This window comes from Streptomyces sp. ISL-94, assembly GCF_018614075.1.
Taxonomy (GTDB): Bacteria; Actinomycetota; Actinomycetes; order Streptomycetales; family Streptomycetaceae; genus Streptomyces.
Genome location: NZ_JAGGOZ010000034.1, coordinates 1 through 54319 on the forward strand (window position 1 = coordinate 1; position 54319 = coordinate 54319).

The following is a 54319-nucleotide window of genomic DNA, read 5'->3' on the forward strand; positions in this document are numbered from 1 at the left end:
GGGTGTGGGTGTGGGTGTGGGCCTCGTCGTGGCCGTGCTCCTGGGCCGTGCCCGGAACGTGCGGGTCCGTCACCGGCAGCGAGGAGTCCGCCGACAGGTCCCAGTCCGAGGGCGCCCGGTTCCGCTTGACCATCTCCGCACCCAGCGCCGCCACCATCGCGCCGTTGTCGGTGCACAGCTTCGGCCGCGGCACCCGCAGGATGATCCCCGCGTCGTCGCACCGCTCCTGCGCCAGCGAGCGCAGCCGGGAATTGGCCGCCACACCGCCGCCGATCATCAGGTGGTCGACGCCCTCGTCCTTGCACGCCCGGATCGCCTTGCGCGTGAGCACGTCCACCACGGCCTCCTGGAAGGACGCCGCCACGTCGCGCACCGGAACCTCCTCGCCCGCCTTCCGCTTCGCCTCGATCCAGCGGGCGACCGCCGTCTTGAGCCCGGAGAAGGAGAAGTCGTACGCGGCGTCGCGCGGCCCGGTCAGCCCGCGCGGGAAGTGGATCGCCTTCGGGTCGCCCTCGCGCGCGAGCCGGTCGATGACCGGACCGCCCGGGAAGCCCAGTTGCAGCACGCGCGCGATCTTGTCGAAGGCCTCGCCCGCCGCGTCGTCGATGGTCGCGCCCAGCGGCCGCACATCGCTCGTGATGTCGGGGGCCAGCAGCAGCGAGGAGTGCCCGCCCGACACCAGCAGCGCCATGGTGGGCTCCGGCAGCGGTCCGTGCTCCAGCTGGTCCACGCAGATGTGCGAGGCCAGGTGGTTCACCCCGTACAGCGGCTTGCCGAGCGCGTACGCGTACGCCTTGGCCGCCGAGACGCCCACCAGCAGCGCCCCCGCCAGGCCGGGACCGGCCGTGACCGCGATGCCGTCGAGGTCGCGGGCGCTGACGCCGGCCTCCTTCAGGGCGCGCTCGATGGTGGGGACCATCGCCTCCAGGTGGGCCCGCGAGGCGACCTCGGGCACGACCCCGCCGAAGCGCGCGTGCTCGTCGACGCTCGACGCGATCGCGTCCGCGAGGAGGGTGGTGCCGCGGACGACGCCGACGCCGGTCTCGTCGCAGGAGGTCTCGATGCCGAGGACGAGAGGTTCGTCAGCCATTGCTCTCACTGCTCTCAGTGTTCTCAGAGGTCTCAGGGGTCTCAGGGGTCTCAGAGGTCTCAGGGGCCCCGGTTGGTGCCTGTGCGGGGTCGGTCAGCCGCATCACGAGCGCGTCCACGTTGCCGGGCTGGTAGTAGCCCCGCCGGAAGCCGATGGGCTCGAAGCCGAAGCGCTCGTAGAGCTTCTGGGCGCGGGTGTTGTCCACCCGTACCTCCAGCAGCACCTCGGCGCACTCGAAGGCGGTGGCGGCGCGCAGCAGTTCGGTCAGGAGCCGGGCGCCGAGCCCGGTCCCCCACTGGTCGCGGGCGGCCGCGATGGTCTGTACGTCGGCCAGGTCCCCGGCGGCGGCCAGGCCGGCGTAGCCCACCAGACGGCCGGTCGCGGGGTCTTCGGCGACGACGTACCTGCGCGTGGCCCGCGGGCCGCGGGCGTGCGCGAGCTCGGACCAGAACATCCCGGCGGACCAGGCGTCTTCGGGGAACAGCTCGTGCTCCAGTTCCAGCACAGGCTCGATATCCCACCAGCGCATCTCACGCAGCACGACATCAGGGGCGGGCGTCACTGCGGGGTGACCACCTTGTAGTTCTTGGGCACCTGCGCGTCGGGGCGGCGCAGGTAGAGCGGCGTCGGAGGCAGGAACTCCGCCCCGGCGGCCAGTCGTTCCGCCGCCAGGGCGGCCAGGGCCGCGGCCGACTGGTGCTCGGGGGCACGCGCGTCCGGGAAGACCTCCGGGTACAGCAGCGCGCCCTGGCCCACCGCGGGGAGTCCCGCGACCTGCTCGGCGATGTCGGCCGGGCGGTCCACGGCGGGCTCGCCGACGCGCGTGCGCGGGTCCTCGTAGCGTGCCCAGTAGACCTCCTTGCGCCGCGCGTCGGTGGCGACGGTGAAGGGACCCTCGATCCCGGCGGCCCCGGCCGCGTAGGCGAGGCCGTCGAGGGTGCACAGGCCGTGCACGGGCACGCCCAGCACGGCCGCGAAGGTGGAGGCCGTGACGAGGCCGACGCGCAGCCCGGTGTATGGGCCGGGGCCGACGCCGACGACGAGGCCGGTGACTGCTTCGAGCTTCACCCCGGCCTCGGCGAGCACCTGGTCCACGGAGGGCAGGAGCAGCTCCCCGTGGCGGCGGGCGTCGACCTGGTTCGACTCGGCGAGGACGGAATCGCCGTCGTGCAGGGCGACGGTGACGGCGGGCGTGGCGGTATCTACAGCGAGCAAGAGCACGCGAACAGCCTACGACTCCTTGAACCCGAGCCCTCGCGGCCGGGCGTGGAGCGGGCCGGCTGCTACCTTTCGACCAGGAATCCAGGTGGCGGCGCGGAGAGGTGGAGCAAGGTGGCACGCAGCAGCTCGGGAATCGTGGCTGGGCTCACCGCCGCGGCAATCGCCGCCGTCGGCTTCCTCGGCTACCAGGCATCCGCGACGGCTCCCGCGCACCCGCCGAGGGCGGCCGAACAGGGCCCGGCCCCCGCCCCGAGCCAGTCCGCGGCCAAGCCGGACCCGGCGAAGCCGGTGCCCGTGCCGGAGGGCTCCGGCACCGGGGTGCGCGTCGTGTACTCGGTGGGCCAGAAGCGGGTCTGGCTGGTGGGCGACCCCGCCGCCGGCCAGCAGCCGAAGTCCTTCACGGTGATGCCGAGCACGGTCCACCCGAAGGCCGGCACCTACACGGTCGGCTCCCGCTCGGGCTCGGTCACCGGGTCGGACGGGGTGCCGATCGAGCACGTCGTTCGGTTCGCCTCCTCGGAGGGCGTGGCGATCGGCTTCAGCGCCCGCGCGGACGGCGCGACGCCGGAGCCCGACCCCAGCAAGAAGACCGGCGGCATCCGCATGGCGAAGGCCGACGGCGACGCGATGTGGGCCTTCGCGACGATCAACTCGAAGGTCGTCGTCGTTCCCTGACCCGACGGCCGGGTTTTCACCCGTACGTGCGACTCAGGCTGCTTCGGACTCCGGAGCGGCCTCTTCGCTTGCGCCGCCCGCGACGCCCTCCGGGGCGACGGTGGCCGCGGCCCCGGCGCCCTCCGGCTCCCCGCCCTCCAGCGCGCGTTCCCGCGCGGGCGGAGTCGAGACAGCGGTGGCGGCCACCCCCGCGGCGAGCAGCGCCCGCATGGACACGGCGGACGGACGGGGGTCGCGCGGTGCTCCCGCTGGTGCCGACATGGCTGCCTCCTGGGCCCCGGAACGCCGAACTTAGGCATACCTAAGAAACTCTCGGTACCATGTGACCACGCCCACCACCACCGGCGCAATATCTTGCCGACGAGTTGTCGGTACGTTTACCCGGAGAGGGCGCCCGCGAGCGCGTCCAGCCCGGACCCGTCGGCCCAGCGCGCCCCGATCCCGCGGACCGAGACCTCCCGTACGTCGTCCAGGACCTCCTCGTGGCCGACCGCCCGAGCGATCACCACGTGCAGCCGGTCGTCGGAGAGCTCCTCCACCTTGTCGTCGCCCCACTCCACGACGACCACGGACTCGGGCAGCGAGGCGTCGAGGTCCAGGTCCTCCATCTCGTCCAGCCCGCCACCGAGCCGGTACGCGTCCACGTGCACCAGCGCCGGCCCGCCGGTCAGCGAGGGGTGTACACGGGCGATCACGAAGGTCGGCGACGTCACGGCCCCGCGCACGCCCAGGCCCTCGCCGAGGCCGCGGGTCAGCGTGGTCTTGCCCGCGCCCAGCTCGCCCGTGAGCAGCACCAGGTCGCCGGGGCGCAGCAGGCGGGCGAGCCTGCGGCCCAGCTCCTGCATCGCGTCCGGGGAGTCGACGGTGATCCGGACCTCGACCGCGCCCTCAGGCGCCGGTGCCTGCGCTGCTGCCGGCGCTGCTTCCCGGACTGCGGTCGGCGCCGTTGGCGGTCCCGCTGCCGGTCCCGTTGCCGGTCCCTTTGCGGGTCCCGTTGCCGTTGCCGGTGCCTGGCTGCGCTGTGCTTCCAGCGGTACTTCTTCCATGCCTGCCAACGTTAGTCGGTGCGGAGCCCGGGACCGCTCCGGTGCGCGCCAGCATTCCGGTCAGCAGCCGCGTCACGGTCTCCGGGCGCTCCAGCATCATCAGGTGCCCGGTGGACTCCAGGACCACCAGCTCGGCGCCCGGCAGCGCCTCCTTGATGGCCGCGCTGTGCGCGGCCGGGGTGATCATGTCCTTGTCCCCGGCGATGACGGTGACCGGGATGTCCGCGAACCGCTGGAGCGCGGCGGTCTTGTCGTGGGTCTGGAAGACCGGGTAGAACTCGGCGACGACGTCGATCGGGGTGGCCTCGATCAGCCGCTCGGCGAAGCGGGCGACGGCCGGGTCCACGTCCCGGGAGCCGAACGAGTACATCTTGATCATGCCGGCGAGGAGGTCGGCGGTGGCCCGGCGGCCCTTCTCGACCAGCTCGACCTGGGATCCGAGCGCCTTGAGCACGCCGGGCAGGAGCTTGCGCACGGCTCCCATGCCGATGGAGGGCAGCCCGTACGTCACCTCGGCGAGGCGTCCGCTGGAGGTGCCGATCAGGACGACGCCGACGACGCGGTCGCGCACGAGGTCGGGGAACTGCTCGGCGAATCCCATGATGGTCATTCCGCCCATCGAGTGACCCACGAGGATCAGCGGGCCCTCGGGGGCGGCCGCGTCGATGACGGCCTTGAGGTCGCGGCCGAGCTGCTCGATGGTCACCGGCTCGCCGTCCGCCTGGGCCAGCCCGCGGGCGCTGCGGCCGTGGCTGCGCTGGTCCCAGTAGACCGCCCGGACCGTTCCGCGCAGGGCGGCGCGCTGGAAGTGCCAGGAGTCCTGGGCGAGGCAGTAGCCGTGGCAGAGGACGACGGTGGCCGGGGGCGCGGGCTTGCGGCCCATGCGGCGCCGTTTGCCCTCCTCCGGCAGCTCGTCGACCTCGTAGTGGAGCAGCGTGCCGTCCTCGGCCCGGCAGGTCCCCTCGGAGCCGCGCAGGGACCCGTAGTCCCCGGCCGCGTCGAGGGCCAGGCGCGCCTTCCTGCGTATGCCGCGCCCGACGGTGATCCGCTCGACCGCGACACCGGCCGCCGCGCCGGCGGCCATCACGCCGATGGCGGCGCCGGCCCAGCCTGCCTTGCGCCAGTTCTCGCTCACGCCGCTCACGCCGCTCACGCCGCCGCCCTCACTCCGTGTCAGGCGCCCAGGTACACCCGGGGCACGCGCCCTCCGATACGGGTGACGATCTCATACGCGATCGTGTCCGCCGCTTGAGCCCAGTCCTCGGCGGTGGGCTCGCCGCGCTCCGCGTCCCCGAAGATGACGGCTACGTCGCCCGCCGCGGCCGTGTCGCCGTCCAGGTCGACCACGAACTGGTCCATGGCCACGCGCCCGGCCACGTGGCGGATCCTGCCGCCGACGAGGACCGGACCGCGCCCCGAGGCGTGCCGCGGGATGCCGTCGGCGTAACCGGCCGGGACCAGCGCGAGGGTGGTCTCGGTGTCCGTGACGTAGTGGTGCCCGTAGCTCACGCCGTGCCCGGCCGGGACGGTCTTGACCAGCGCGAGGGAGGCCTTGAGGGTCATGACGGGCCTCAGGCCCAGCTGGGCCGGGGTGCCGAGCTCCGGCGCGGGCGAGACCCCGTACAGGGCCAGCCCGGGGCGGACCAGGTCGAAGTGGGACTCGGGGAGGGTGAGGGTCGCGGGCGAGTTGGCCATGTGCCGGACCTCGGGCTCGACGCCCTCCTTCTCGGCGTACGCGAGCATGTCGCGGAAGGCGGCGAGCTGGAGCTGGATGGAGGGGTGGCCGGGCTCATCGGCGCAGGCGAAGTGCGACCAGACGCCGGTGACCCGGACGGTGCCCTCGGCCTGGGCGGCGGACGCCGCCCCTACGAGGTCCTCCCAGTCGGCGGGCTGACAGCCGTTGCGGCCGAGGCCGGTGTCGGCCTTGAGCTGGATACGGGCGGTCCGCCCCGCCGCACGCGCTGCCTCCCGCACCTCGTCCAGGGCCCACATCCCGCTGACGGAGACGTCGATGCCGGCCTCGACGGCCTCCCGCCAGGGGCCGCCGGGGGTCCACAGCCAGCACAGGATCGGGCCCTCGACCCCGGCGGCGCGCAGCGCGAGAGCCTCGTCGGGCGTGGCGGTCCCGAGCCAGGTGGCGCCGGCCTCCTGGGCGGCCTTGGCGCAGGCCAGGGCCCCGTGCCCGTAGGCATCCGCCTTGACGACGGCCATCAGCCCGGCCCGGGGCGCCCGCTCGCGCAACGCGCGCACGTTCTCCCGTACGGCATCAAGGTCGATCTCGGCGTACACGCGCGTCGGTGTCTCGTTCATCCCGCACAGTCTCTCAGAATCCCCACCGGCCCCTGGTCGGGGCGCTGCGTGTGCGGCGCCGCTGCGGGGGCTCCGCCCCAGACCCTTCGCTCCACCTCAAACGCCGGCGGGGCTGAATACGGCTGAGTTGCCCTGGCAGCCGCCCGGCGGGGAGCGGGGCGGAGCCCCGGCCTCACAGGCTCGGGGGGCACAACCCAGCCTCGCCGCCGTTTGAGGCGCGGGGGTCCGGGGGCAGAGCCCCGGGCAGCGGCGCCGCACCCGGACCCGTCACGGTCGGCGGACTTCGCGCCACGCGGCCGGCAGGGCGGCGGCCACGTCCTGGGCCAGCAGCGGCCCGCCGGTGAGCCGGGCCGCCAGGCCGTGGAGGTACGCCGCCACCGACCCCGCGTCCGCTCCGGACAGCCCGCCCGCCAGCAGGGACCCGGCCAGCCCGGACAGCACGTCACCGCTCCCCGCGGTGGCCAGCCACGGAGTCCCGGTCGGGTTCACCCGGACGGGCGAACCGCCGGATGCGACCAGCGTCGTCGACCCCTTGAGCAGCACCGCCGCCCCGTACCGGTCCGAAAGCTCCCGCACCGCGCCCAGCCGCCCCGCCTCCACCGACTCCCGCGAGACCCCCCGCAGCGCCGCCGCCTCCCCCGCGTGCGGGGTCAGCAGCGTCGCGGCCGTCCGGGCCCGCAGCACCTCCGCGTCCAGCCCGCGCAGCCCGTCCGCGTCGACCAGTACCGGGACGTCCTGCGCGAGCAGCTTCGCGACCTCCCCGGCGCGCCCGTCCCCCAGCCCCGGACCGACCACCCACGCCTGGACCCGCCCCGGCCCGATCAGCGTCTCCGGGTACCGGGCCAGCACCGCGTCCGCGGCCGGCCCCACGTACCGCACGGCGCCCGCCCCGCCCCGCAGCGCGCCGGCGACGGCCAGCACGGCCGCCCCGGGGTACTGCGCGGACCCGGCGACGATCCCGACCACGCCGCGCCGGTACTTGTCGCTCGACGCCGTCGGCACCGGCAGCAGCTCCGCCACATCGGCGTGCTGGAGCGCCTCCACCTCCGGCGCCGGAAGCTCCAGCCCGATGTCCACCAGCCGCACCACCCCCGCCCGCGAGGCCCCGGGGTCGATCAGCAGGCCGGGCTTGTACGCGCCGAAGGTCACCGTCACATCGGCCCGTACCGCCGGCCCCGCCACCTCGCCGCTGTCCGCGTCCACCCCGCTCGGCAGGTCCACGGCGACCACCGGCGCCCCCGGTGGGATCCGCTCCACCAGCGCCGCGGCCGCCGGCCGCAGGCCGCCCCGCCCGCCGATCCCGAGCAGTCCGTCCAGTACGAGGTCCGCCCGCCGCGGGACGGCCTCCGCGACCCGCCCCCCGGCGGCCCGCAGCGCGGCGAGCCCGCCCGCGTGCATCCGCTCCGGATCCATCGGCACCGCCGTCACCCCGGCCCCCCGCCGCGCCAGCCGCGCGCCCGCGTACAGGGCGTCCCCGCCGTTGTCCCCGGGCCCCACGAGCAGCACGACCCGCGCCCCGTACACCCTCCTCAGCAGCCCCGCGCAGACGGCGGCCAGCCCGGCCGCCGCCCGCTGCATCAAGGCGCCCTCGGGCAGCCGCGCCATCAACTCCCGCTCGGCGGCCCGTACGGTCTCCACGCTGTAAGCAGTACGCATGCCACCACCCTGCCCCACGGCAGGCGTCATCCCTCGGCGATCACCACGGCCGACGCGACACCGGCGTCGTGGCTCAGCGAGATGTGCCAGGACTTCACGCCCAGTTCGAGAGCGCGCGCCTCGACCGTCCCGGACACCCGCAGACGCGGCTGCCCGGAGCCCTCCACGTACACCTCGGCATCGGTCCACAGCAGTCCGGCGGGCGCGCCCAGCGCCTTGGCCAGGGCTTCCTTCGCCGCGAACCGGGCGGCGAGCGAGGCGATTCCGCGCCGCTCGCCGCTCGGCAGGGTCAACTCGGTGTCGAGGAAGAGCCGCTGCGCCATGTTCGGCGTCCGCTCCAGCGCCGCGCCGAACCGCTCGATCTCCGCGACATCGATCCCCACGCCGATAATCACAACGACAACCCCAACTCCAGCTACTCCACCGTCACGGACTTTGCGAGGTTACGCGGCTGGTCGACCTCGTTCCCCCGCGCCGTCGCCAGCTCGCACGCGAACACCTGCAGCGGCACCGTCGCCACCAGGGGCTGGAGCAGCGTCGGCGTGGCCGGGATCCGGATGAGGTGGTCGGCGTACGGGACGACCGCCTCGTCGCCCTCCTCCGCGATGACGATGGTCCGCGCCCCGCGCGCCCGGATCTCCTGGATGTTCGACACGATCTTGTCGTGGAGCACCGAACGGCCGCGCGGCGACGGGACGACCACGACCACCGGCAGGTCCTCCTCGATCAGCGCGATCGGCCCGTGCTTGAGTTCGCCCGCCGCGAAGCCCTCGGCGTGCATGTACGCCAGCTCCTTGAGCTTGAGCGCGCCCTCCAGCGCCACCGGATAGCCGACGTGCCGCCCCAGGAACAGCACCGTGTTCTTGTCCGCCAGTGAGCGCGCGAGCGCCCGTACCGGCTCCATCGTCTCCAGTACCGTGTCCACCGCCGCGGCGATGTCCGACAGCTCCCGGATCACCGACTCGATCTCGTCGCCCCACTTGGTGCCGCGCACCTGTCCGAGGTACAGCGCGACCAGGTAGCAGGCCACCAGCTGCGTGAGGAAGGCCTTGGTCGAGGCGACGGCCACCTCCGGACCGGCGTGCGTGTACAGCACGGCATCCGATTCGCGCGGGATCGTCGACCCGTTCGTATTGCAGATGGCCAGCACCTTGGCGCCCTGCTCGCGCGCGTGCCGCAGCGCCATCAGGGTGTCCATGGTCTCGCCGGACTGCGAGATCGCGACCACCAGCGTCCGCTGGTCCAGGATCGGGTCGCGGTAGCGGAACTCGCTCGCCAGCTCCGTCTCGCACGGGATGCGGGTCCAGTGCTCGATGGCCAGCTTCGCGATCATGCCCGCGTGGTACGCCGTACCGCACGCCACGATCACGACCTTGTCGACCTCTCTGAGCACCGAGTCGGGGATGCGCACCTCGTCCAGGGTCAGCGAGCCGTTCGCGTCGATCCTGCCCAGGAGGGTGTCGGCGACAGCCTTCGGCTGCTCCGCGATCTCCTTGAGCATGAAGTAGTCGTATCCCCCCTTCTCGGCCGCCGAGGCGTCCCAGTCCACGTGGTACGCCCGCACGGACGCGGGCGACCCGTCGAAGTTGGTCACCGTGACCCCGTCGCGGCGGAGCTCGACGACCTGGTCCTGCCCCAGCTCGATCGCGGACCGGGTGTGGGCGATGAAGGCGGCCACGTCCGAGGCGAGGAAGTTCTCACCCTCCCCAACGCCCACCACCAGAGGCGAGTTCCGGCGCGCGCCGACCACCACGTCCGGCTCGTCGGCGTGCACCGCGACCAGCGTGAAGGCACCCTCCAGGCGCCGGCACACCAGCCGCATCGACGCCGCGAGGTCCGCGGTGGCCGAGAACTCCTCGGCGAGCAGGTGGGCCACGACCTCGGTGTCCGTCTCGGACTCCAGCCGGTGTCCGCGCTCGGCCAGTTCGGCGCGCAGCACGGCGAAGTTCTCGATGATGCCGTTGTGCACGACGGCCACCCGCCCGGAGTTGTCCAGGTGGGGATGGGCGTTGACGTCGGTGGGCCCGCCGTGGGTGGCCCACCGGGTGTGCCCGAGCCCGGTGGATCCGGCCGGCAGCGGGTTGCCGACCAGCGCCTTCTCCAGATTGACCAGCTTCCCGGCCTTCTTGACGGCGGCCAGCCCCCCGTCGGCGAGGACGGCGATCCCCGCCGAGTCGTAGCCGCGGTACTCGAGCCGCTTGAGTCCGGCGATGACCACATCGAGCGCCGACTGCGCTCCCACGTAACCCACAATTCCGCACATAGGCCGCAGCGTACGCCGAAGTCGGCCGTCTGCCCTGTAGCCGAACAAGACGAAAACCCCGCCCCGGCGCATACGCCGGAGCGGGGTTGAGGAATCGTTCGAACGGGCCCTCGGAAGCCTTAGCCGAGCTTCTTGACCTGTGCCTCGATGACCGGCTTCGGCTGCTCGGCGTCGCCGGTCAGGTTCATGCTGCTGAAGGTGGCCAGCGTGCCGCCCTTGCGCACCGCCGCGTACTGCCAGGTGGCCTTGTCCCCGTCCTTGAGGTCCATGACCACGGCGAAGGTGAGGGACTCGTCGCCGCCCGCGACCGGGGCGCCGGGCGTGACCTTCTCGATCTTCGTCGTCTCGCCCTCGGCCGTGACCGTGTACCCGCCGGCACATGCCGTCACCGCGGTCTTCAGCGCGGTGAAGGCCTCCTCGGCGCCCTTGCCGTCGTAGGAGTTCAGGGCGACGGAGGTCCTCGTCACGCTGAGGCCCTTCATGGCCGCGTCCAGCTTCTCCCCCATGCTCGCCCCTTCGGCGGCCGGCTTCGGCTTGGAGGTGGCGGCGACCAGCGCGGTGCCGGCGGGCTTGCCCTGCGCCGCGTACGACTGGAGCTGGATCAGCGGCTTGCACTCGGGCTTGTCGCTCTCGGCGGGCTTCTCCTTCGCGGCCGCGGCCGCGGCGGCGTCCGCCTCCACCTTGAAGTCCGGCAGTTCGGCCTGCGTGACCAGCAGCGGGGTCAGCTCCGCGGCCGTCTTCCCCTTGGCGGCCGGGGCCGCGGAAGTCGCCGGGGCGGACGGCTTGGCGTCCGCCTCGGGGTCGGCCTTTTCGGCGCCGCAGGCGGTGCCCAGCAGGGCCAGCGACACCGCGGACGCGGTCAGGACGGTACGACGGACAAGAGCGGTACGCACGGAAGGACTCCCCCAGACAACGAGAACAGGAACCGCAGGAGCGGCACCCCGGCACAGGCGGGGCGGCCACGCTTCAGGACTGCGACATCCGGCAATCTACTGCCGAAACGATCACTCGTTCGGTGTTTTCCCGTGCGACCGGCCGATCGTGACCGGCACGAGACCCCAAGAGGCTGGAATCGGTACCGTCCCCGTGCAACCGTCCCGGCACCCCCGGGTCGCCGCCGTACCGGCCACCCCCGGTCCCGTGCGGACCTGACGTACGTGACCGACCACACCACCCACAACGGCCCCCGAGCCCCGACAATGGCGGTGTGATCACTTCGCCGCCACGAAGCAACACGCCGGACAGTCCAACGGAGCACACCGGCCAGGAGGGGCACCCCACGCGCCCCGCCCACCGCCGGGGCCCCGATGCCTCGCCGTACGTCGACCTCACCCGCGCCGAGTGGAGCGCGCTGCGCGAGCGGACCCCTCTGCCGCTGACGGCCGACGAGGTCGAGCGGCTGCGCGGCCTCGGCGACGTCATCGACCTCGACGAGGTCCGCGACGTCTACCTGCCGCTCTCCCGCCTCCTCAACCTCTACGTCGGTGCCACCAGCAACCTCCGCGGCACCCTCAACACCTTCCTCGGCGACGCGGGCAACGGCCACGGCGCCCAGCAGGGCACCCCCTTCGTCATAGGGGTCGCCGGCTCGGTCGCCGTCGGCAAGTCCACCGTGGCCCGTCTGCTCCAGGCCCTCCTCGCACGCTGGCCCGAGCACCCCCGCGTGGAGCTGGTCACCACGGACGGCTTCCTGTACCCGATGAAGGAGCTCCAGCGGCGCGGCCTCACCTCCCGCAAGGGATTCCCCGAGTCCTACGACCGCCGCGCGCTCACCCGCTTCGTCGCGGACATCAAGGCCGGCAAGGACGAGGTCAGGGCCCCGGTCTACTCGCACCTGATCTACGACATCGTGCCGGGCGAGGAGCTCGTCGTACGCCGCCCGGACATCCTCATCGTCGAGGGCCTCAACGTGCTCCAGCCCGCCCTCCCCGGCAAGGACGGCCGCACCCGCGTCGGCCTCGCCGACTACTTCGACTTCAGCGTGTACGTGGACGCGCGCCCCGAGGACATCGAGCGCTGGTACCTGGGCCGCTTCCGGAAGCTGCGCGAGACCGCGTTCCAGAATCCTTTCTCCTACTTCCGCAAGTACACCCAGGTCTCCGAGGAGGAGGCCATGGAGTACGCGCAGACGATGTGGCGGACCATCAACAAGCCCAACCTGCTGGAGAACGTGGCCCCCACCCGCGGCCGGGCCACCCTGGTCGTCCGGAAAGGCCCGGACCACAAGGTCCAGAAACTGAGCCTGCGCAAGCTCTAGTGGCTTCCAGTGGCTAGGGTGCGGGCATGCTGCATCTTCGGATGATCACCCCGCACCACCTCACGGACCAGGTGGTGTCACTGATCGACCAGACCGTCGGAACCACCCATCTGGTCGTACTGCCCGGGGCCGCCCGCAACCCCGAGGGCGATCTGGTGCTGTGTGACGTGGCCCGCGAAGCGGCCGACGAGCTGCTCCAGGAGATGCGCAGGCTCGGCATCGACAAGAGCGGGTCGATCGCCGTCGAGAACATCGACCTGTCGATCTCCACACGCGCCGACGAGGCGGAGGAGGAGGCCCCGGGCGAGGCCGCCGACGCGGTGATCTGGCAACAGCTCTCCGAGTCGACCCACGAGGAGTCCACCCTCACGATCACCTACAGCGCCTTCATGATCCTGGCGACGATGATCGCGGCCTGCGGTGTGGCCCTGGACAACGCGATCCTGATCGTGGGCGCCATGGCGGTCGGCCCGGAGTTCGGCCCGCTCGCCGGCATCTGCACGGGCCTGGTGCAGCGCGAGCCGAAGCTCGCCGCGCGCTCGCTCTTCGCCCTGCTGGTCGGTTTCGGCGCGGCGATCGTGGCGACGACGGTCTTCAGCCTGGTGATGAACGCGCTCGGCCTGTTCCACCAGGGGGTGCTCGACACCCCCCGGCCGAACACGAGCTTCATCTGGCAGCCCGACCCGTTCTCCTTCGTCGTGGCGCTGCTCGCCGGCGTGGCCGGGATGCTCTCGCTGACCTCGGCGAAGGCCGGTGCGCTGGTCGGCGTGGCGATCTCCGTCACCACCGTCCCGGCGGGCGCCAACGCCGCCGTGGCCCTCAGCTACGGCGAGTTCGCCCAGATGTGGGGCTCCGCGGAGCAGCTGCTGCTCAACCTGGGCGGCATCATCCTCGCGGGCACGCTCACCCTCATCGCCTGGAAACTGCTGTGGCGCACCCAGCACGACCGGATGATCCGGCCACCGGGTGCGCCACGCGTCTGAACACCGCGTACGACTAGCCGAGCGCCGACTTCACGACGTCCGCCAGCCGGCCCGCGACCGCGCGGGCCTGCTCGATGTCGGCGGCCTCCACCATCACCCGTACGAGCGGCTCCGTACCGGACGGGCGCAGCAGCACGCGCCCGGTGGTGCCCAGCTCGCGCTCGGCGTCGGCCACGGCCGCGGCCAGCTCGGCGGAGGTGGTGACCCGGGACCTGTCCACGTCGGGAACGTTGACCAGCACCTGCGGCAGCCGCTTCATGACGCCGGCCAGCTCGGCCAGGGACGTGCCGGTGGCCGCGACCCGCGCCGCCAGCAGCAGGCCGGTCAGGGTGCCGTCGCCGGTCGTCGCGTGGTCGAGGATGATCACGTGGCCGGACTGCTCGCCGCCCAGCGCGTAGCCGTGCTCCTTCATCGACTCCAGCACGTACCGGTCGCCGACGCCGGTCTGCACGACCTGGATGCCCTCGGCCTCCATGGCCAGCTTGAAGCCCAGGTTCGACATGACGGTGCCGACGACGGTGTTCTCGCGCAGCTGGCCGGCCTCGCGCATGGCCAGCGCCAGCACCGCGAGGATCTGGTCGCCGTCGACCTCGGCGCCGGTGCCGTCCACGGCCAGGCAGCGGTCGGCGTCGCCGTCGTGCGCGATGCCCAAGTCGGCGCCGTGCTCCACGACGGCCGCCTTGAGCAGGCCGAGGTGGGTGGAGCCGCAGCCGTCGTTGATGTTCAGGCCGTCCGGCTCGGCGCCGATCGTGATGATCTCCGCGCCGGCCCGCGCGAAGGCCTCGGGCGAGACGTACGCGGCGGCGCCGTGGGCCTCGTCGAGGACGACCTTCAGGCCGTCGAGGCGGTTGGGGAGGACCGCGATGAGGTGGGCGACGTACTTGTCGAAGCCCTCGGTGTAGTCCGAGATCCGGCCGACGCCGCCGCCGGTGGGCCGGTCCCAGGGAGCGCCGGTGCGGTGCTCGTCGTAGACCGACTCGATCCGGTCCTCCAGCTCGTCGGCGAGCTTGTGCCCGCCGCGCGCGAAGAACTTGATGCCGTTGTCGGGCATGGCGTTGTGGCTGGCGGAGAGCATCACGCCGAGGTCGGCACCCAGCGCACCGGTGAGATACGCCACCGCCGGGGTGGGCAGCACACCGACGCGCAGGACGTCCACGCCCGCGCTCGCGAGGCCGGCCACGACCGCGGCCTCGAGGAATTCGCCGGAGGCCCGGGGGTCCCGGCCGACCACGGCGGTGGCCCGGTGGCCTGCGAAGGTGCCTGCCTCCGCCAGTACGTGGGCAGCCGCCACGGAGAGGCCGAGCGCGAGCTCCGCCGTCAGATCCGCGTTGGCAACGCCGCGTACACCGTCCGTCCCGAAGAGTCGTCCCACTGTTGTCCTCCCGAGTTTCCGCTTCGTCTGTGACCGCATGTGACAGGTTTTTGCCGCTTGTGGCGGTAAACGAACCGCCCCGACAGCACGGAGAGTGCTGCCGGGGCGGTTTCGTTGCTGAACAGCAGGCGCAGATTAACGCTTGCTGTACTGCGGAGCCTTACGGGCCTTCTTGAGACCGGCCTTCTTGCGCTCGACCGCACGGTCGTCGCGGGAGAGGAAGCCGGCCTTCTTCAGCGCCGGGCGGTTGTTGTCCACGTCCGCCTCGTTCAGCGCACGGGCCACGCCGAGGCGCAGGGCGCCGGCCTGGCCGGAGACGCCGCCACCCGCGATGCGGGCGATGATGTCGTAGCGGTTGTCGAGCTCGAGCAGCTTGAACGGCTCGTTGACTTCCTGCTGGTGCACCTTGTTGGGGAAGTAGTCCTCAAGGGTGCGACCGTTGATCTTCCACTTGCCGGTGCCCGGAACGATCCGGACGCGGGCGATGGCGTTCTTGCGACGGCCCAGGCCGGCGGCCGGCTGGGGGTCGCCGAAGCGGCCGGCAAGGGACTCGGTGCTGTAGTCACCCTCGGTGGGGACCTCAGACTCGCTGGTGTACTCCTCGACGTTGCCCTCGAACTCGTCGACGGGGGTCGTCTCGGCGGTGGTCTCGGCCACGATGCTCCTCAGAATTTTCTACGTCTTAGGGGGTGGCCGGAACTACTGCGCGACCTGGGTGATCTCGAACGGCACCGGCTGCTGCGCAGCGTGGGGGTGCTGGTCGCCCGAGTAGACCTTCAGCTTCGAGAGCATCTGACGGCCCAGGGTGTTCTTGGGGAGCATGCCCTTGATGGCCTTCTCGACGGCCTTCTCCGGGTTGTTCGCCAGGAGGTCGTCGTAGCGGACCGAGCGGAGACCGCCCGGGTAGCCCGAGTGGCGGTACGCCATCTTCTGGGTCGCCTTGTTGCCGGACAGGTGAACCTTGTCGGCGTTGACGATGACGACGAAGTCGCCCATGTCCATGTGGGGGGCGTAGGTCGGCTTGTGCTTGCCCCGCAGGAGGGCAGCGGCCTGGGTCGCCAGACGGCCGAGGACAACGTCCTGGGCGTCGATGACGAGCCACTGGCGCGAGATGTCGCCGGGCTTGGGGCTGTACGTACGCACGCGTATGCCTTCGCTTCTTCAGTGGTGGTATCCCATAGGGCGCAAGCCCCGCGGGAAGGGTCCTGACAGGGTCACCACGGACGATCACGACAGCCCTCGTTCACATCGGGGACGCAACCCGTGTGAACCGCTGGTTATCGGCCCGGTGGACCGGCGTAAGGCCCTTTCACGTGAGAATGAGCAAGCCAATACGCATAACAAACCAGCAGAATACCCAAGAAGACCCGTACGGGTCAAAACGCGGTCCGCGATGCCGATCCTGCTGGCGTCGCGGCGCACTCCGGTTCGGTCCTGGGTGGGGACCCCGCAGTTGTTACGGGCCCTAGAGTAACCCGACCGGAGCGCAGCGCACGACGCGCCAGCAGAATCGCGAGCCCGCACAGGGTGGCGCAGTCCTTGAAGGCGCGCCGCTTGTGGGCCAGCTCCGAGGGCCACGGGATCAAGGCCACCTGGGGCGTCAGCGCCAGCCAGAACCAGGGCGAGCGCGGCATCGAGCCCGGCCGGACCGCCGAGGCCAGCAGCAGCGGCAGCACCACGAGCAGGTAGTGGTCGAAGGACGGCCGCGAGACCAGGAATGCGGCGAGCATCACCATGCAGGCCGTCTCCACCAGCCGCAGTTCGCCCTGGTCGCAGTCGTCTGTCCGCCGCCACCGCGCCCACGCCCCCCACAGCCCGGCCCCGGCGCCGGCGAAGGCCGCCAGCACGGCCAGCGGCTCCGGCACCCCCAGCCGCGGCAGCACCGCGATCGGCGAGGCGTCCCACGGCAGCGCGTAGGAGTCCTGGCCCTGGAACAGGAACGGCAGGGTCTTGGTGAAGAACAGCGACGGGCTCGGCATCATCAGCGCGCCGGCCAGCGAGGTCCCCAGCGGCACCAGCACGGCCGCGGCCAGCCCCCGCCACTGCCGGGCCAGCAGGAACAGCAGCCCGATCGGCACCAGCATCGGCTTGCAGGCGATGGCCAGCCCGACCACCAGCCCGGCCGCGCCCCACGCCCTGCGGTGCGCGAGCAGCAGCGCCACCGGCAGCGCGGCCGCCGAGATGGCCGTCCAGTTCCCGATCAGCACGAGGTTCACGTACGGCTTGTAGGCGAGGGCCAGGACCGCGAAACCGCCGACCGCCAGGCGCGAGCGCAGCGGCACCGAGAACAGCCGCAGCGCGGCCAGCCAGCCGGCGCCCAGCAGCCCGGACATCCCGACCGGCAGCAGCCACCTCAGGGCCGTCTGCGGAAGCATCGCCTCCGGGACCGCCATGAGCACCGCGCTCGGCAGGTACAGGAAGCGCCTGTCCTCGTACGGGGAGCCGCCCGCCAGCAGCGTCTGCGCGGCCTTGACCACGAAGGCGTTGTCCGAGCCCCAGTTCTCCCGCAGGCTCGTGGACACGGCGATCCCGAGGACCACCGCGAGGGAGGCGAGCTGCAGGGGGCGCGAGGACGGCCTCAGCAGCCAGTCGATCAGGCGGTTCCCGGCGGCCGGGCTCTCCCACTTCATGAGCCAGATGCTAGGCCGCAGGCCCACGACGCCTCCCCCTCGCTCCTACCGCTTCCGTTCGACCCGCCGCTCGTCCCAGACGGGCTCCTGAGTCTCCCGCACCACACCGTCCGAACCGAAGACCAGGTAACGGTCAAAAGTGCGCGCGAACCAGCGATCGTGCGTGACACACAACACAGTGCCCTCGTACGCCTCCAGTCCGTCCTGGAGCGCCTCCGCGGACTCCAGGTCCAGGTTGTCCGTCGGCTCGTCCAGCAGCAGCGCCGTGGTCCCGGCCAGCTCCAGCAGCAGGATCTGGAAACGCGCCTGCTGGCCGCCCGAGAGCTTCTCGAACTTCTGGTCGCCCTGGCGCTCCAGCTCGTACCGGCGCAGGACGCCCATCGCGGCGCCGAGCGGCTTCGCGGCCTCCGTCCACAGGATGTCGACGAGCGTGCGGCCGAACAGCTCGGGGTGGGCGTGGGTCTGCGCGAAGTGGCCGGGGACCACGCGTGCACCCAGCTTCCAGGTGCCGGCGTGCTTGACGTCCTCGCCCGCCAGCAGCCGCAGGAAGTGCGACTTCCCGGAGCCGTTCGAGCCGAGCACCGCCACCCGCTCCCCGTAGAAGACCTCCAGGGAGAAGGGCTTCATCAGGCCCGTGAGCTCCAGGTTCTCGACGGTGAGGGCGCGCACGCCCGTACGGCCGCCCTTGAGCCGCATCCGGATGTCCTGCTCGCGCGGCGGCTCCGGCGGCGGGCCGGCCTCCTCGAACTTCTGGAAGCGGGTCTGCATCGCCCGGTAGCGCGAGGCCATGTCGGGGCTGCTCGCGGCCTGGTTGCGCAGCCGCAGCACCAGGGCCTTGAGGCGGGCGTGCTCCTCGTCCCAGCGCCGCTTGAGCTCCTCGAAGCGGGCGAAGCGCTCCTTGCGGGCCTCGTGGTAGGTGTCGAAGCCCGCGCCGTGCACCCACACGTCCGTGCCCATCGGGCTCGGCTCCAGGCTGATGATCTTCTCGGCGGCGCGGGACAGCAGCTCGCGGTCGTGCGAGACGAAGAGGACGGTCTTGCGGGTGGCCTTGAGCTGGTCCTCCAGCCACCGCTTGCCCGGGACGTCGAGGTAGTTGTCCGGCTCGTCGAGCAGCAGCACCTCGTCCGGCCCGCGCAGCAGCGCCTCCAGGACCAGCCGCTTCTGCTCACCGCCGGAGAGCGTGCGCACCTCGCGGAACTGCGCGGTGTCGTACGGGATGGCCAGCGCGGCCATGGTGCACACGTCCCACAGGGTCTCGGCCTCGTACCCCTGGACGTCGGCCCAGTCGCTGAGCGCCTGCGCGTAGGCCATCTGCGCGGCCTCGTCGTCGACCGTCAGGATCAGCTGCTCGGCCCGGTCCACGGCCTCGGCAGCCTCCCGGATGCGCGGCTGGGACACCGAGACCAGCAGGTCACGTACGGTCGTCTCGTCCCGTACGGAGCCCACGAACTGCGACATCACGCCGAGCCCGCCGCTGACGGTGACCCCGCCGCCGTGCGGCTGGAGCTCCCCGGAGATCAGCTTGAGCAGGGTGGTCTTGCCGGCCCCGTTCGCCCCCACGAGAGCGACCACCGCCCCCTCCCCCACCCGGAAGGAGACGTCAGGGAGCAGTACCCGCCCGTCGGGAAGGTAGTACTCCAGGTGGCTGGCTTCGAGATGTCCCATGCCGGGCATTGTCCAGGTCCGGCACCGATCCGCCCAAACGCTTATCGGGTACCTAGCAGCAGCCGGCGCCCGGCAGTGTCCGCAGGTTGCGCGCTTCCTTGCTGCGCGCGGCCAGCAGCTCGTCCGCCGGGTAGCCGACCTCCTCCAGGGTGAGCCCGTGCGGCTTGACCACGTGCACCGAGGAGTCCCGTACGGCCGCCTGCAGCACCTTGCCGGGCCAGTCGGTCGGCCGGTGGCCGTCCCCGACGTGCAGCAGGGCACCGACCAGCGAGCGGACCATGTTGTGGCAGAAGGCATCGGCGCGGACGGTCGCGGTGACGACCCCGTCCTCGCCGCGCTCCCAGCTGAGCTGCTGGAGCGTGCGGATGGTCGTGGCCCCCTCTCGCTTACGGCAGTAAGCGGCGAAGTCGTGCTCGCCGAGCAGCGGGGCGGCGGCCTCGTTCATGGCGTCCACGTCCAAGGGCCACGGGTGCCACAGCACGTGGCCGCGGCGCAGCGGGTCGACCCCTCCCTGGTGGTCGCCGACGCGGTAGGCGTAGCGGCGCCAGATCGCCGAGAACCTCGCGTTGAAGCCCTGGGGAGCCTCGGCGACCTTCCACACCCGCACGTCGTGCGGCAGCCGGCCGGCGAGGCGGCGCAGGAGCTTGTCGTGGTGCTCGGCCCACACCTCCTCGGCCAGGTCGAACTGCGCGACCTGCCCGCGCGCGTGCACGCCCGCGTCGGTACGCCCGGCCACGGTCAGCTCGACCGGCTCGGACAGCCGCATCACGGTCTGCAGGGCCGACTCCAGCTCGCCCTGGACGGTCCGCAGCACGCGCTGCTTCGCCCAGCCCGAGAAGTCCTTGCCGTCGTAGCTCAGGTCCAGCCGCACCCGGACGTGCCCGGGCTCCACCTCGTCACTCACGTGACCGATCCTCTCAGCCGCATCTTTCCAACGAATGCCGAACGGGCCCGCCCCGGGAAGGGGCGGGCCCGTTCAGAGCCGATCAAGCAGACGTGATCCCGGGGGATCAGGCCTCCTTGGTCTCCTCGGCGGGGGTCTCGGTGGCCTCGGCCTGAGCCTCCGCCTCCTTCACCGCGCGCTTGGTGGCGGCCTCGGCCTCACCAGTGGCCTGCTGGGCGACCGTGAGGGCCTCGACCAGCTCGATCACGGCCATCGGGGCGTTGTCGCCACGACGGTTGCCGATCTTGGTGATGCGCGTGTAACCACCGGGGCGGTTCTCGTAGCGCGGGGCGATCTCGGTGAACAGCGTGTGCACGATGCTCTTGTCCGTGATCGTCTGCAGCACCAGGCGACGGTTGTGGATGTCGCCCTTCTTGGCCTTGGTGACCAGACGCTCGGCGTAGGGACGCAGGCGACGGGCCTTGGCCTCGGTGGTGGTGATGCGGCCGTGCTCGAAGAGCGCCTTCGCGAGGTTCGCGAGGAGGTGCTTCTCGTGCGCGGCGCTGCCGCCCAGACGGGCACCCTTTGCGGGACGCGGCATGGTGATACTCCTTCATATCTGCACCGGCCGTGTCAGGTACCGGTGTCAGTTCCCCCGAGGCGGATGCCGCGGGAAAGTCTCGTCAGGGCCCTGCCGGGCCCGGGCAAATCAAACCCGGCCGGCGATCGAGGCCAAGACCTCAACCGCCGGCGACGGGAAGGATCAGTACTGCTCGGTCTCGACGAAACCGGCATCGGCGTCGTCGTCCGCGCCGAACGCGTCGGCGGCGGCGGTCGGGTCGAATCCGGGCGGGCTGTCCTTGAGGGCCAGGCCCATGCCGGCCAGCTTCGCCTTGACCTCGTCGATCGACTTCGCACCGAAGTTGCGGATGTCGAGCAGGTCGGCCTCGGAACGCGCCACGAGCTCACCCACGGAGTGGATGCCCTCGCGCTTGAGGCAGTTGTACGAGCGGACCGTGAGCTCGAGCTCCTCGATCGGCAGCGCCAGATCGGCGGCCAGGGCCGCGTCCGTCGGCGAGGGGCCCATGTCGATGCCCTCGGCGTCGATGTTGAGCTCGCGCGCCAGACCGAACAGCTCGACCAGGGTCTTGCCGGCGGACGCCATGGCGTCACGCGGGCGCATGGCCTGCTTGGTCTCGACGTCGACGATCAGCTTGTCGAAGTCGGTGCGCTGCTCGACTCGGGTCGCCTCGACCTTGTAGGTGACCTTGAGGACCGGGCTGTAGATGGAGTCGATCGGGATGCGACCGATCTCCTGGCCCAGCTGCTTGTTCTGGACGGCGGAGACGTAGCCGCGACCGCGCTCGACGGTCAGCTCCATCTCCAGCTTGCCCTTGCCGTTGAGCGTGGCGAGGACGAGGTCCGGGTTGTGCACCTCGACACCGGCCGGGGGCGCGATGTCGGCAGCGGTGACCAGGCCGGGACCCTGCTTGCGCAGGTACATCACGACCGGCTCGTCGTGCTCCGAGGAGACGACCAGCTGCTTGATGTTGAGGATGATGTCGGTGACGTCTTCCTTGACACCCGGCACGGTGGTGAACTCGTGCAGGACGCCGTCCACGCGGATGCTGGTGACAGCGGCACCCGGGATCGAGGACAGGAGCGTACGGCGCAGGGAGTTGCCGAGGGTGTAGCCGAAGCCCGGCTCCAGCGGCTCGATCACGAACCGCGAGCGGTACTCGTCGACGACCTCTTCGGTCAGCGAAGGACGCTGAGCGATAAGCATGTCTGTGTTCCTTCAGTCGTGGACGCCCACTATTTGACGCCCGACGGGATGCCGTACCGGGGCACGGCTACTACAAGGGTACGGGCGGTACGTCCCCCGAAGGGTTCGTACCGCCCGGACACTCAAGAACGCACAGGTGCGTCCGCTGCGTCAGACGCGGCGGCGCTTCGGCGGGCGGCAGCCGTTGTGCGGGGTGGGGGTGACGTCCTGGATCGAGCCGACCTCGAGGCCGGTGGCCTGGAGGGAGCGGATCGCGGTCTCGCGGCCGGAACCCGGACCCTTGACGAAGACGTCAACCTTGCGCATGCCGTGCTCCTGCGCGCGGCGGGCGGCCGACTCGGCGGCCATCTGCGCGGCGAAGGGGGTGGACTTGCGCGAGCCCTTGAAGCCGACGTGGCCGGCGGAGGCCCAGGAGATCACGTTGCCCGAGGGGTCGGTGATCGAAACGATGGTGTTGTTGAACGTGCTCTTGATGTGGGCGTGCCCGTGAGCGACGTTCTTCTTTTCCTTGCGGCGCACCTTCTTGGCAGCGCCCTGACGACCCTTGGGGGGCATCTAAATCTCCTACGGGAGGTGGTCGGTCCTACAGCGCAAGACCGCTGAACAGGACTACTTCTTGCCCGGCTTCTTCTTACCGGCGATCGCGCGACGCGGACCCTTGCGGGTACGGGCGTTCGTGCTGGTGCGCTGACCGTGCACGGGCAGGCCACGACGGTGACGGATGCCCTGGTAGCACTGGATCTCGACCTTGCGGCGGATGTCAGCCTGGATCTCGCGGCGGAGGTCACCCTCGGTGCGGAGGTTGGCGTCCACGTACTCGCGGATCTTGACCAGGTCCTCTTCGGCCAGGTCACGAACGCGGGTGTTCGGGTTCACACCGGTGGCCGCAAGGATTTCCTTGGACCGGGTGCGACCGACACCGAAGACGTAGGTAAGTGCGATCTCCACACGCTTTTCGCGCGGGATGTCAACACCGGAAACGCGTGCCATTCAATGGCTCCTGTGTGTTCGGGGGTCTTCCGCAGAACCGACCCCGACCGCCGACCACACCTGATGGGTGGTGGTACGCCCGGGTCCCCGGCCCCCGCCGGAGGTACCGCCGGCCCCTCTCAGGGCTGGGCGGGTTCTGCGTATGTACGTTTTCTTACGTCGCGCGAAGAACTGCGGAAGGCAGGTCGGTCGGCGTGCGTCAGCCCTGGCGCTGCTTGTGGCGCAGGTTGTCGCAGATGACCATGACCCGACCGTGACGGCGGATCACCTTGCACTTGTCGCAGATCTTCTTGACGCTCGGCTTGACCTTCATGTTGGTGAGGTTCTCCGGGTCAGTGCCACCACCCGCGCCGGGACAAGTCGCCCAGGCGGGAGTGAAGACAAGATCTACTTGTATCGGTAGACGATCCGGCCACGCGTCAGGTCGTACGGAGACAGCTCCACGACAACCCGGTCATCAGGGAGGATGCGGATGTAGTGCATGCGCATCTTGCCGCTGATGTGCGCGAGGACCTTGTGACCGTTCTGGAGTTCCACCTTGAACATCGCGTTCGGGAGGGACTCGATCACGGTGCCCTCGATTTCGATGGCACCTTGCTTCTTGGCCACGCTTCGCCTTTCGAATCGGCTACCTTGATCGGCCTCGTGCGCCATGCAGGCATGGAAGTGCACGAGAGCCGACGAGTCAGTCTACGTCAGGGCACCCATAAAGACGAATCCGGAAAGTGTGCCCAAGAGTGTAGATCGTTAACCGGCCAGGCCGAGGGGGTCGGGGGCCGTGGTGACCCCGTACTCCGCCAGCTTGGCCTTACCGCAGTCCGGGGAGGTCAGGACGATGGGCCCGGCCTCCGTCAGCGCGATGGAGTGCTCCCAGTGCGAGGACCAGGTGCCGTCCGTCGTGATGACCGTCCAGTCGTCCGCCAGGACCTCCGTCTGGGCCGTGCCCAGGGAGACCATCGGCTCGATCGCCAGGCAGACGCCCGGGACGAGCTTGATCCCCTTGCCCCGCTTGCGCGAGACGTAGTTCAGCAGGTGGGGGTCCATGTGCATCTCGGACCCGATGCCGTGGCCGCCGTAGTCCTCGATGATCCCGAACTTGCCGAGGCTGTGCTCACCCGTGGTCGGGCGCGGCTGGCGCTTGATGTACGTCTCGATCGCCTTCGAGATGTCCACGAGGCGGTTGCCGAGCTTCATGGCGGCGATGCCGGCCCACATGGACTCCTCGGTCACCCTGGAGAGCTCCAGGAGCTCAGGGGCGTGCCCGGTGCCCACGAAGGCGGTGTAGGCGGCGTCGCCGTGCCAGCCGTCGACGATCGCGCCGGCGTCGATCGAGATGATGTCGCCGTCCTTGAGGACCGTCTTGTCGTCCGGGATGCCGTGGACGACGACCTCGTTCACCGAGGTGCAGATGGTCGCGGGGAAGCCGCCGTAGCCGAGGAAGTTCGACTTGGCCCCGGCATCGGCGATCACCTTGCGGGCCACCATGTCCAGATCCCGTGTCGTGGCGCCCGGAACGGCCGCCTCACGGGTCGCCGCGTGGATCGCCGCGACGACCAGCCCCGCCTCGCGCATCTTCGCGATCTGCTCGGGGGTCTTGATCTGGACCATAAAAACGCCTTCCAGCTTCGAAACGAGTCTTCTCAACAGTACGGCCGCGGTGTCCTGAGGACACCGCGGCCATATCCGCACAGCGGGGGTACTACTTCTTGAGGGCGTCCATCGCACGCTTGGTGACGTCCGCGACCTCACCGAGGGCCGGGATGGTCACCAGCAGGCCCTGGGCCTTGTAGTAGTCGATGATCGGCTCGGTCTGCGTGTGGTAGACCTCCAGCCGGTTGCGCACCGTGGCCTCGGAGTCGTCGCCGCGCTGGTACAGCTCGCCGCCGCAGGTGTCGCAGACACCCTGGGCCTTCGGCGGGGCGTACGTCACGTGGAAGACGTGGGCCGACTCGTTGCGGCAGATCCGGCGGCCGGCGATCCGCTTGACGACCTCGTCCTCCTCGACCTCCAGGTCGAGGACGGCGTCGAGCTTCATGCCCTCCGCCTGGAGCATCACGTCGAGCGCCTCGGCCTGCGAGACGTTGCGCGGGAAACCGTCGAGCAGGAAGCCGTTCGCGGCGTCCGGCTGCTCCATCCGGTCCTTGGCCATACCGATGGTGACCGAGTCGGGGACCAGGTCGCCGGCGTCCATGTACGCCTTGGCCTGCTTGCCGAGATCGGTGCCCTGGCTGATGTTGGCCCGGAACAGGTCGCCCGTGGAGATGTGCGGGATCGACAGGTTCTTGGCAAGGAACGCGGCCTGCGTTCCCTTGCCCGCACCGGGCGGTCCGACGAGGACGATTCGCATCAGCGGAGGAACCCTTCGTAATTACGCTGCTGGAGCTGGCTCTCGATCTGCTTCACGGTTTCCAGACCGACACCCACGATGATGAGGATGCTCGTCCCGCCGAACGGGAAGTTCTGGTTCGCTCCGAAGCCGGCCAACGCCATCGTCGGCACAAGAGCGATGAGACCCAGGTACAGCGACCCCGGCCAGGTGATCCGGTTGAGTACGTAACTCAGGTACTCGGCGGTAGGTCGACCGGCGCGGATACCCGGGATGAACCCACCATACTTCTTCATGTTGTCTGCAACTTCCTCGGGGTTGAAGGAAATCGCCACGTAGAAGAACGCGAAGAAGACGATCAAGAGGAAGTAGGCCGCGATGTAGTACGGGTGGTCGCCCTTGACGAAGTGCTTCTGGATCCAGGTGGCCCAGCCCGCGGTGGACCCGCTGAACTGGACGATCAGTGCCGGGATGTACAGCAGCGACGAGGCGAAGATGACCGGGATCACACCGGCCTGGTTCACCTTGAGCGGGATGTAGGTCGAGGTGCCGCCGTACGCACGGCGACCGATCATGCGCTTCGCGTACTGGACCGGGATCCGTCGCTGCGCCTGCTCGACGAAGACCACCAGGGCGACCATCGCGAGGCCGACGAGGATGACGACGCCGAACTCGACCCAGCCGTCGGCGATCTTGCCCTGGAGCTTGATCTGCCAGAGGGCGCCGATGAAGCCGGCGGCGATGGAGATGAACATGAGGATCGACATGCCGTTGCCGATGCCGCGGTCGGTGACGAGCTCACCGAGCCACATGACGACACAGGTACCGGCGGTCATGGTGACCACCATGACGATCGTGGTGAAGATGGACCGGTCCGGGACGATCTGGCTGGCGACCTGGCAGCCCTGGAACAGGGCACCGGTGCGGGCGGTGGCGACGAGGCCGGTGCCCTGCAGGATCGCGAGCGCGACCGTCAGATAGCGCGTGTACTGGGTGATCTTCGCCGTGCCGGACTGTCCCTCTTTTTTGAGGTTCTCCAGCTTCGGGATGACCACGGTCAGCAGCTGCAGGATGATGCTCGCCGTGATGTACGGCATGATGCCGAGCGCGAAGATCGTGATCTGCAGCAGCGCACCGCCGCTGAACATGTTGACGAGACCGAACAGCCCGTTGCTGTTGCCTGCCTGGTCGACACAGATCTGAACGTTCTTGTAGCTCACGCCGGGTACCGGGATGTGGGACCCGAGCCGGAACAGCACGATGATGCCGAGCGTGAAGAGCAGCTTCTTGCGCAGGTCGGGCGTCTTGAACGCCCGGGCGAACGCGGTGAGCACGGTGCCTCCTGCGACCCCCGCGCTACTGCGTCAGAGGTGACGGTCTGAGGGATCGACGAATACGTACATGCAAAGGTGCAGGCCACCTTACCGGCGACTGCGCCCCCCGTGGAACGACCAACCGGGGATGCCCCATATGTGAGGCATCCCCGGTCGGGTTTCGAGCTATTTAGCCACTGAATTCGTCTTAGACGAGCTCGGTGACAGTGCCACCGGCGGCGGCGATCTTCTCCTTGGCGGAGCCGGAGACGGCGTCAACCGAAACCTGCAGCGCCACGGAGATCTCGCCCTGGCCCAGGACCTTGACGAGGCTGTTCTTGCGAACCGCGCCCTTGGCGACCAGGTCGGCCACCGTGACCTCTCCACCCTCGGGGTAGAGAGCGCCGAGCTTGTCCAGGTTGACAACCTGGAACTCGGTGCGGAACGGGTTCTTGAAGCCCTTGAGCTTCGGCAGGCGCATGTGGAGGGGCATCTGCCCACCCTCGAAGCGCTGCGGGATCTGGTAGCGGGCCTTCTGGCCCTTCGTACCACGACCGGCCGTCTTACCCTTCGACGCCTCACCACGACCGACACGGGTCTTCGCGGTCTTGGCACCGGGGGCGGGACGGAGGTTGTGGGCCTTCAGCGGGCTGTTCTCAGCCATGTTAGTCAACCTCCTCAACCGTCACGAGGTGGCGGACGGTCTGCACCATTCCGCGGAACTCGGGGCGGTCCTCCTTGACGACCACGTCGTTCAGGCGCTTGAGCCCGAGCGAACGCAGAGTGTCGCGGTGGTTCTGCTTGCTGCCGATGTACGACTTCGTCTGCGTGATCTTGAGGCGGGCCATTACGCAGCACCCGCCCCGGCACGGGCACGAAGCAGAGCCGCGGGGGCGACGTCCTCGAGGGGCAGACCACGGCGAGCCGCGATCTCCTCGGGACGCTGCAGGCCCTTGAGCGCAGCAACGGTCGCGTGCACGATGTTGATCGCGTTGGACGAGCCGAGCGACTTCGACAGGATGTCGTGAACGCCGGCGCACTCCAGAACGGCGCGCACCGGGCCACCGGCGATAACACCGGTACCGGGGGAAGCCGGCTTCAGCAGCACGACGCCCGCGGCACGCTCGCCCGTGATCGGGTGAGGAATGGTGCCCTGGATGCGCGGAACCTTGAAGAAGTTCTTCTTGGCTTCCTCGACACCCTTGGCAATGGCCGCGGGAACTTCCTTGGCCTTGCCGTAACCGACACCTACAGTGCCGTCACCGTCGCCCACCACGACCAGCGCGGTGAAGCTGAAGCGGCGACCACCCTTGACAACCTTGGCGACGCGGTTGATCGCGACAACGCGCTCAACGTAAGCGGTCTTCTCGGCGGCAGGGCCACCGTCGCGACCCTTCCGGTCCCGCCGCTCGCCGCCACCGGCACCGCTTCCGCGGCGCTGGGGTCCAGCCATTGGATTACCTCTCTCTGTTACGTCCGTGAGTCCCGGAACCGGGGCTTAGAACTTCAGCCCGGCTTCGCGGGCGGCGTCAGCCAGAGCGGCAATGCGCCCGGCGTATCGGTTGCCACCGCGGTCGAACACGACGGTCTCGACACCCGCGGCCTTGGCACGCTCGGCGACGAGCGCGCCGACAGCCTGAGCCTGCGAGCTCTTGTCGCCTTCGCCACCGCGGATCGAAGCGTCCAGGGTCGACGCCGACGCCAGGGTGTGACCCTGGAGGTCGTCGATGACCTGAGCAACGATGTTGCGGTTCGAACGCGTCACGACGAGGCGCGGACGCTCCGCCGTACCCGAGACGTTCTTGCGGATGCGGATGTGGCGGCGAGCCTTGGCAGCGCGCTTGTACGCGTCTCCCTTGGCGATCTTCACACCGTATGCCATGGCTACTTACCAGCCTTTCCGACCTTGCGGCGGATGACTTCGCCGGCGTACTTGACACCCTTGGCCTTGTACGGGTCGGGCTTCCGCAGCTTGCGGATGTTGGCGGCGACCTCGCCGACCTTCTGCTTGTCGATGCCCTCGACCGAGAACTTGGTCGGCGACTCGACCTTGAAGGAGATGCCCTCGGGCGCCTCCACCAGGATCGGGTGGCTGTAGCCGAGCTGGAACTCCAGGTCGGAGCCCTTCGCGGCCACGCGGTAACCGACACCGCTGATCTCGAGAGCCTTGACGTATCCCGTGGTCACACCGGTGATCATGTTCGCCACCAGCGTGCGGGACAGGCCGTGCAGGGCCTTGTTCTGACGCTCGTCGTTCGGGCGGGTGACGTTCAGAACGCCGTCCTCGTCCTTGACGACTGCGATGGGCGCCTTAACGGTGTGCGCGAGGGAACCCTTGGGGCCCTTCACAGCGACCGTCTGGCCATCGATGGTGACGTCCACACCGGCGGGAACCTGGATGGGGAGCTTGCCGATTCGCGACATTGCTTTTCCTCCGTTCCCGACTACCAGACGTAGGCGAGGACTTCCCCACCTACGCCCTTCTTGCCTGCCTGCTGACCGGTCAGGAGACCGTGGGACGTGGAGATGATCGCCACGCCCAGGCCGCCGAGGACCTTCGGCAGGTTGGTGGACTTCGCGTACACACGCAGACCGGGCTTCGAGATCCGCTTGATGCCCGCAATGGAGCGCTCGCGGTTCGGCCCGAACTTCAGCTCGAGGACGAGGTTCTTGCCGACCTCGGCGTCCTCGACCTTCCAGCCGGTGATGAAACCCTCCTGCTTGAGGATCTCTGCGATGTGCGACTTGATCTTGCTGTGCGGCATCACGACGGTGTCGTGGTACGCCGAGTTAGCGTTACGCAGACGCGTGAGCATGTCTGCGATCGGGTCAGTCATGGTCATGAAGTGGCCTTCGGCCTCTCTCGCCGGGGTTTCCTGTATGCGCCATCCCTCTCCCCACTCAGTGGCGGGACGGGTGCGGTGCGGGGACCTACGGCGTAGTAAGTCGTTATGGGCGGCGGACGCCCAACCACACAAGCCTAAGGCATGCGCGGCCGGGCACCCGCCGTCCAGATGCTTACCGAGAGTGCCTGGTACCGCCCAAGTCCTTGCGGACGAGGGTGATTTACCAGGAGCTCTTGGTCACGCCCGGCAGCTCGCCACGGTGAGCCATCTCACGAAGGCAGACGCGGCACAGGCCGAACTTGCGGTACACGGAGTGGGGGCGACCGCAGCGCTGGCAGCGGGTGTACGCACGCACACCGAACTTGGGCTTGCGGGCAGCCTTCGCGATGAGAGCCTTCTTCGCCATCTCGCTTACGCCTCCTTGAAGGGGAAGCCGAGGTGACGAAGGAGCGCGCGGCCCTCAGCGTCGTTGGTCGCCGTGGTGACCACGGTGATGTCCATACCCCGGGTACGGTCGATCTTGTCCTGGTCGATCTCGTGGAACATGACCTGCTCCGTGAGACCGAAGGTGTAGTTGCCACGGCCGTCGAACTGCTTCGGCGACAGACCGCGGAAGTCACGGATACGCGGCAGCGCGAGCGACAGCGTACGGTCCAGGAACTCCCACATGCGGTCACCGCGGAGGGTGACGTGGCAGCCGATCGGCTGACCCTCGCGCAGCTTGAACTGCGCGATGGACTTGCGGGCCTTCGTGACGGCCGGCTTCTGACCGGTGATCGTCGTCAGGTCCTTGATGGCGCCGTCGATCAGCTTGGAGTCGCGGGCGGCGTCGCCCACACCCATGTTGACCACGATCTTCACGAGGCCGGGAATCTGCATGACGTTCTCGTAGGAGAACTCCTCACGCAGCTTGCCCGCGATGTCCTCGCGGTACTTCGTCTTGAGACGCGGAGTGGTAGCCATCAGATGTCCTCACCCGTCCGCTTGGCAACGCGGATCTTGTTGCCCTCGTCGTCGAAGCGGTAGCCGACGCGGGTGACGACCTTCTTGCCGTCCTTCTCCACAACCAGCTGAACGTTGCTGACGTGGACCGGGGCCTCGGTGATCACAATGCCACCGGCCTGGTTCTGCGCAGCCTTGGTGTGCTTCTTGACCCGGTTGACACCCTCGACGAGGACACGGTTGTCGGCGGGGAAGGCAACGATGACCTTGCCCTGCTTGCCCTTGTCCTTACCGGTGATGACCTGGACCAGGTCGCCCTTCTTGATCTTCATGCTTACAGCACCTCCGGCGCGAGCGAGATGATCTTCATGAACTTCTTCTCGCGCAGCTCACGGCCCACGGGGCCGAAGATACGGGTGCCGCGAGGGTCGCCGTCGTTCTTGAGAATGACAGCGGCGTTCTCGTCGAAGCGGATGTACGAGCCGTCCTGGCGGCGGCGCTCCTTGACGGTGCGAACGATGACCGCCTTGACGACGTCACCCTTCTTCACGTTGCCACCGGGGATCGCGTCCTTGACGGTGGCGACGATGACGTCACCGATGCCCGCGTAGCGGCGACCGGAGCCACCGAGAACACGGATGCAAAGGATCTCCTTGGCACCAGTGTTGTCGGCGACACGCAGTCGCGACTCCTGCTGGATCACGTCTATCTCCTGATTGTCTGCCGGTTCCCGGCGGGGGCTTTACTCCGAAGAGCGGCAGCCCCCACCGAGCCTGGCGGAACGAACCTGAGGGAAACCCCTCAGATACTTACTTGGCCTTCTCGAGGATCTCGACGATGCGCCAGCGCTTGCTCGCCGACAGCGGACGCGTCTCCATGATGAGGACGCGGTCGCCGACGCCGGCAGCGTTCTGCTCGTCGTGCGCCTTGAGCTTGTTCGTACGGCGGATGACCTTGCCGTACAGGGCGTGCTTCACGCGGTCCTCGACGGCGACGACGACGGTCTTGTCCATCTTGTCGCTGACGACCAGACCCTCACGGGTCTTGCGGAAACCGCGCTCGGTCTTGTTCTCAGTCACGTTGTTCTCGCTCATCAGGCGCTCTCCACCGTCTCGATACCGAGCTCACGCTCGTGCATCAGGGTGTAGATGCGAGCGATGTCCTTGCGGACGGACCTGAGCCGGCCGTTGTTCTCCAGCTGACCCGTGGCCGCCTGGAAGCGGAGCTTGAACAGCTCCTCCTTGGCCTCGCGCAGCTTGCCAACGAGCTCCTCGTTGCCGAGCTCACGCAGCTCGGACGCCTTGGTTCCCGTCGCCATCACGACTCACCTGCCTCGCGCCGAACAATCCGGCACTTCATCGGAAGCTTGTGAGCAGCGCGGGTGAGCGCCTCACGAGCAATCTTCTCGTTCGGGTAGGACAGCTCGAACATGACCCGGCCCGGGTGCACGTTCGCGATCCACCACTCGGGAGAACCCTTACCGGAACCCATGCGGGTCTCGGCAGGCTTCTTGGTGAGCGGGCGGTCCGGGTAGATGTTGATCCAGACCTTGCCGCCACGCTTGATGTGGCGGGTCATCGCGATACGAGCCGCCTCGATCTGGCGGTTCGTCACGTACGCCGGGGTCAGCGCCTGGATGCCGTACTCGCCGAACGAGACCTCAGTACCGCCCTTGGCCATACCGCGGCGCTTCGGGTGGTGCTGCTTGCGGTGCTTGACCCTACGAGGGATCAGCATGTCGGTCAGGCCTCCGTTCCGGTGCTCTCGGCCGGAGCGGCGGCGGGAGCGTCGGCCTTGGGGGCCTCGGCACCAGCAGCCTGCTGCGGCTTGCGGCCACCACGGCCGCCGCGCTCGCCACCACGGCCACCACGGCCGGCGGGACGGTCGCCAGCGCCCTGCGCGCCACGGGCCGGGCGGTTACCCGCACGGGCCGCAGCGTTCTCGGCGCGAACCTCGGCGATGTTCTTGACGTCGCCCTTGTAGATCCAGACCTTCACACCGATACGGCCGAAGGTGGTCTTGGCCTCGAAGAAGCCGTAGTCCACGTTCGCGCGCAGCGTGTGCAGCGGCACACGACCCTCGCGGTAGAACTCGGAGCGGGACATCTCGGCGCCGCCGAGACGGCCGCCACACTGGATCTTGATGCCCTTGGCGCCGGCCTTCATCGTGCCCTGCATGCTCTTACGCATGGCGCGACGGAAGGAGACGCGGGAGGAGAGCTGCTCGGCAACGGCCTGGGCAACCAGCTGAGCGTCAAGCTCGGGGTTCTTGACCTCGAGGATGTTCAGCTGGACCTGCTTGCCCGTGAGCTTCTCGAGGTCACCGCGGATGCGGTCGGCCTCGGCGCCACGGCGGCCGATGACGATGCCCGGACGAGCGGTGTGGATGTCCACACGCACGCGGTCACGGGTGCGCTCGATCTCAACCTTCGAGATGCCGGCGCGCTCCATGCCGGACGTCATCATCCGACGGATGGCGACGTCTTCCTTGACGTAGTCCTTGTACAGCTTGTCGGCGTACCAACGCGACTTGAAGTCGGTGGTGATGCCGAGCCGGAACCCGTGCGGGTTTACCTTCTGGCCCATTACCGGGAACCTTCCTTGCTGCTGACGACCACGGTGATGTGGCTGGTCCGCTTGCGGATCCGGTAGGCACGGCCCTGCGCACGCGGACGGAACCGCTTCAGGGTCGGGCCCTCGTCCACGAACGCCTCGCTGATGACCAGCGTGGAGGCGTCCGGGTGGTTGTAGTTGTGTGCGGCATTGGCGATGGCGCTGTCAAGCACCTTGCCAACCGGCACGCTCGCGGCCTGCGGGGCGAAACGCAGGACCGCCTGAGCCTCCGTGGCATCCATGCCACGGATAAGGTCCACCACTCGGCGGGCCTTCATGGGCGTGACGCGGATGTACCGCGCCTGGGCCCTGGCTTCCATGGTTGTCCCTTCGGTGTAAGTCATAGTCGTAACCACCCCGCCTTTAGCGGCGCTTCGACTTCCGGTCGTCCTTGACGTGGCCGCGGAAGGTGCGAGTCGGCGAGAACTCGCCGAGCTTGTGGCCGACCATCGACTCGGTGACGAACACCGGGACGTGGGTCTTGCCGTTGTGCACCGCGATGGTGTGACCCAGCATGCTGGGGATGATCATCGAGCGACGGGACCAGGTCTTGATGACGTTCTTGGTGCCGGCTTCGTTCTGGACGTCCACCTTCTTTACGAGGTGGTCGTCGACGAAGGGCCCCTTCTTGAGACTGCGCGGCATCTAAACCCGCTCCTAGCGCTTCTTGTTCGTCTTGCGGCGGCGGACGATGTACTTGCTCGAAGCCTTCTTCGGCGAGCGAGTACGACCCTCCTTCTGACCCCACGGGGAGACCGGGTGGCGACCACCACTGGTCTTGCCCTCACCACCACCGTGCGGGTGGTCAACCGGGTTCATCGCGACACCGCGGACGGACGGGCGAACGCCCTTCCAGCGCATGCGGCCGGCCTTGCCCCAGTTGATGTTCGACTGCTCGGCGTTGCCGACCTCGCCGACCGTGGCGCGGCAGCGGGCGTCGACGAGACGGATCTCGCCGGACGGCATACGAAGGTGGGCCATCGTGCCCTCCTTCGCCAGCAGCTGCACGGAGGCACCAGCGGAACGGGCGAACTTGGCGCCACCACCGGGACGGAGCTCGATCGCGTGGATCGTGGTACCGACCGGGATGTTACGGAGGGCCAGGTTGTTACCGGGCTTGATGTCGGCCGTGGGGCCGTTCTCAATCCGGTCGCCCTGCTTCAGAGCCTTCGGCGCGATGATGTAGCGCTTCTCGCCGTCCGCGTAGTGCAGGAGCGCGATGCGCGCGGTGCGGTTGGGGTCGTACTCGATGTGCGCGACCTTGGCCGGCACGCCGTCCTTGTCGTGACGACGGAAGTCGATCACGCGGTAGGCGCGCTTGTGTCCACCACCCTGGTGGCGAACGGTGATCCGACCGGTGTTGTTACGGCCGCCCTTGCTGTGCAGGGGGCGAACCAGCGACTTCTCCGGCGTGGACCGCGTGATCTCGACAAAGTCGGCGACGCTGGAGCCACGACGGCCCGGGGTCGTCGGCTTGTACTTGCGGATACCCATTTCTCAGTCCTCGTCCGATTCCGGACGACTAGACCTCCGTTAGGAGGCCTGGCCGCCGAAGATGTCGATACGGTTGCCCTCGGCAAGGGTCACGATGGCGCGCTTGGTGTTGGCGCGCTTGCCGAAACCGGTCTTGGTGCGCTTGCGCTTACCCTGACGGTTGATCGTGTTGACCCCGGTGACCTTGACCGAGAAGACCGCTTCCACGGCCTGCTTGATCTGGGTCTTGTTGGCGCCGGGCGCGACGATGAACGTGTACTTGTTCTCGTCCAGCAGCGCGTAGCTCTTCTCCGAGACAACCGGCTTGATCAGCAGGTCGCGCGGATCGGTGAAGGTCTTGCTGGTAACGGTCGCCTCAGACATCAGGCGTCGCTCCCTTCGGTCTCATCGGCCTTGGGGCCAGACACGAAGGACTCGAAAGCGGCCTGAGTGAAGACCACGTCGTCAGAGACGATCACGTCGTACGTGTTCAGCTGGCCCGGCTCCAGGATGTGAACCTGGGGCAGGTTGCGGGCGGACAGCCACGCGGCCTCGTCGGCGCGGTCGACGACCAGGAGCAGGTTCTTGCGCTCCGAGATCTTGCCGAACAGCGTCTTGGCGGCCTTCGTGGAGGCGGCACCCTCGACCACGCCGGTGACGACGTGGATGCGGGAGTGACGTGCACGGTCCGAGAGGGCACCGCGGAGAGCGGCGGCCTTCATCTTCTTCGGGGTCCGCTGGGAGTAGTCACGCGGCTGCGGGCCGTGGACAACGCCACCGCCGACGAACTGCGGCGCACGGGTCGAACCCTGGCGCGCGCGGCCGGTGCCCTTCTGGCGGTACGGCTTGCGGCCACCACCACGGACTTCGCCACGACGCTTGGTCTTGTGCGTGCCCTGACGGGCAGCAGCCAGCTGAGCGACAACGACCTGGTGGATCAGCGGAACGCTGGTCTTCGCGTCGAAGATCTCCGAGGGGAGCTCGACGGTACCGGCCTTGTCGCCTGCCGGCGAAAGGATGTCAATGGTGCTCATTACCTCAAGCCCCCTTGGCCGCGGTACGGACCAGGACGAGGCCGCCGTTCGGACCGGGGACCGCACCCTTGATGAGGAGCAGACCCTTCTCCGCGTCAACCGCGTGGATGGTCAGGTTCTGGGTGGTGACGCGCTCGTTACCCATACGACCGGCCATGCGCATGCCCTTGAAGACACGCCCAGGGGTGGCGCAGCCACCGATCGAACCGGGGGAGCGGTGCTTGCGCTGGACGCCGTGACCGGCACCGAGGCCCTTGAAGTTGTGACGCTTCATGACACCGGCGAAGCCCTTGCCCTTGCTGTTGCCCGTGACGTCAACCTTGACGCCCGACTCGAACACAGCGGCGGTGATCTCCTGGCCGAGCGTGTACTCGCTGGCGTCGGAGGTGCGGAGCTCCACCAGGTGGCGGCGGGGGGTCACGTCGGCCTTGGCGAAGTGGCCCTTGAGGGGCTTGTTCACCTTGCGCGGGTCGATCTCGCCGAAGGCGATCTGGACCGACTCGTAGCCGTCGATGTCGTTCTTACGGACCTGGGTAACGACGCAGGGTCCGGCCTTGACCACGGTCACCGGGACGACACGGTTGTTCTCGTCCCAGACCTGGGTCATGCCGAGCTTCTCGCCCAGGACGCCCTTGATCTGCTTTGCCATCTTCTCGACGCCTCTCAGAGCTTGATCTCGATGTCAACGCCGGCCGGAAGGTCCAGGCGCATCAGCGAGTCAACGGTCTTGGGGGTCGGGTCGAGGATGTCGATCAGGCGCTTGTGCGTGCGCATCTCGAAGTGCTCGCGCGAGTCCTTGTACTTGTGCGGCGACTTGATGACGCAGTACACGTTCTTCTCAGTGGGCAGCGGCACCGGGCCCGCGACCGACGCACCAGTGCGCGTCACCGTCTCGACGATCTTCTTCGCCGAGGAATCGATGACCTCGTGGTCGTAGGCCTTGAGCCGGATGCGGATCTTCTGTCCCGCCATGGCTACTCCGTAGTCCTGTCTGTATGTGGAAACGCTCTGGCTCTCGGTCGGCTGCGGGACGGATCCCACCGCTTCCCTCCGACCCACGCGGTCGGGCGTGTCGCACTCCCTCTACAGAAAATTCCCATACGGAAATTCCCTCGTCCAAGGGGGTGCGGTCCCTGTGACCGCGCTTCGGGGGAGAAACACCCACCGAGTGCCTGGTGGGCACCGTGCTGACGCTTCCCAGAAGATTCCCGTACGTCCGTCCCCATTGCTGCCCCGAAAGGCAGATTAAGAACGACGAGTACTGTGGGACTCGCTTCCGGTCCTCCCGGCGGGAGGCGCGCAGCATCGGCACTCAGCCGAGCAACTTGAGTAGTCTGCCATACGAGGCACGTACCTGGCCAATCGGGCCGAAGAGAATACCCCGCCACGGTGTGTGGTCAAACTGCACCACGTGCGTCACCCCGGCGAGGTCTTCCCCGGTCAGGTGCGGGACACAGTCCCGCAGCCCTCCTCCTGCCCCCGGTCGATGTCCTTGCTCCGGTCATACGGGTCCCGGGGCGGCCCGGAGGGCGTCGGACCCGCGTCGTCCGGCGTGTCCCGGAACTGCGGATGCACGTATCCGTCGTAGACGGAGCAGGCCGAGTTCGCGATGTCGTACTGGTACGGGCCGACTTGCATCATGCCCGCCTTGATCCGCCACTTCCGGGGATCGGCGAAGGTGAACTCAAGCCGGCGCCGCACGATGGTGCGGCTGACCTCGTCCGCGCCGGCCTTCGCCTGCACCAGAGGGTAGACAAAGGTGTAGTCCATGAGCACGTCGACCTGGCCCGGGCTCTCGCCCGGCTCGACGGTCGTGCGGCCCCGCACCTTCACCACGTCACCGGCGAGCCGGACCTCGGCCGGGTTGGCACGGGTGAACATCTGCAGCGGGTCCGACTCCCTGCTCGGGTGGTCCAGCGCCTGCTCCAGGCGGTCCAGCATCTGCCTCTGACCGGGGTCGATCATGTCCAGGGCGGCCTTCGGCCGTTCCCCGCGCAGGGTGGCCCGGTCCAGGTTGGCCAGGACCACGAACTGCTTCGCCTTCCCGAGCCCCTCGGCGACCTGCTCCTTGCTGAGCCCGTTGACTGCGGTGGCCACCGGCAGTTCGATGCCGGCCGCGCCGTCCGCCCACTGGAGGGCCGGGGAGCCGCGGAAGGGTTCTGCCGGGGTCGGCCGGTCCGGGTGGGCCGGCGAGGGAGGCGCGGTCGGGCGTACCGACTCCGCCGGCAGCGGAGCGGCGTGCTCCCGGCGGTCCTCGGCCTTGCCCGTGAGGCGGTCGATCACCAGTTCCGGCCGTACGGCGACCAGCGCGAGCCCGGCGATGAACACGACGGCCAGGGTGGCCTTGAGCCGCCGCCGGGCGGTGCCGCGGCCCCGCGCCTCCTGCCAGGCGGGCCCGGTCCGCCACCCCGGCGGCTCCTGGCCCTGTTCGCGCCGCAGCCGCTCGGTCACCATCCGCGCCCGCGCGGACGGCTCCTTCGGCGCCTCCCCCGCCCCTTGGGCGGCCTGCTCCATGAAGCGGGCCCACTCCTCGTCGGAGACGCCCGGTCTGCCCTCGTCGTTCTTTCCCATGCCCCTCATCCGGTGTGTGCGTCAGGACAGAGGCCCCGCACCGCGGTGGGTGTGGGGCCTCTGTTGCGTCTCGTGCTCGTGCGGTCTGCGGTCCGCGGTCCGCGGTCTCGGACCACTTCCGCGGGCGGACCGGGGTCCGAGTCGTCCTACGACGGGCGCTTGCGTCCGCAGACGACCGGCCACTTGTCGTACGGGATGTTGCCGCACCAGATCCTGCCGTCGTCGTGGTTCGGCTTCCAGTCCCACGTGCTGACGTCCGCGCACTCCTTGTACGGGGAGTAGCGCGGGCACGTGCCGTCCGGCTTCTTGAGGCCGTGCGCCCGGTAGGCGTCGATGCCCATCGTCTCGGTGTCGGGCGAGGGCATGTACCGGTTGACGTTCCAGGACGCCCCCATCGTCGCGAACAGCGCGATGACGCACACCATGCCCGCCGCGAGCTGCTGGACCGCACGCCGCGGAATGACCCGCGCCGGGGCCGGACCGCTCGGGCGCAGCGAGCGCTCGGCCCAGCCGGAGCCGCGCTGCACCGCTGCCATCACACCCAGCACGGCCAGGATCATCAGGCAGTACATGATCATCCAGGTGGTGCGCGGGAAGAGCTGCACCGCCTGGTCGTGCGCCATGTGCGAGGCGAACCAGAAGCGGACCAGCCAGGCGCCGACGAGGACGGCCGCGGCCGTGCGGACCATGATGCTGCGCAGGCCCAGGCCGACGCCGAGCCCCACACCGAGCAGCAGCAGCAGCGCGAAGCCGCTCTGGCCCGCCATCTCGCCCGACACGGGCCAGTTCTCGTACGTCAGCGAACCGGGCCGGTCGGAGGCCCAGCCCAGGACGTACGCCGGGTCCGCGTAGACGGAGAGGTAGGCGTAGCGGTCCGGGTGCTGGGAGCGCAGCCGCAGCATCTGGTAGAGCAGCGGGGCGCCGATGACGCCGGCCGTCAGCAGGGTGGTGCCGACGAAGGCCAGGGCGCGCTTGCGGGCCGCCGCGCCGCGCCGCCAGGGGAAGAGGAAGAGGGCCAGCAGGCCGACGCCGGGCGCGGACCACACGTACCAGCCGGAGTACCAGAGGAACAGCAGGCCGAAGATCAGGCCGAGTCCGGCGCCGCGCAGCAGCGCCGAGCGCAGGGGGCGCTCGCCGGCCCGCCGCATCTCGCGCAGGCAGTACGCGAGCAGCGGCAGCAGCACGATCATGACGATGTGGCTGTACGGGCGGATCGGGTCGAGGAAGAGCACGACCGAGGGGACGGCGATCAGCAGCGCCCAGAAGGGACGCAGCAGCAGGCGCCAGGCGAGGTAGGCCATCGGGCCCGCCAGCGCGCTGAAGAAGATCTGCAGGTCGTGCAGCGAGTAGCCGGCCCCGCCGACGCCGCCGTAGCGGATCTTCGCCCAGACGGCGATGAGCGCGGGGAATGCGGGCGGGTAGATGCCGGACATCCCCTCGCCGTGCAGGAACGAGTTGGCCATGGCGATCAGGACGCCGGGGTCGCCCTCCTGGCCGCCGAGCGCCGAGGGCGTACCGCGCAGGGCGACGACGACGCCACCGGCGATGACCCCGGTCGCCAGGCCCGCCAGGGCCGCGCAGACCAGGCGCTTCACGGTCTGGTGGCGCCGCAGCGTCCCCCGGTACGCGGTGTACAGGAGCAGCGCGAGCAGCGGCAGGCCGAGGACGGCCACGTACTGCTGGAGCTTGGCGAGACCGCTGACCTGGCCGATGCGGATGATCGGGTTCACGCTGATGTGCTTGCTCAGCAGCGTGTAGCCGAGGGCGGCAGTGATGCTGACCACGATCTCGCCGAGGATGAGCGCCCAGCGCGTGGAGGTCCAGGCGGGCAGTCTCCGGCCCCGGCGTGGTGCCGACGCGCCGTCCGGGGCTGCGGTCCGGCTGCGCGCCGCACCGGCCTCTCCGGCCAGGTGGTCGGAGGCCAGGTTCGTCATCTCATCCACTTCCGTCGCGAGTGTCACCGCGTCGAGCACCCGAAAGCCTCGGGGTCTGCGGTTGTGTAGGCACGCCGGGCAGCGAGGTGATCGGTGCTCTCTCGGATCCGGTCCCCGCTGGTGAAATCCGCGCGATCCGTGTCACATGCGTGCCCGGCCGTCGCGTCCCCCGCAACGGCCAACCGTACCAAGCGGGCGGGGTCATGGGCCTTGTCCGGCAAGGGCCACCGACTCACATGCGGCAGGCGCCTGCCGGTAAGGTCAACAGTCATGATAGATACCGCTCCCGCGCCGTCCCCGGTGGCCGAACGCCGGGCCCCGCGCGGCCGCGGCGGCCGCTTCAGACGCGCCATCGCCCTCGTATCGGCCGAGGCCGCGGTCTCGGTCTTCGCCGCCCTTCTCCTCACGTACCTGGGCAAGCGTCTGCATGTGAACCCGATGCAGCGGATCGGGCAGGTCAGCGGCCTGGCGGCCATCCAACTCCGGTTGCTGGTGCTCCTCGCGGTGACCGTTCTGCTCTACCTCGCCCTCTCGCGGCGGTGGCCGGGGGCCGCCGTCAACATCGGCGCCGCGACGGTGGCGGGGCTCGCGACCGGCGTGACGGCGGCCGGCAACGTCGTCGCCCTGCGCGGTACGACCTGGCCGCTCAACGGGTACGGCGGCGACATCGGCAACCTGCAGGCGTGGGCCTTCAACGTCATCGACGGGGTGCCGCTGCCGCCGGAGTATCCGCCGGGCTTCCCGCACGTCCTCGCGCTCGTCGCCCAGCTGTTCTTCGACGGTCAGGTGGCGTACGCCGCGAAGTGGGTGATGATCGGCTTCCTCGCGATCTCCGGCCCGGTCGCCTACCTGGCGTGGCGGATGCTGCTGCCCCCGCTGTGGGCGCTCGGCATCGGGCTGACCTCGGCACTGCCGCTGTTCGACCTGTACAAGCCGTACTCCCCGCTCGTCCTGGTCGTCGTGATCCCGGTGTTCGCCAAGCTGGTGCAGGTGACCATGCGCGCGGCGATGCTGAGCCGCGGCCAGGCTCTGGCCGTCGGCGGCGGGCTCGGCGCCCTGCTCGCCGGGCTGTTCCTGATGTACGCGGGCTGGTTCGTCTGGTCCGCGGTCGGCGTGGTCGTGCTCTTCGCGATCGTGCTGGGCGGCCTCGCCCGGTCCGGCGGGGTGCGGGCGCTGTGGCAGGGGCTGCTGCCGCTGCTGGCCGCCACGGTGGTCTTCCTCGCGCTGGCCGGCCGGTACATGGTCCGCCTGCTCGGCGCGAGCGGTACGACCAAGGACACCTACTTCTACTTCGACACCTACACCGACCCGGCGTACTTCGCGATGTGGGGTGCCGACAGCCCCGGTCCGCAGCGGCTCGCCGGCTGGCCGCCGCTCGGTGAGCTGGGCGGCGTCGGGCTCTTCCCGATCCTGCTGGTGCTCGGGCTGGCCGTGGCACTCGGCCTGGCCCTGCGCCAGCCGATGGTGCTGACCCTGGCGGCGTGCACGGCGAGCGCGTTCCTGCTGCGCTACTGGTACGCCTCGCACATGGCGCGCGACCAGGCCGTCCAGCTCTACCCGCGGACGAGCATCCAGATCATGTACTGCCTGCTCGCGCTGACCGGGCTGGCCGTGTACTACTCCGTCCAGCGCATCCGGGACTGGTCCCGCAGCCACGAGACGCTGGTGCTGCCCCGCCGCACCGGCCGGGGGCCCGCGCGCCGGTCCGTCGTCATCGGCGCGCTGTGCGCTCTGGGCCTGCTCTACGGCATGGCCGGCTCGGCGACCGCCGACGCCTTCATGCCGAAGGACCCCTCCAAGAATTCGCTCGGCACGCTGGCCTGGTACTCCCACACCCTCCAGCAGCCGAACGGCACGTGCCCGCACTACGCCCCCAAGGACGTCTGCGGGGCGTTCAACCTGCCGGAGCGCCCGGGCACGCCGGTCAAGAAGCAGCCCTGACGCCAGGTCGGCACACGAAGAAGCGGCCTGCCGCCGGTCCGAGGACCGGCGGCAGGCCGCTTCTTCGTGTCTCTTGTCCCCTACGGGGCCGGCGGGCCGGTGGCTCAGCCCTGCCCGGAGGTGAAGGCGTGCTTGGCCAGGGTGCGGGCGCCCTCGCGGTGCCCGCGGCGCAGCGCGCCGGGGAGCATGGTGAGCGCGTGCAGCCGCGAGGCGCTGTGGAAGCGGGCCGCACGGGCCGCCTTGGGCCAGCCGCGGGCGTCCATGCGGGCGGCCACCGCGGCGAAGTAGCGCTCGGCCTCGGCGAAGCGGGTGCCGGAGAACGCCTGTACGGACGACTCGCTGACGGCGTGCCGGCGGTACTGGAAGACGGTGGTCGAGTTGTCGATCACCATCTCCTCGCCGCCCTCCAGGAGGTCGACCACCAGCGCCAGGTCCTGGATCACCGAGTAGTCGTCCCGGAAGTTCACCTTGCGCAGCACCTCGCCGCGCCAGGCGATCGAGGGGAAGTAGAGCCAGTTGCCCCGCAGCACGCTGGCGGCCAGCTCCTCCCCCGCCATCAGCCGGCGGCCCTTCACCTGAGGCGCGTACAGCCGCTTCTTGGTGTTGTCCGCCAGGCCCTGCGTCACCCGGCCGTCGCCGTCGATCACCTCGACGCCCGGCTGGACCATGCCGATGCCCTCGGGGGCGGCGATGATCCCGCGGACGGTCTCCAGGTAGTGCGGGTGCAGGAGGTCGTCGCAGCCCATGATGACCACGTAGTCGGCCTCGGAGAGCCGCACGCACTTCTGGAAGTTCTTCGTGATGCCGAGGTTCTGCTCGTTGCGGGTGTAGTGCACCCGGTCGTCGCCGAGTTGCTCGAACCAGCCCGGTACGTCCGGCTCCTTGCCGTCGTCGATGACGACGAGCCGGAAGTCACGGTCGGTCTGCGCCAGGACGCTGCGGACCGCGTCCTGCATCAGCCGCACGTCCCCGTAGTAGGGGAGCATGAAGTCGAAGGTCGCCATGGAGCGTCAGGCCTTCACGGAGTCGGAGTCGGCATCGGCATCGGCATCGGCATCTGCGGCGGCGGCAGGGACAGCGGCAGCAGCCTTCGCCGGGGCGCCGGTGTCCGAGCCGAGGCGCTCGTCGTTGTGCCGGACGCCCTCGTTGATGGCCACGGTCCGCGCCAGGTCGGTGATCTTCTTCTCCAGCGAGCGGAAGCGCAGGAAGGTGTTGAGCGTGAGGAAGCCCATCGCGAGCACCATCACGTAGAGCACCAGGTCGGTGCCTCGGCCGACGCCGAGCTGCTGGGCAACCCAGGTCACGTCCGTCGGGCGGAGCACCGCGTACACGTTGACGACGACGAACACCGAGAACGCGATGCGCTTCCAGGCCCGGTTCTTCGCCTGCCCCCATGTCCGTATGAACATCAGGGCCATGGACACGGAGCCCAGGATCAGCAGCAGCTGGATCCAGAAGTACTTCATCGACGCCCACGCTCCCGCAGCGAAATGTCAAAAAGGATGTTCACGCCGTTGATCAGGGACTGACCCTTGGCGCGCGAGTAGTCGGTGTAGAGGATGTCCACCGGAACCTCGGTGACCCGCAGGCCGGAGCCGGCCAGGAAGCCGACGAGCTCCGACGCATGGGCCATGCCGTTCATGGTGATGTTCAGCTGCTCGGCGGCTTCCCGGCCCAGGACGCGCAGGCCGTTGTGCGCGTCGGTGAGCTTGAGCTTGCGGGCGGTGGGGCTGACTGCGGCGGCCGTGCGCAGCACGACCTGCTTGATCCACGGCACCTGGCCGTTCTGCTCGATGAAGCGGGAGCCGAGCACGACGTCCGCCTCTCCGCTGCGCAGCACCGCGACCATCTTCTCGACGTCCTTGGTCTGGTGCTGGCCGTCCGCGTCGAAGGTGGCGAAGTAGCGGGCTGCGGGCTGCGCGAGCGCGTACGTGAGGCCGGTCTGGAGGGCCGCGCCCTGGCCGAGGTTGACCGGGTGGCGGACCAGGTGGGCACCGGTCGTCGCTATGTGCTTGGCCGAGTCGTCCGTGGAGCCGTCATCGACGACGACGATGTTGGGGAACGTCTTGCGGGCCCCCTCGACCACGTCGGCGATCACCTGGCCCTCGTTATAGGCCGGTATGACCAGCCAGACATCGTCGTATTGGGACACGGTAGCTCCAGCGGAATGTGGCACAAAGGAGTGCGCGGTGATCGGTGTGACGTCTTGGGCCGGCGTGGTCATTTTCCGACCGCACCCACGCCCAGGCGGCCGGTGTCGGCCGTCTGTCCGGGCCCATCGGTGGCTGCCGCGGCCGCTCCGGGGAAGCTCAGCCTCAGTGCGGCCAGCATAGCGAGCACGGTGGCGAGGGAGCCGAGGGCGTAGGCAACGATCACGCGCATCGACACATCACCCGGCATGAGGGTGATGCCCACCAGGACCGCCGTGCCGACGGCCCAGCAGAGCAACTGCAGGTTGTGGCGCTTGAATACCATGAGCGCCTGTCCGAGCACCATCGCGAACATGTACGCCACGGTGCCGGCGGACAGGAGGAAGAAGTCGAGGCAGCCGAGGACCGGCTCCTTGGCCCCGAAGAGCACCTCGATCAGCCACGGGCCGAGCACGGTGGCGGGCACACCGCCGAGCAGACCGAGCAGACCGACGACCATGCCGATCCGGCGGAGCATCGCCCAGAAGGCCACCCGGTCACCGGCCGTGAAGGCGGCGGTGAGGCCGCTCAGCAGCGAGGCCTGGAGCGAGCCGAAGACGAAGAGCGGCACCCGCGCCAGTACCAGGGCGCTCATCAGGGATGCGATCAGCGCGCTGTCGGAGGGGGCGAGCAGTTTGGTGCTCATCACCGCGGCGTTGACGACCAGTTGGGACAGCAGGGTCGCGCAGACGAGCAGGCCCAGCCCGTTGCACAGTTCCCGCCAGGCGATCGGCTCGCCGGGACCGACCGCGCGCAGCAGCGCGGGCAGCGTGACGAGCGTCGCGACGACGGGCGCGACGGCCAGGACGAGGCTGAAGGCGAGCGCCGAGTTGAGCCCGAACACCGCGCAGGCGAAGGCGAGGACGATCCGCAGGCCGCCGTCGACGGCGAGCTGGGTGCCGTACGCGCCGAAGCGGCCGAGGCCGGCCAGCACCCCGCGGGTCAGGTAGCAGGCGGCCATTGCGGCGAAAGCCCCGCCGAGGGCTGCCACCAGGGCCCGGTCGCCGTGGAACAGCAGTTCGGCGATCGGCCGCGCGCCGATGCCCAGGACAAGCAGGGTCGCGCCGAGGATGCCCGCGGTGAGCAGGGTGGCCCGGCGGAGCACCGGGGCGGCGCCCTGGCCCAGGACCACACGGGCGGAGACGATCCGGGTGAGCTCCTGCTCGATGGGGAAGAAGACGCCGATGCCGATGGACATCACGATCGTCCACAGCACCGAGACGTTGGCCATGGCGTCCGTGGACAGGCTGTGGCCCGCGACGCCCAGGTGGACGTACGAGGCCGCGCCGAGCACGACGGTGCCGCCGGCCACCGCGACGGTGCCCGGCGGCAGCGCCGCGGTCAGCTTGTTCAGCAGGGTTTTCATCCCGCCCGGCCGTCCCGGGCCTGGGCGGCCAGTGCGGAGAAGCCGGGGGTGCCGAGCGCCTCGGCCAGTTGCTCGCGCCAGTCGGCGAGGGGGGCCAGGCCCGCTTCGGCCCAGCGGTCGTGCGCGAGCACGCTGAAGGCCGGGCGGACGGCGGGGCGGACGAAGGCCGCGGAGGTGGTCGGCCGGATCCGCTCGGGGTCCAGGCCGCTCAGCCGGTAGGCCTCGCGGGCCAGCCCGCACCAGGTGGTGCGGCCGCTCGCGGTGCCGTGGTAGACGCCGGCCGGGGCGCGGCCGGCGAGCGCGGCCTGGCCGAGCTCGACGAGCCGGCGGGCGAGTGCGTACGACCAGGTGGGCTGGCCGTGCTGGTCGTCGACCACGTCCAGGGTGTCCCGCTGGGCGGCCAGCTTGAGCATGGTGGCGACGAAGTTCGCGCCGTGCTCGCCGTACAGCCAGGCGGTGCGGACCACGTAGCCGTCCTGCGGCAGCAGTTCGGCGACGGCCTGCTCGCCGGCCAGCTTGGAGCGGCCGTACGCGTTCACGGGCCCGGTCGCCGCGTCCTCGCGGTACGGCTCCGTGGCGTCGCCGGGCAGCACGTAGTCGGTGGAGACCTGCAGCAGGCGCGCACCGGCGGCGGCGCAGGCCCCGGCGAGGACGCGTACGCCGGTGCCGTTGACGGCGGTGGCGGCCTCCTCGGCCGTCTCCGCACCGTCCACGTCGGTCCAGGCGGCGCAGTTGACGACGACGGTGGTGCCCTCGACGGCAGCCCGGACCGCGGCCGGGTCGGTGATGTCGAGGTCGGCGCGGCCCAGCGCGACGGCTTCGATGCCGGCGTCCTTCAGGACGGCCAGGACGTCCTGGCCGAGCATCCCGGCGGCGCCGGTGACGAGCCAGCGCGTGGCCATGGCGTCAGCGGTCACTTCTGCAGCGCTGCCTTCGCCTTGAGCGGCTCCCACCAGGCGCGGTTCTCGCGGTACCAGTCGATGGTGGCCTTGATGCCGTCCTCGAAGGTGACCTGCGGGGCGTAGCCGAGCTCGGCGCCGATCTTGCTGATGTCGATGGAGTAGCGGAGGTCGTGGCCCTTGCGGTCCTCGACCTGCTCGACCATGTCCCAGCCCAGGCCCGCGGCCTCCAACAGGACGCCGGTGAGCTCCTTGTTGGTGAGCTCGGTGCCGCCGCCGATGTTGTAGACCTCGCCGGCGCGGCCCTTGCGCATGGCCAGATCGATGCCGCGGCAGTGGTCGGAGACGTGCAGCCAGTCGCGCACGTTGCCGCCGTTGCCGTACAGCGGGACCTTCTTGCCGTCCATCAGGTTCGAGACGAACAGCGGGATGACCTTCTCCGGGAACTGGTAGTGCCCGTAGTTGTTGGAGCAGCGGGTGACCACCACGTCCATGCCGTGGGTGCGGTGGTACGCCAGCGCCAGAAGGTCGGAGGAGGCCTTCGAGGCGGAGTACGGGGAGTTCGGCACCAGCGGCCACTCCTCCGTCCAGGAGCCCTCGTTGATGGAGCCGTAGACCTCGTCGGTGGAGATGTGGACGAAGCGGCCGACCCCGTGCTTGCGGGCGGCGTCCAGGAGGACCTGGGTGCCCACGACGTTGGTCGTCACGAAGGGACCCGCACCCGCGATCGAGCGGTCCACGTGGGACTCGGCGGCGAAGTGCACGACGACGTCGTGACCGGCCATCACCTGGTCGACGGCTTCGGCGTCGCAGATGTCGCCCTTGACGAAGCGGTATCCGGGGTGGTCCGCGACCGGGGCGAGGTTCGCCTCGACGCCGGAGTAGGTCAGCTTGTCGAAGACCGTGATCTGCGCCGTGGCATCTGCACCGAGCTGCTGGCGGACGAATTCTGAACCGATGAAGCCGGCGCCGCCGGTCACAAGGATGCGCATAATACGAAGAGTCTAGCGGCCCGCTGAACGTCACACTCCGCCCGCTCGGCTCGCCCCCGCCCTCTCGCATAGGGTTCACCCATGCGTGGAATTCTCTTGGCCGGTGGCACCGGATCACGACTCTGGCCGTTGACCCGGGCAGTCTCGAAGCAGCTGCTGCCCGTCTTCGACAAGCCGATGATCTACTACCCCCTCTCCACCCTGGTGATGGCGGGGATCAGCGAGATCCTGATCATCACCACCCCGGAGGACCGCGACCAGTTCGAGCGGCTGCTCGGCGACGGTTCCCAGTTCGGCCTGCGCCTGGAGTACGCCGTCCAGGAGCGCCCCGAGGGCATCGCCCAGGCCTTCGTGCTCGGCGCCGACTTCATCGGCGACGAGTCCGTCGCGCTGATCCTCGGCGACAACATCTTCCACGGCAGCGGCCTCGGCACCCGCCTCGCCCAGCACACCGACTCCAAGGGCGGCCGGGTCTTCGCGTACCCGGTGGCCGACCCGACCGCCTACGGCGTGGTCGAGTTCGACGAGAAGGGCCAGGCCATCTCCATCGAGGAGAAGCCGGTCAAGCCCAAGTCCCGCTACGCGGTGCCGGGCCTCTACTTCTACGACAACCAGGTCGTCGAGATAGCCCGAGGGCTGAAGCCCAGCGCCCGCGGCGAGTTGGAGATCACCGCCGTCAACGACGCATACCTCCAGGCCGGCGAGCTCAACGTCACCATCCTCGACCGCGGTACCGCCTGGCTGGACACCGGCACCTTCGTATCGATGGTGCAGGCCTCCGAGTTCGTCCGCGTGATCGAGGAGCGCCAGGGCTTCAAGATCGGCTGCATCGAGGAGGCGGCCTGGCGGGCCGGCCTGATCGACTCCGCGCAGCTGCGCGCGCTCGCCGAGCCCCTCACCAAGAGCGGTTACGGCGACTACCTGCTGACCCTGCTCGACGAGGAGGCCGCGCGATGAAGTTCCGCGAGCTCTCCATCGAGGGCGCCTTCGAGGTCACCCCGCAGCTGCACGGGGACCCGCGCGGCCTGTTCACCGAGTGGTACCGCTTCGACCGGCTCGCCGAGGTGGTCGGCCACCCGCTGAACCTGGCGCAGGCGAACCTCTCCGTCTCCTCCGCCGGCGTGGTCCGCGGCATCCACTTCGCCGACGTACCGCGCGGCCAGGCCAAGTACGTGACCTGCGTACGCGGCGCCGTGCTCGACGTCATCGTCGACCTGCGGGTCGGCTCCCCCACGTTCGGCACGTGGGAAGGCGTCCGCCTCGACGACGTGGACCGCCGGGCCGTCTACATCCCCGAGGGCCTGGGCCACGGGTTCTGCGCGCTGAGCGACGACGCGACGCTGTCGTACCTCTGCTCGGAGACGTACAACCCGACCGGTGAGCACTCGGTCCACCCCCTCGACCCCGACCTGGGCATCGAGTGGCCGGCCGACGTCCCGCTGCTGTCCGCCCGCGACGAGGCCGCCCCGTCGCTGGCCGACGCCATCGCGTCCGGGCTGCTGCCGGACTACGCCGTCTGCAAGGAGTTCACCGAGTCGCTCCGCGCGAGCTGACCGGCCGCAGTCACGACAGGAGGGCCGCACCCGAAAGGGTGCGGCCCTCCTGTCGTTCGCCGTTCGCTCCCCGCCACGCCGAAGGGCCCCGCCCCACCGCCGGAGCGGTGGGACGGGGCCCTTCAGTGCAACTTGGTGCTCGCTGAACGAGCTACCAGGTCAGAGCACGAAATTACTTCGTGATCTTGGTGACCTGGCCGGCGCCCACGGTACGACCACCCTCACGGATGGCGAACTTCAGGCCCTCCTCCATGGCGATCGGCTGGATCAGCGCGACCGACATCTCGGTGTTGTCGCCCGGCATGACCATCTCCGTGCCGGCCGGCAGGGTGACGACACCCGTGACGTCCGTGGTACGGAAGTAGAACTGCGGACGGTAGTTGTTGAAGAAGGGGGTGTGACGGCCACCCTCGTCCTTCGACAGGATGTAGGCCTGGGCCTCGAACTCGGTGTGCGGCGTGACCGAACCCGGCTTGATGATGACCTGGCCGCGCTCGACGTCCTCGCGCTTGATGCCACGGAGGAGCAGACCGACGTTCTCGCCCGCCTGGCCCTCGTCGAGCAGCTTGCGGAACATCTCGATACCGGTGACCGTGGTGGTGGTCTTCTCTTCCTTGATACCGATGATGTCGACGGTCTCGTTGACCTTCAGGACACCACGCTCGATACGGCCGGTGACGACCGTACCGCGACCGGTGATCGTGAAGACGTCCTCGACGGGCATGAGGAACGGCTTCTCGGTGTCACGCGGCGGGGTCGGGATGGCCTCGTCGACGGCAGCCATGAGGCCGAGAAGCTTCTCGCCCCACTCCTTGTCGCCCTCGAGCGCCTTCAGCGCGGAGACGCGGACGACCGGCAGGTCGTCGCCCGGGAACTCGTACTCGGAGAGCAGCTCACGGACCTCGAGCTCGACGAGCTCCAGGATCTCCTCGTCGTCCACCATGTCGGCCTTGTTCAGGGCGACGACGATGTAGGGGACGCCGACCTGGCGGGCCAGGAGCACGTGCTCCTTGGTCTGCGGCATCGGGCCGTCGGTGGCGGCGACCACGAGGATCGCGCCGTCCATCTGCGCGGCACCGGTGATCATGTTCTTGATGTAGTCCGCGTGACCCGGGCAGTCGACGTGGGCGTAGTGACGCGCCTCGGTCTGGTACTCGACGTGCGCGATGGAGATGGTGATACCGCGCTGGCGCTCCTCAGGAGCCTTGTCGATCTGGTCGAAGGCCGAGGCCTCGTTCAGGTCCGGGTACGCGTCGTGCAGCACCTTGGTAATGGCGGCCGTGAGGGTCGTCTTACCGTGGTCAATGTGACCGATGGTGCCGATGTTGACGTGCGGCTTAGTCCGCTCGAACTTCGCCTTCGCCACGGGGGTCCTCCTGGAGAGTGGTTCTGGTACGCCTTACAGATCGGCGCCAGGTGATCTTTGCTGGAAAGCCGGCCGGTCCCCGGGGCAACGGGAGTGGTTCCTGTTGCCCCAGAGGCTGCCGGTGACAAGCCTAAAGCGTGTACTCGGAAGAGTTACTCGCCCTTGGCCTTCGCGATGATCTCCTCAGCGACGTTCCGGGGAACCTCGGCGTAGGAGTCGAACTGCATCGAGTAGCTGGCGCGACCCGAGGTCTTGCTGCGGAGGTCTCCGACGTAGCCGAACATCTCCGAAAGAGGCACGAGGCCCTTCACGACGCGAGCGCCGTGACGCTCCTCCATGGCCTGGATCTGGCCACGGCGGGAGTTGATGTCGCCGATGACGTCACCCATGTAGTCCTCGGGCGTGGTGACCTCTACGGCCATCATCGGCTCAAGGAGCACGGGAGAAGCCTTGCGCGCGGCCTCCTTGAAGGCCTGCGAACCGGCGATCTTGAACGCGAGCTCGGAGGAGTCGACCTCGTGGTAGCCGCCGTCGAGAAGCGTGACGCGAACGCCCGTCATCTCGTAGCCGGCCAGGATGCCGAACTGCATGGCCTCCTGCGCACCGGCGTCGACCGAAGGGATGTACTCCTTCGGCACGCGGCCACCGGTGACCTTGTTCACGAACTCGTACGCCGGACCGTCGGTCTCGGTGATGGGCTCGATCGCGATCTGCACCTTGGCGAACTGACCGGTACCACCGGTCTGCTTCTTGTGGGTGTAGTCGTGACGCTCGACGGCCTTGCGGATCGTCTCGCGGTAGGCCACCTGCGGCTTGCCGACGTTGGCCTCGACCTTGAACTCGCGCTTCATACGGTCGACCAGCACCTCGAGGTGCAGCTCGCCCATACCGCCGAGGATGGTCTGGCCCGTCTCCTCGTCCGAGTGAACGTGGAAGGAGGGGTCCTCCTCCGCGAGACGCTGGATGGCAACACCCAGCTTCTCCTGGTCACCCTTGGACTTGGGCTCGATGGCGACCTGGATGACCGGAGCCGGGAAGTCCATGGACTCCAGGATCACGGGGCTCTTGTCGTCACACAGCGTCTCACCGGTGGTGGTCTGCTTCAGGCCCATGACGGCGACGATGTCACCGGCGCCCACCGCGGCGATCTCTTCACGCTTGTTGGCGTGCATGCGATAGATCTTGCCGATGCGCTCCTTCTTGCCCTTGACGGAGTTCAGCACCGCAGTGCCGGCCTCCAGGCGGCCCGAGTAAACCCGGACGAAGGTGAGCTTGCCGAGGTGCGGGTCACTCATGATCTTGAACGCCAGAGCCGCGAGCGGCTCCTCGTCGGAAGGCTTGCGCTTCACGACAACCTCGGCGTCGCGGACGTCGTGGCCCTCGATGGCCTCGATGTCCAGCGGCGACGGCAGGTAGCGGACGACGGCGTCGAGCAGGGGCTGAACACCCTTGTTCTTGAACGCCGTGCCACAGAACACCGCAGTGATCGTGGGCTCGCCCTTGCCCTTGCCGGAGTTCAGGATGATGCGACGGACGGCGGCGTGCAGCTGCTCCACGGACGGCTCGTCGCCGTTCAGGAAGAGCTCCATGATCTCGTCGTCGTTCTCGGCGACGGTCTCGACCAGCTTGCCGCGCCACTCTTCAGCAGCCTCGGTGTGCGTGTCGGGGATGTCGACGATGTCGTACATCTCGCCCTTGGTCGCCTCGGCGGACCAGACGAACGCCTTCATGGTGACCAGGTCGACAACGCCCTGGAAGTCCATCTCGGCACCGATGGGGAGCTGCATGACGATCGGAACCGCACCGAGGCGGTCCTTGATCATGTCGACACAGCGGTGGAACTCGGCGCCGGTGCGGTCCAGCTTGTTGACGAAGCAGATGCGGGGCACGCCGTAACGGTCGGCCTGACGCCAGACCGTCTCGGACTGCGGCTCCACACCGGCGACACCGTCGAACACGGTGACGGCGCCGTCGAGGACGCGGAGCGAACGCTCCACCTCGACGGTGAAGTCGACGTGACCCGGGGTGTCGATGATGTTGATGGTGTGGTCAACGTCTTCGAGCGGCCAGTGGCAGGTCGTAGCGGCAGACGTGATGGTGATACCACGCTCCTGCTCCTGCTCCATCCAGTCCATCGTGGCGGCGCCGTCGTGGACCTCACCGATCTTGTACGACACACCGGTGTAGAACAGGATGCGCTCGGTGGTGGTCGTCTTGCCCGCGTCGATGTGGGCCATGATCCCGATGTTGCGGACCTTGGCCAGGTCAAGCGAAGTGGTAGCCATAAGGCTTCGGTCTTCTCTCGGTCTCGATGTGGGGTGGGACTACCAGCGGTAGTGCGCGAAGGCCTTGTTGGACTCGGCCATCTTGTGCGTGTCCTCACGCTTCTTGACGGCCGCACCGAGGCCGTTCGAGGCGTCGAGGAGCTCGTTCATGAGGCGCTCGGTCATGGTCTTCTCGCGGCGGGCGCGGGAGTAACCCACGACCCAGCGCAGCGCGAGGGTCGCGGCACGACCGGGCTTGACCTCGATCGGCACCTGGTAGGTGGCGCCACCGACGCGGCGGGACTTGACCTCGAGCGACGGCTTGACGTTCTCCAGCGCGCGCTTCAGCGTGATGACCGGGTCAGCGCCGGTCTTCTCGCGGAGGCCTTCCATGGCGCCGTAAACGATGCGCTCGGCGGTGGAGCGCTTGCCGTTCAGGAGGATCTTGTTGATGAGCGAGGTCACCAGAGGAGATGCGTAGACCGGGTCGATGATGACCGGGCGCTTCGGGGCGGGGCCCTTACGAGGCATTCTTACTTCTCCTTCTTGGCGCCGTAGCGGCTGCGGGCCTGCTTGCGGTTCTTGACAGCCTGGGTGTCAAGCGCACCGCGGATGATCTTGTAACGAACACCCGGCAGGTCCTTCACACGGCCACCACGCACGAGCACGATCGAGTGCTCCTGCAGGTTGTGTCCCTCACCCGGAATGTAAGCGGTGACCTCGATGCCAGAGGTCAGACGCACACGCGCGACCTTACGCAGCGCCGAGTTCGGCTTCTTCGGGGTGGTCGTGAACACTCGCGTGCAGACGCCGCGACGCTGGGGCGAAGCCTCAAGCGCGGGAGTCTTTGTCTTCTCGACCTTGTCCTGCCGGCCCTTACGGACCAGCTGCTGGATCGTAGGCACTACTTCTCCGGTTTCTGTGTGCCGTGTAGTGAAGCTAACCTGGAACTTTGCCGACCCACGCGGTCGGGTGTGTCGGATCCGGCGGACCTCCGCGCAAGCACGGAAACGCATGGATCGCGGCGGCCGGCTCGGCTCACATGCGGTTGATGGACACGCACAGGAGCCTAGGCACACCCCAGGCACAAGGTCAGAGCGTACCTACCTCACAGAGGTAGGTCAAAACAAATGCCCAGCACGAAAACACACCGGGCGCAAGTGGTAGCACCCGACCGCGGCCGTGCCGGTCGGGCCGCGGGACTGCGCGATCAGTCCTGTGCCCGGCGCCGCGGCTCCGCGGCGGCCGGCTCCGCGGCGGCCAAGGCTCCTCGGCGGCCGGCTCCTCGCCGGGGGCCGTGCCCGGCCTACAGGCCCTGCTGCCCGGCTGGCTCCGCACCGAGCAGCCGTACGACGCCGACCGCGAGCTGCGCGTCCCCCTCGTCCGCGACCTGCCGCCGGCCACTCGCCCGTGTGACCGCGCCGGCGGCCGTCTCCGCGGTCGCCGTCACGGCGTGGCAGATCAGCGGCCGGTAACCCGCGGACTCATGGGCTTCGGGCGGCCCGCCCCGGCGGGCCGCCCCACCCCGGCGACCTAAACTGACGGCTGCCCGGGCGCGGGCGCCCGAGCCGTCGATCAGCAGGGAGCAGGACATTGGGGACCGTGGCACCGGAGCAGACCACAGTCGACGCTCCTCCCCCCGATCAGGACCTGAGGCCGGCCCCCCGCCGCACCGCCGGCCGGCTGTACGGGCCCCTGCTGGCCTTCCTGATCACCTCGGCGGCCTTCTGCTCGGCCTGGGTGGCCCGCGGCACCTTCCCCTTCGGCACCACCGGCCGGGCCGTCAACGACCAGGCCAACCAGTACGTGCCCTTCCACCGCGCGCTCTGGGACCTGGTCCACGGACAGGCCGCCGGCGACGTGCTCTTCAG

General features: G+C 69.3%; 67 protein-coding genes (1 of these 67 cut by a window edge). 7 read left to right on the top strand and 60 right to left on the bottom strand.

The features are described from left to right. The 3 genes from tsaD to tsaB all read right to left on the bottom strand — a co-directional run. A partial coding sequence (gene tsaD, locus J7E94_RS13340; RefSeq protein WP_215015269.1) for a tRNA (adenosine(37)-N6)-threonylcarbamoyltransferase complex transferase subunit TsaD occupies positions 1-1090 on the bottom strand: 1090 nt, incomplete at its 3' end. Next, the gene (rimI, locus tag J7E94_RS13345; protein ID WP_215015350.1) at positions 1083-1619 is read right to left on the bottom strand and encodes a ribosomal protein S18-alanine N-acetyltransferase; all 537 of its coding nucleotides are present in this window, start codon (positions 1617-1619) and stop codon (positions 1083-1085) included. The genes tsaD and rimI, both read right to left, overlap by 8 nt. 29 nt (positions 1620-1648) lie before the next feature. Next, on the bottom strand, positions 1649-2311 hold the full coding sequence (tsaB, locus tag J7E94_RS13350; protein ID WP_215015270.1) for a tRNA (adenosine(37)-N6)-threonylcarbamoyltransferase complex dimerization subunit type 1 TsaB: 663 nt from the start codon (positions 2309-2311) through the stop codon (positions 1649-1651). Positions 2312-2422: 111 nt separating this feature from the next. Between tsaB and J7E94_RS13355 the strand changes: the two genes are divergently transcribed. Beyond that, entirely contained in the window at positions 2423-2986 is a 564-nt protein-coding gene (locus J7E94_RS13355; protein ID WP_215015271.1) for a hypothetical protein, read from the top strand. A gap of 33 nt (positions 2987-3019) precedes the next feature. On the opposite strand, the gene J7E94_RS13360 is transcribed toward J7E94_RS13355, so the two are convergent. From J7E94_RS13360 to J7E94_RS13395, 8 genes are all read right to left on the bottom strand, one after another. Further along, entirely contained in the window at positions 3020-3247 is a 228-nt protein-coding gene (locus tag J7E94_RS13360; protein WP_215015358.1) for a hypothetical protein, read from the bottom strand. Positions 3248-3363: 116 nt separating this feature from the next. Then, positions 3364-3855, bottom strand: coding sequence for a tRNA (adenosine(37)-N6)-threonylcarbamoyltransferase complex ATPase subunit type 1 TsaE (tsaE, locus tag J7E94_RS13365; RefSeq protein WP_308345000.1), 492 nt, complete (start codon positions 3853-3855; stop codon positions 3364-3366). A 19-nt stretch (positions 3856-3874) separates the two neighbouring features. After that, positions 3875-5116 (bottom strand): alpha/beta fold hydrolase, encoded by a 1242-nt coding sequence (locus tag J7E94_RS13370; RefSeq protein WP_215015352.1) that lies wholly within the window; start codon positions 5114-5116, stop codon positions 3875-3877. 89 nt (positions 5117-5205) lie between these two features. After that, positions 5206-6342 carry an alanine racemase gene (alr, locus tag J7E94_RS13375; RefSeq protein ID WP_215015274.1) on the bottom strand — a complete coding sequence of 379 codons (1137 nt, stop codon included), beginning with the start codon at positions 6340-6342 and terminating at the stop codon, positions 5206-5208. Positions 6343-6609: 267 nt separating this feature from the next. After that, entirely contained in the window at positions 6610-7998 is a 1389-nt protein-coding gene (locus J7E94_RS13380) for an NAD(P)H-hydrate dehydratase (RefSeq protein ID WP_215015276.1), read from the bottom strand. A gap of 26 nt (positions 7999-8024) precedes the next feature. Beyond that, positions 8025-8393 (bottom strand): holo-ACP synthase, encoded by a 369-nt coding sequence (locus J7E94_RS13385; RefSeq protein ID WP_215015278.1) that lies wholly within the window; start codon positions 8391-8393, stop codon positions 8025-8027. 20 nt (positions 8394-8413) lie between these two features. Further along, a complete protein-coding gene (gene glmS, locus J7E94_RS13390) occupies positions 8414-10261 on the bottom strand; it encodes a glutamine--fructose-6-phosphate transaminase (isomerizing) (RefSeq protein ID WP_215015280.1) in 1848 nt (615 codons plus the stop codon). A 119-nt stretch (positions 10262-10380) separates the two neighbouring features. Then, positions 10381-11154 (bottom strand): hypothetical protein, encoded by a 774-nt coding sequence (locus J7E94_RS13395; protein WP_215015282.1) that lies wholly within the window; start codon positions 11152-11154, stop codon positions 10381-10383. Between the two features lie 314 nt (positions 11155-11468). On the opposite strand from J7E94_RS13395, the gene coaA reads away from it, so the two are divergent. Beyond that, entirely contained in the window at positions 11469-12518 is a 1050-nt protein-coding gene (gene coaA / locus J7E94_RS13400) for a type I pantothenate kinase (RefSeq protein WP_215015284.1), read from the top strand. Positions 12519-12544: 26 nt separating this feature from the next. Further along, complete coding sequence (locus tag J7E94_RS13405) at positions 12545-13501, top strand: DUF389 domain-containing protein (protein ID WP_215015286.1); 957 nt, start codon at positions 12545-12547, stop codon at positions 13499-13501. A 13-nt stretch (positions 13502-13514) separates the two neighbouring features. Here J7E94_RS13405 and glmM read toward each other — a convergent pair whose 3' ends face one another. The 38 genes from glmM to J7E94_RS13595 form a co-directional block, all read right to left on the bottom strand. After that, positions 13515-14873, bottom strand: coding sequence for a phosphoglucosamine mutase (gene glmM / locus J7E94_RS13410; RefSeq protein WP_215015288.1), 1359 nt, complete (start codon positions 14871-14873; stop codon positions 13515-13517). A gap of 135 nt (positions 14874-15008) precedes the next feature. Then, positions 15009-15530 carry a 30S ribosomal protein S9 gene (rpsI, locus tag J7E94_RS13415; protein WP_215015290.1) on the bottom strand — a complete coding sequence of 174 codons (522 nt, stop codon included), beginning with the start codon at positions 15528-15530 and terminating at the stop codon, positions 15009-15011. Between the two features lie 42 nt (positions 15531-15572). Further along, complete coding sequence (gene rplM / locus J7E94_RS13420; RefSeq protein ID WP_215015292.1) at positions 15573-16016, bottom strand: 50S ribosomal protein L13; 444 nt, start codon at positions 16014-16016, stop codon at positions 15573-15575. Positions 16017-16249: 233 nt separating this feature from the next. Further along, positions 16250-17503, bottom strand: coding sequence for a glycosyltransferase family 87 protein (locus J7E94_RS13425; protein ID WP_215015294.1), 1254 nt, complete (start codon positions 17501-17503; stop codon positions 16250-16252). A 45-nt stretch (positions 17504-17548) separates the two neighbouring features. Further along, positions 17549-19168 (bottom strand): ABC-F family ATP-binding cassette domain-containing protein, encoded by a 1620-nt coding sequence (locus tag J7E94_RS13430; RefSeq protein ID WP_374224436.1) that lies wholly within the window; start codon positions 19166-19168, stop codon positions 17549-17551. Between the two features lie 52 nt (positions 19169-19220). Further along, on the bottom strand, positions 19221-20072 hold the full coding sequence (gene truA, locus J7E94_RS13435; RefSeq protein ID WP_215015298.1) for a tRNA pseudouridine(38-40) synthase TruA: 852 nt from the start codon (positions 20070-20072) through the stop codon (positions 19221-19223). Between the two features lie 106 nt (positions 20073-20178). Next, on the bottom strand, positions 20179-20652 hold the full coding sequence (gene rplQ, locus J7E94_RS13440) for a 50S ribosomal protein L17 (protein ID WP_215015299.1): 474 nt from the start codon (positions 20650-20652) through the stop codon (positions 20179-20181). 162 nt (positions 20653-20814) lie between these two features. After that, on the bottom strand, positions 20815-21837 hold the full coding sequence (locus J7E94_RS13445) for a DNA-directed RNA polymerase subunit alpha (RefSeq protein ID WP_008739666.1): 1023 nt from the start codon (positions 21835-21837) through the stop codon (positions 20815-20817). A gap of 150 nt (positions 21838-21987) precedes the next feature. Then, positions 21988-22392 carry a 30S ribosomal protein S11 gene (gene rpsK / locus J7E94_RS13450; protein ID WP_003956432.1) on the bottom strand — a complete coding sequence of 135 codons (405 nt, stop codon included), beginning with the start codon at positions 22390-22392 and terminating at the stop codon, positions 21988-21990. A 54-nt stretch (positions 22393-22446) separates the two neighbouring features. Further along, positions 22447-22827 (bottom strand): 30S ribosomal protein S13, encoded by a 381-nt coding sequence (rpsM, locus tag J7E94_RS13455; protein ID WP_150518306.1) that lies wholly within the window; start codon positions 22825-22827, stop codon positions 22447-22449. A 199-nt stretch (positions 22828-23026) separates the two neighbouring features. After that, a complete protein-coding gene (gene rpmJ, locus J7E94_RS13460; protein WP_003956441.1) occupies positions 23027-23140 on the bottom strand; it encodes a 50S ribosomal protein L36 in 114 nt (37 codons plus the stop codon). Between the two features lie 74 nt (positions 23141-23214). Beyond that, entirely contained in the window at positions 23215-23436 is a 222-nt protein-coding gene (gene infA / locus J7E94_RS13465; RefSeq protein WP_003956442.1) for a translation initiation factor IF-1, read from the bottom strand. 138 nt (positions 23437-23574) lie between these two features. Further along, positions 23575-24435 (bottom strand): type I methionyl aminopeptidase, encoded by an 861-nt coding sequence (gene map, locus J7E94_RS13470; RefSeq protein WP_215015301.1) that lies wholly within the window; start codon positions 24433-24435, stop codon positions 23575-23577. Between the two features lie 91 nt (positions 24436-24526). Next, the gene (locus tag J7E94_RS13475) at positions 24527-25174 is read right to left on the bottom strand and encodes an adenylate kinase (protein WP_215015303.1); all 648 of its coding nucleotides are present in this window, start codon (positions 25172-25174) and stop codon (positions 24527-24529) included. Beyond that, complete coding sequence (gene secY, locus J7E94_RS13480; RefSeq protein WP_215015305.1) at positions 25174-26487, bottom strand: preprotein translocase subunit SecY; 1314 nt, start codon at positions 26485-26487, stop codon at positions 25174-25176. Before secY ends, J7E94_RS13475 begins: the two co-directional genes overlap by 1 nt. Positions 26488-26674: 187 nt before the next feature. Then, positions 26675-27130, bottom strand: a complete 456-nt coding sequence (gene rplO, locus J7E94_RS13485) for a 50S ribosomal protein L15 (RefSeq protein ID WP_053682613.1) — start codon at positions 27128-27130, stop codon at positions 26675-26677. 1 nt (position 27131) lies between these two features. Next, positions 27132-27314, bottom strand: coding sequence for a 50S ribosomal protein L30 (rpmD, locus tag J7E94_RS13490; RefSeq protein ID WP_053682614.1), 183 nt, complete (start codon positions 27312-27314; stop codon positions 27132-27134). Next, on the bottom strand, positions 27314-27919 hold the full coding sequence (gene rpsE, locus J7E94_RS13495; protein WP_030298218.1) for a 30S ribosomal protein S5: 606 nt from the start codon (positions 27917-27919) through the stop codon (positions 27314-27316). Before rpsE ends, rpmD begins: the two co-directional genes overlap by 1 nt. Before the next feature lie 45 nt (positions 27920-27964). Further along, complete coding sequence (rplR, locus tag J7E94_RS13500) at positions 27965-28348, bottom strand: 50S ribosomal protein L18 (protein ID WP_030008471.1); 384 nt, start codon at positions 28346-28348, stop codon at positions 27965-27967. A 2-nt stretch (positions 28349-28350) separates the two neighbouring features. Beyond that, positions 28351-28890 carry a 50S ribosomal protein L6 gene (gene rplF / locus J7E94_RS13505; protein WP_215015307.1) on the bottom strand — a complete coding sequence of 180 codons (540 nt, stop codon included), beginning with the start codon at positions 28888-28890 and terminating at the stop codon, positions 28351-28353. A 20-nt stretch (positions 28891-28910) separates the two neighbouring features. Continuing rightward, a complete protein-coding gene (gene rpsH / locus J7E94_RS13510) occupies positions 28911-29309 on the bottom strand; it encodes a 30S ribosomal protein S8 (protein WP_007265911.1) in 399 nt (132 codons plus the stop codon). Between the two features lie 223 nt (positions 29310-29532). After that, on the bottom strand, positions 29533-29718 hold the full coding sequence (locus J7E94_RS13515; protein ID WP_003956452.1) for a type Z 30S ribosomal protein S14: 186 nt from the start codon (positions 29716-29718) through the stop codon (positions 29533-29535). Positions 29719-29723: 5 nt separating this feature from the next. Continuing rightward, the gene (gene rplE / locus J7E94_RS13520) at positions 29724-30275 is read right to left on the bottom strand and encodes a 50S ribosomal protein L5 (RefSeq protein ID WP_030008469.1); all 552 of its coding nucleotides are present in this window, start codon (positions 30273-30275) and stop codon (positions 29724-29726) included. Further along, the gene (rplX, locus tag J7E94_RS13525) at positions 30275-30586 is read right to left on the bottom strand and encodes a 50S ribosomal protein L24 (RefSeq protein ID WP_030008468.1); all 312 of its coding nucleotides are present in this window, start codon (positions 30584-30586) and stop codon (positions 30275-30277) included. Before rplX ends, rplE begins: the two co-directional genes overlap by 1 nt. 2 nt (positions 30587-30588) lie before the next feature. Further along, a complete protein-coding gene (gene rplN / locus J7E94_RS13530) occupies positions 30589-30957 on the bottom strand; it encodes a 50S ribosomal protein L14 (RefSeq protein ID WP_003956455.1) in 369 nt (122 codons plus the stop codon). Positions 30958-31063: 106 nt separating this feature from the next. Next, complete coding sequence (rpsQ, locus tag J7E94_RS13535; RefSeq protein WP_030773830.1) at positions 31064-31348, bottom strand: 30S ribosomal protein S17; 285 nt, start codon at positions 31346-31348, stop codon at positions 31064-31066. After that, positions 31348-31572: a 50S ribosomal protein L29 gene (rpmC, locus tag J7E94_RS13540; RefSeq protein WP_073912892.1), complete on the bottom strand. Its 225-nt coding sequence runs from the start codon at positions 31570-31572 to the stop codon at positions 31348-31350. Before rpmC ends, rpsQ begins: the two co-directional genes overlap by 1 nt. Further along, positions 31572-31991, bottom strand: coding sequence for a 50S ribosomal protein L16 (gene rplP / locus J7E94_RS13545; protein ID WP_030026326.1), 420 nt, complete (start codon positions 31989-31991; stop codon positions 31572-31574). The genes rpmC and rplP overlap by 1 nt, the downstream gene beginning before the upstream one ends. A 5-nt stretch (positions 31992-31996) precedes the next feature. Then, positions 31997-32839, bottom strand: a complete 843-nt coding sequence (rpsC, locus tag J7E94_RS13550; protein WP_008739710.1) for a 30S ribosomal protein S3 — start codon at positions 32837-32839, stop codon at positions 31997-31999. After that, positions 32839-33186, bottom strand: a complete 348-nt coding sequence (gene rplV / locus J7E94_RS13555) for a 50S ribosomal protein L22 (protein WP_037792011.1) — start codon at positions 33184-33186, stop codon at positions 32839-32841. The genes rpsC and rplV overlap by 1 nt, the downstream gene beginning before the upstream one ends. Before the next feature lie 43 nt (positions 33187-33229). Continuing rightward, positions 33230-33511, bottom strand: a complete 282-nt coding sequence (rpsS, locus tag J7E94_RS13560; RefSeq protein WP_008739713.1) for a 30S ribosomal protein S19 — start codon at positions 33509-33511, stop codon at positions 33230-33232. Between the two features lie 12 nt (positions 33512-33523). Then, positions 33524-34360 (bottom strand): 50S ribosomal protein L2, encoded by an 837-nt coding sequence (rplB, locus tag J7E94_RS13565; RefSeq protein ID WP_008739715.1) that lies wholly within the window; start codon positions 34358-34360, stop codon positions 33524-33526. A gap of 39 nt (positions 34361-34399) precedes the next feature. Further along, complete coding sequence (gene rplW, locus J7E94_RS13570) at positions 34400-34723, bottom strand: 50S ribosomal protein L23 (RefSeq protein ID WP_007265901.1); 324 nt, start codon at positions 34721-34723, stop codon at positions 34400-34402. Beyond that, complete coding sequence (gene rplD / locus J7E94_RS13575; RefSeq protein WP_215015309.1) at positions 34723-35373, bottom strand: 50S ribosomal protein L4; 651 nt, start codon at positions 35371-35373, stop codon at positions 34723-34725. The genes rplW and rplD overlap by 1 nt, the downstream gene beginning before the upstream one ends. 4 nt (positions 35374-35377) lie before the next feature. After that, positions 35378-36022 carry a 50S ribosomal protein L3 gene (gene rplC / locus J7E94_RS13580; protein WP_215015311.1) on the bottom strand — a complete coding sequence of 215 codons (645 nt, stop codon included), beginning with the start codon at positions 36020-36022 and terminating at the stop codon, positions 35378-35380. Positions 36023-36036: 14 nt separating this feature from the next. Beyond that, positions 36037-36345 (bottom strand): 30S ribosomal protein S10, encoded by a 309-nt coding sequence (gene rpsJ, locus J7E94_RS13585; RefSeq protein ID WP_003948644.1) that lies wholly within the window; start codon positions 36343-36345, stop codon positions 36037-36039. A gap of 468 nt (positions 36346-36813) precedes the next feature. Continuing rightward, positions 36814-37944 (bottom strand): hypothetical protein, encoded by a 1131-nt coding sequence (locus J7E94_RS13590; protein WP_215015313.1) that lies wholly within the window; start codon positions 37942-37944, stop codon positions 36814-36816. A gap of 146 nt (positions 37945-38090) precedes the next feature. Continuing rightward, on the bottom strand, positions 38091-39887 hold the full coding sequence (locus J7E94_RS13595; RefSeq protein ID WP_215015315.1) for a hypothetical protein: 1797 nt from the start codon (positions 39885-39887) through the stop codon (positions 38091-38093). Between the two features lie 261 nt (positions 39888-40148). On the opposite strand from J7E94_RS13595, the gene J7E94_RS13600 reads away from it, so the two are divergent. Next, positions 40149-41819 carry a hypothetical protein gene (locus tag J7E94_RS13600; RefSeq protein WP_215015317.1) on the top strand — a complete coding sequence of 557 codons (1671 nt, stop codon included), beginning with the start codon at positions 40149-40151 and terminating at the stop codon, positions 41817-41819. 104 nt (positions 41820-41923) lie between these two features. On the opposite strand, the gene J7E94_RS13605 is transcribed toward J7E94_RS13600, so the two are convergent. The 6 genes from J7E94_RS13605 to rfbB form a co-directional block, all read right to left on the bottom strand. Continuing rightward, positions 41924-42823 carry a glycosyltransferase gene (locus tag J7E94_RS13605; RefSeq protein ID WP_215015319.1) on the bottom strand — a complete coding sequence of 300 codons (900 nt, stop codon included), beginning with the start codon at positions 42821-42823 and terminating at the stop codon, positions 41924-41926. Between the two features lie 6 nt (positions 42824-42829). Further along, positions 42830-43285 (bottom strand): DUF2304 domain-containing protein, encoded by a 456-nt coding sequence (locus tag J7E94_RS13610; RefSeq protein ID WP_215015321.1) that lies wholly within the window; start codon positions 43283-43285, stop codon positions 42830-42832. After that, positions 43282-43971 (bottom strand): glycosyltransferase family 2 protein, encoded by a 690-nt coding sequence (locus J7E94_RS13615; protein WP_215015323.1) that lies wholly within the window; start codon positions 43969-43971, stop codon positions 43282-43284. The genes J7E94_RS13610 and J7E94_RS13615 overlap by 4 nt, the downstream gene beginning before the upstream one ends. A 68-nt stretch (positions 43972-44039) precedes the next feature. After that, positions 44040-45374, bottom strand: a complete 1335-nt coding sequence (locus tag J7E94_RS13620; protein ID WP_215015325.1) for a hypothetical protein — start codon at positions 45372-45374, stop codon at positions 44040-44042. Further along, positions 45371-46276, bottom strand: coding sequence for a dTDP-4-dehydrorhamnose reductase (rfbD, locus tag J7E94_RS13625; protein ID WP_215015354.1), 906 nt, complete (start codon positions 46274-46276; stop codon positions 45371-45373). The genes J7E94_RS13620 and rfbD overlap by 4 nt, the downstream gene beginning before the upstream one ends. 11 nt (positions 46277-46287) lie before the next feature. Then, positions 46288-47265 (bottom strand): dTDP-glucose 4,6-dehydratase, encoded by a 978-nt coding sequence (gene rfbB / locus J7E94_RS13630; protein ID WP_215015327.1) that lies wholly within the window; start codon positions 47263-47265, stop codon positions 46288-46290. Positions 47266-47346: 81 nt separating this feature from the next. Here rfbB and rfbA point away from each other — a divergent pair, with 81 nt between their 5' ends. Beyond that, complete coding sequence (rfbA, locus tag J7E94_RS13635; protein ID WP_215015329.1) at positions 47347-48222, top strand: glucose-1-phosphate thymidylyltransferase RfbA; 876 nt, start codon at positions 47347-47349, stop codon at positions 48220-48222. After that, positions 48219-48818 (top strand): dTDP-4-dehydrorhamnose 3,5-epimerase, encoded by a 600-nt coding sequence (gene rfbC / locus J7E94_RS13640; RefSeq protein ID WP_215015332.1) that lies wholly within the window; start codon positions 48219-48221, stop codon positions 48816-48818. The genes rfbA and rfbC overlap by 4 nt, the downstream gene beginning before the upstream one ends. Positions 48819-48990: 172 nt before the next feature. Here rfbC and tuf read toward each other — a convergent pair whose 3' ends face one another. The 5 genes from tuf to J7E94_RS13665 all read right to left on the bottom strand — a co-directional run bounded on the left by tuf (position 48991) and on the right by J7E94_RS13665 (position 53898). Beyond that, positions 48991-50184, bottom strand: coding sequence for an elongation factor Tu (gene tuf / locus J7E94_RS13645; protein ID WP_215015334.1), 1194 nt, complete (start codon positions 50182-50184; stop codon positions 48991-48993). A 152-nt stretch (positions 50185-50336) separates the two neighbouring features. Next, positions 50337-52469, bottom strand: coding sequence for an elongation factor G (gene fusA / locus J7E94_RS13650; protein ID WP_215015336.1), 2133 nt, complete (start codon positions 52467-52469; stop codon positions 50337-50339). A gap of 39 nt (positions 52470-52508) precedes the next feature. Next, positions 52509-52979, bottom strand: coding sequence for a 30S ribosomal protein S7 (gene rpsG, locus J7E94_RS13655; protein WP_053682626.1), 471 nt, complete (start codon positions 52977-52979; stop codon positions 52509-52511). 2 nt (positions 52980-52981) lie between these two features. Continuing rightward, a complete protein-coding gene (gene rpsL, locus J7E94_RS13660; protein WP_007265893.1) occupies positions 52982-53353 on the bottom strand; it encodes a 30S ribosomal protein S12 in 372 nt (123 codons plus the stop codon). 401 nt (positions 53354-53754) lie between these two features. After that, on the bottom strand, positions 53755-53898 hold the full coding sequence (locus J7E94_RS13665) for a hypothetical protein (protein WP_215015338.1): 144 nt from the start codon (positions 53896-53898) through the stop codon (positions 53755-53757). A 152-nt stretch (positions 53899-54050) separates the two neighbouring features. Here J7E94_RS13665 and J7E94_RS13670 point away from each other — a divergent pair, with 152 nt between their 5' ends. Continuing rightward, a protein-coding gene (locus tag J7E94_RS13670; RefSeq protein WP_308344997.1) for a YfhO family protein crosses the window boundary here: on the top strand, positions 54051-54319 show its 5' end (the start). It continues 2206 nt past the right edge of the window; 269 of the gene's 2475 nt are visible here — the first part of the coding sequence; its start codon is at positions 54051-54053; its stop codon lies off the right edge, out of view.

Coding starts and splice junctions, on each gene's coding strand:
- rimI (WP_215015350.1), bottom strand. CDS start 1,619: ATGCGCTGGTGGGATATCGAGCCTGTGCTGGAACTGGAGCACGAGCTG.
- J7E94_RS13360 (WP_215015358.1), bottom strand. CDS start 3,247: ATGTCGGCACCAGCGGGAGCACCGCGCGACCCCCGTCCGTCCGCCGTG.
- J7E94_RS13370 (WP_215015352.1), bottom strand. CDS start 5,116: ATGGCCGCCGGCGCGGCGGCCGGTGTCGCGGTCGAGCGGATCACCGTC.
- alr (WP_215015274.1), bottom strand. CDS start 6,342: ATGAACGAGACACCGACGCGCGTGTACGCCGAGATCGACCTTGATGCC.
- J7E94_RS13380 (WP_215015276.1), bottom strand. CDS start 7,998: ATGCGTACTGCTTACAGCGTGGAGACCGTACGGGCCGCCGAGCGGGAG.
- glmS (WP_215015280.1), bottom strand. CDS start 10,261: ATGTGCGGAATTGTGGGTTACGTGGGAGCGCAGTCGGCGCTCGATGTG.
- J7E94_RS13405 (WP_215015286.1), top strand. CDS start 12,545: ATGCTGCATCTTCGGATGATCACCCCGCACCACCTCACGGACCAGGTG.
- J7E94_RS13425 (WP_215015294.1), bottom strand. CDS start 17,503: ATGAAGTGGGAGAGCCCGGCCGCCGGGAACCGCCTGATCGACTGGCTG.
- J7E94_RS13430 (WP_374224436.1), bottom strand. CDS start 19,168: ATGGGACATCTCGAAGCCAGCCACCTGGAGTACTACCTTCCCGACGGG.
- rplQ (WP_215015299.1), bottom strand. CDS start 20,652: ATGCCGCGTCCCGCAAAGGGTGCCCGTCTGGGCGGCAGCGCCGCGCAC.
- J7E94_RS13445 (WP_008739666.1), bottom strand. CDS start 21,837: ATGCTTATCGCTCAGCGTCCTTCGCTGACCGAAGAGGTCGTCGACGAG.
- rpsK (WP_003956432.1), bottom strand. CDS start 22,392: ATGCCCCCCAAGGGTCGTCAGGGCGCTGCCAAGAAGGTGCGCCGCAAG.
- rpsM (WP_150518306.1), bottom strand. CDS start 22,827: ATGGCACGCGTTTCCGGTGTTGACATCCCGCGCGAAAAGCGTGTGGAG.
- rpmJ (WP_003956441.1), bottom strand. CDS start 23,140: ATGAAGGTCAAGCCGAGCGTCAAGAAGATCTGCGACAAGTGCAAGGTG.
- map (WP_215015301.1), bottom strand. CDS start 24,435: ATGGTCCAGATCAAGACCCCCGAGCAGATCGCGAAGATGCGCGAGGCG.
- J7E94_RS13475 (WP_215015303.1), bottom strand. CDS start 25,174: ATGCGAATCGTCCTCGTCGGACCGCCCGGTGCGGGCAAGGGAACGCAG.
- rplO (WP_053682613.1), bottom strand. CDS start 27,130: ATGGCTGAGAACAGCCCGCTGAAGGCCCACAACCTCCGTCCCGCCCCC.
- rpmD (WP_053682614.1), bottom strand. CDS start 27,314: ATGGCCCGCCTCAAGATCACGCAGACGAAGTCGTACATCGGCAGCAAG.
- rpsE (WP_030298218.1), bottom strand. CDS start 27,919: ATGGCTGGACCCCAGCGCCGCGGAAGCGGTGCCGGTGGCGGCGAGCGG.
- rplR (WP_030008471.1), bottom strand. CDS start 28,348: ATGGCATACGGTGTGAAGATCGCCAAGGGAGACGCGTACAAGCGCGCT.
- rplF (WP_215015307.1), bottom strand. CDS start 28,890: ATGTCGCGAATCGGCAAGCTCCCCATCCAGGTTCCCGCCGGTGTGGAC.
- rpsH (WP_007265911.1), bottom strand. CDS start 29,309: ATGACCATGACTGACCCGATCGCAGACATGCTCACGCGTCTGCGTAAC.
- J7E94_RS13515 (WP_003956452.1), bottom strand. CDS start 29,718: ATGGCGAAGAAGGCTCTCATCGCGAAGGCTGCCCGCAAGCCCAAGTTC.
- rplE (WP_030008469.1), bottom strand. CDS start 30,275: ATGGCTACCACTCCGCGTCTCAAGACGAAGTACCGCGAGGACATCGCG.
- rplX (WP_030008468.1), bottom strand. CDS start 30,586: ATGAAGATCAAGAAGGGCGACCTGGTCCAGGTCATCACCGGTAAGGAC.
- rpsQ (WP_030773830.1), bottom strand. CDS start 31,348: ATGAGCGAGAACAACGTGACTGAGAACAAGACCGAGCGCGGTTTCCGC.
- rpmC (WP_073912892.1), bottom strand. CDS start 31,572: ATGGCGACGGGAACCAAGGCGTCCGAGCTGCGTGAGCTCGGCAACGAG.
- rplP (WP_030026326.1), bottom strand. CDS start 31,991: ATGCTGATCCCTCGTAGGGTCAAGCACCGCAAGCAGCACCACCCGAAG.
- rpsC (WP_008739710.1), bottom strand. CDS start 32,839: ATGGGCCAGAAGGTAAACCCGCACGGGTTCCGGCTCGGCATCACCACC.
- rplV (WP_037792011.1), bottom strand. CDS start 33,186: ATGGAAGCCAGGGCCCAGGCGCGGTACATCCGCGTCACGCCCATGAAG.
- rpsS (WP_008739713.1), bottom strand. CDS start 33,511: ATGCCGCGCAGTCTCAAGAAGGGGCCCTTCGTCGACGACCACCTCGTA.
- rplB (WP_008739715.1), bottom strand. CDS start 34,360: ATGGGTATCCGCAAGTACAAGCCGACGACCCCGGGCCGTCGTGGCTCC.
- rplW (WP_007265901.1), bottom strand. CDS start 34,723: ATGTCTGAGGCGACCGTTACCAGCAAGACCTTCACCGATCCGCGCGAC.
- rplD (WP_215015309.1), bottom strand. CDS start 35,373: ATGAGCACCATTGACATCCTTTCGCCGGCAGGCGACAAGGCCGGTACC.
- rplC (WP_215015311.1), bottom strand. CDS start 36,022: ATGGCAAAGCAGATCAAGGGCGTCCTGGGCGAGAAGCTCGGCATGACC.
- rpsJ (WP_003948644.1), bottom strand. CDS start 36,345: ATGGCGGGACAGAAGATCCGCATCCGGCTCAAGGCCTACGACCACGAG.
- J7E94_RS13590 (WP_215015313.1), bottom strand. CDS start 37,944: ATGGGAAAGAACGACGAGGGCAGACCGGGCGTCTCCGACGAGGAGTGG.
- J7E94_RS13600 (WP_215015317.1), top strand. CDS start 40,149: ATGATAGATACCGCTCCCGCGCCGTCCCCGGTGGCCGAACGCCGGGCC.
- J7E94_RS13605 (WP_215015319.1), bottom strand. CDS start 42,823: ATGGCGACCTTCGACTTCATGCTCCCCTACTACGGGGACGTGCGGCTG.
- J7E94_RS13610 (WP_215015321.1), bottom strand. CDS start 43,285: ATGAAGTACTTCTGGATCCAGCTGCTGCTGATCCTGGGCTCCGTGTCC.
- J7E94_RS13620 (WP_215015325.1), bottom strand. CDS start 45,374: ATGAAAACCCTGCTGAACAAGCTGACCGCGGCGCTGCCGCCGGGCACC.
- rfbD (WP_215015354.1), bottom strand. CDS start 46,276: ATGGCCACGCGCTGGCTCGTCACCGGCGCCGCCGGGATGCTCGGCCAG.
- rfbB (WP_215015327.1), bottom strand. CDS start 47,265: ATGCGCATCCTTGTGACCGGCGGCGCCGGCTTCATCGGTTCAGAATTC.
- rfbA (WP_215015329.1), top strand. CDS start 47,347: ATGCGTGGAATTCTCTTGGCCGGTGGCACCGGATCACGACTCTGGCCG.
- rfbC (WP_215015332.1), top strand. CDS start 48,219: ATGAAGTTCCGCGAGCTCTCCATCGAGGGCGCCTTCGAGGTCACCCCG.
- fusA (WP_215015336.1), bottom strand. CDS start 52,469: ATGGCTACCACTTCGCTTGACCTGGCCAAGGTCCGCAACATCGGGATC.
- rpsG (WP_053682626.1), bottom strand. CDS start 52,979: ATGCCTCGTAAGGGCCCCGCCCCGAAGCGCCCGGTCATCATCGACCCG.